The 54,803-nt window shown below is 65.2% G+C and carries 59 protein-coding genes and 2 tRNA genes (2 of these 61 only partly in view); 32 read left to right on the top strand and 29 right to left on the bottom strand.

The genetic code is table 11. From position 1 onward, the window contains the following. From ugpA to HCU76_RS20360, 5 genes are all read left to right on the top strand, one after another. Positions 1-399 carry the end of a sn-glycerol-3-phosphate ABC transporter permease UgpA gene (gene ugpA, locus HCU76_RS20380; protein WP_218510475.1) on the top strand. The gene continues 483 nt to the left of window position 1, outside the view, so 399 of the gene's 882 nt are visible here — the last part of the coding sequence; its start codon lies off the left edge, out of view; the stop codon is at positions 397-399. A 159-nt stretch (positions 400-558) separates the two neighbouring features. Continuing rightward, positions 559-1,410, top strand: coding sequence for a sn-glycerol-3-phosphate ABC transporter permease UgpE (gene ugpE / locus HCU76_RS20375; RefSeq protein WP_218510474.1), 852 nt, complete (start codon positions 559-561; stop codon positions 1,408-1,410). 2 nt (positions 1,411-1,412) lie between these two features. After that, positions 1,413-2,420, top strand: coding sequence for a sn-glycerol-3-phosphate ABC transporter ATP-binding protein UgpC (gene ugpC / locus HCU76_RS20370; protein ID WP_218510473.1), 1,008 nt, complete (start codon positions 1,413-1,415; stop codon positions 2,418-2,420). 85 nt (positions 2,421-2,505) lie between these two features. Then, positions 2,506-3,243, top strand: a complete 738-nt coding sequence (ugpQ, locus tag HCU76_RS20365; RefSeq protein WP_218510472.1) for a glycerophosphodiester phosphodiesterase — start codon at positions 2,506-2,508, stop codon at positions 3,241-3,243. A gap of 43 nt (positions 3,244-3,286) precedes the next feature. After that, positions 3,287-5,728: a DUF3772 domain-containing protein gene (locus HCU76_RS20360; protein WP_218510471.1), complete on the top strand. Its 2,442-nt coding sequence runs from the start codon at positions 3,287-3,289 to the stop codon at positions 5,726-5,728. A 3-nt stretch (positions 5,729-5,731) separates the two neighbouring features. Here HCU76_RS20360 and HCU76_RS20355 read toward each other — a convergent pair whose 3' ends face one another. Continuing rightward, on the bottom strand, positions 5,732-6,010 hold the full coding sequence (locus HCU76_RS20355) for a hypothetical protein (protein WP_218510470.1): 279 nt from the start codon (positions 6,008-6,010) through the stop codon (positions 5,732-5,734). Between the two features lie 94 nt (positions 6,011-6,104). Between HCU76_RS20355 and hemA the strand changes: the two genes are divergently transcribed. The 7 genes from hemA to HCU76_RS20320 all read left to right on the top strand — a co-directional run bounded on the left by hemA (position 6,105) and on the right by HCU76_RS20320 (position 12,920). Beyond that, the gene (gene hemA, locus HCU76_RS20350) at positions 6,105-7,376 is read left to right on the top strand and encodes a glutamyl-tRNA reductase (RefSeq protein WP_218510469.1); all 1,272 of its coding nucleotides are present in this window, start codon (positions 6,105-6,107) and stop codon (positions 7,374-7,376) included. Between the two features lie 181 nt (positions 7,377-7,557). Beyond that, entirely contained in the window at positions 7,558-8,649 is a 1,092-nt protein-coding gene (prfA, locus tag HCU76_RS20345; protein WP_218510468.1) for a peptide chain release factor 1, read from the top strand. Positions 8,650-8,654: 5 nt separating this feature from the next. Next, positions 8,655-9,494: a peptide chain release factor N(5)-glutamine methyltransferase gene (prmC, locus tag HCU76_RS20340; protein ID WP_256354307.1), complete on the top strand. Its 840-nt coding sequence runs from the start codon at positions 8,655-8,657 to the stop codon at positions 9,492-9,494. A gap of 34 nt (positions 9,495-9,528) precedes the next feature. After that, a complete protein-coding gene (gene grxD, locus HCU76_RS20335) occupies positions 9,529-9,852 on the top strand; it encodes a Grx4 family monothiol glutaredoxin (RefSeq protein WP_218510466.1) in 324 nt (107 codons plus the stop codon). Positions 9,853-9,897: 45 nt separating this feature from the next. Then, on the top strand, positions 9,898-10,401 hold the full coding sequence (locus HCU76_RS20330; protein WP_218510465.1) for a cupin domain-containing protein: 504 nt from the start codon (positions 9,898-9,900) through the stop codon (positions 10,399-10,401). A gap of 122 nt (positions 10,402-10,523) precedes the next feature. Continuing rightward, a complete protein-coding gene (locus tag HCU76_RS20325; protein ID WP_218510464.1) occupies positions 10,524-11,519 on the top strand; it encodes an AAA family ATPase in 996 nt (331 codons plus the stop codon). Positions 11,520-11,618: 99 nt separating this feature from the next. After that, positions 11,619-12,920, top strand: coding sequence for a hemolysin family protein (locus HCU76_RS20320; protein ID WP_218510463.1), 1,302 nt, complete (start codon positions 11,619-11,621; stop codon positions 12,918-12,920). Here the strand turns inward: HCU76_RS20320 and HCU76_RS20315 are convergent. Both HCU76_RS20315 and HCU76_RS20310 read right to left on the bottom strand, forming a co-directional pair. Beyond that, on the bottom strand, positions 12,909-13,490 hold the full coding sequence (locus HCU76_RS20315) for a lytic transglycosylase domain-containing protein (RefSeq protein ID WP_218510505.1): 582 nt from the start codon (positions 13,488-13,490) through the stop codon (positions 12,909-12,911). The two genes, HCU76_RS20320 and HCU76_RS20315, sit on opposite strands and share 12 nt — an antisense overlap. Before the next feature lie 139 nt (positions 13,491-13,629). After that, positions 13,630-15,375 (bottom strand): proline--tRNA ligase, encoded by a 1,746-nt coding sequence (locus HCU76_RS20310; RefSeq protein WP_218510462.1) that lies wholly within the window; start codon positions 15,373-15,375, stop codon positions 13,630-13,632. Positions 15,376-15,496: 121 nt separating this feature from the next. On the opposite strand from HCU76_RS20310, the gene HCU76_RS20305 reads away from it, so the two are divergent. Next, positions 15,497-16,159, top strand: a complete 663-nt coding sequence (locus HCU76_RS20305; protein ID WP_218510504.1) for an RNA pyrophosphohydrolase — start codon at positions 15,497-15,499, stop codon at positions 16,157-16,159. Positions 16,160-16,271: 112 nt separating this feature from the next. Next, positions 16,272-16,703 (top strand): CNP1-like family protein, encoded by a 432-nt coding sequence (locus HCU76_RS20300; RefSeq protein ID WP_371319864.1) that lies wholly within the window; start codon positions 16,272-16,274, stop codon positions 16,701-16,703. Between the two features lie 123 nt (positions 16,704-16,826). On the opposite strand, the gene proB is transcribed toward HCU76_RS20300, so the two are convergent. From proB to rplU, 4 genes are all read right to left on the bottom strand, one after another. Beyond that, positions 16,827-17,969, bottom strand: a complete 1,143-nt coding sequence (gene proB / locus HCU76_RS20295; protein ID WP_218510460.1) for a glutamate 5-kinase — start codon at positions 17,967-17,969, stop codon at positions 16,827-16,829. Positions 17,970-18,041: 72 nt separating this feature from the next. Continuing rightward, a complete protein-coding gene (gene cgtA / locus HCU76_RS20290) occupies positions 18,042-19,199 on the bottom strand; it encodes an Obg family GTPase CgtA (protein WP_256354306.1) in 1,158 nt (385 codons plus the stop codon). Positions 19,200-19,296: 97 nt separating this feature from the next. Continuing rightward, complete coding sequence (rpmA, locus tag HCU76_RS20285; RefSeq protein WP_213953196.1) at positions 19,297-19,557, bottom strand: 50S ribosomal protein L27; 261 nt, start codon at positions 19,555-19,557, stop codon at positions 19,297-19,299. 9 nt (positions 19,558-19,566) lie between these two features. Next, entirely contained in the window at positions 19,567-19,878 is a 312-nt protein-coding gene (gene rplU / locus HCU76_RS20280) for a 50S ribosomal protein L21 (protein WP_213953195.1), read from the bottom strand. 271 nt (positions 19,879-20,149) lie between these two features. Here rplU and HCU76_RS20275 point away from each other — a divergent pair, with 271 nt between their 5' ends. The 11 genes from HCU76_RS20275 to HCU76_RS20225 all read left to right on the top strand — a co-directional run bounded on the left by HCU76_RS20275 (position 20,150) and on the right by HCU76_RS20225 (position 30,598). Next, complete coding sequence (locus HCU76_RS20275; RefSeq protein ID WP_213953310.1) at positions 20,150-21,079, top strand: polyprenyl synthetase family protein; 930 nt, start codon at positions 20,150-20,152, stop codon at positions 21,077-21,079. Positions 21,080-21,126: 47 nt separating this feature from the next. Next, a tRNA-Pro gene (locus tag HCU76_RS20270) sits at positions 21,127-21,203 on the top strand. A gap of 128 nt (positions 21,204-21,331) precedes the next feature. Then, positions 21,332-23,059, top strand: a complete 1,728-nt coding sequence (pilB, locus tag HCU76_RS20265) for a type IV-A pilus assembly ATPase PilB (protein ID WP_213953194.1) — start codon at positions 21,332-21,334, stop codon at positions 23,057-23,059. 19 nt (positions 23,060-23,078) lie between these two features. Next, entirely contained in the window at positions 23,079-24,299 is a 1,221-nt protein-coding gene (locus HCU76_RS20260) for a type II secretion system F family protein (protein WP_213953193.1), read from the top strand. Next, positions 24,299-25,261 (top strand): A24 family peptidase, encoded by a 963-nt coding sequence (locus tag HCU76_RS20255; RefSeq protein WP_213953192.1) that lies wholly within the window; start codon positions 24,299-24,301, stop codon positions 25,259-25,261. The genes HCU76_RS20260 and HCU76_RS20255 overlap by 1 nt, the downstream gene beginning before the upstream one ends. 45 nt (positions 25,262-25,306) lie before the next feature. After that, the gene (gene coaE, locus HCU76_RS20250; RefSeq protein WP_213953191.1) at positions 25,307-25,912 is read left to right on the top strand and encodes a dephospho-CoA kinase; all 606 of its coding nucleotides are present in this window, start codon (positions 25,307-25,309) and stop codon (positions 25,910-25,912) included. 85 nt (positions 25,913-25,997) lie between these two features. Continuing rightward, a complete protein-coding gene (locus tag HCU76_RS20245; protein ID WP_218510459.1) occupies positions 25,998-27,488 on the top strand; it encodes an MBOAT family protein in 1,491 nt (496 codons plus the stop codon). A gap of 82 nt (positions 27,489-27,570) precedes the next feature. Further along, on the top strand, positions 27,571-28,557 hold the full coding sequence (locus tag HCU76_RS20240) for a hypothetical protein (protein ID WP_218510458.1): 987 nt from the start codon (positions 27,571-27,573) through the stop codon (positions 28,555-28,557). Between the two features lie 15 nt (positions 28,558-28,572). After that, a complete protein-coding gene (locus HCU76_RS20235; RefSeq protein WP_218510457.1) occupies positions 28,573-29,592 on the top strand; it encodes a hypothetical protein in 1,020 nt (339 codons plus the stop codon). A 44-nt stretch (positions 29,593-29,636) separates the two neighbouring features. Beyond that, positions 29,637-30,392, top strand: a complete 756-nt coding sequence (gene zapD, locus HCU76_RS20230) for a cell division protein ZapD (protein WP_213953187.1) — start codon at positions 29,637-29,639, stop codon at positions 30,390-30,392. Next, positions 30,389-30,598, top strand: a complete 210-nt coding sequence (locus HCU76_RS20225) for a DNA gyrase inhibitor YacG (protein ID WP_213953186.1) — start codon at positions 30,389-30,391, stop codon at positions 30,596-30,598. Before zapD ends, HCU76_RS20225 begins: the two co-directional genes overlap by 4 nt. A 22-nt stretch (positions 30,599-30,620) precedes the next feature. Here HCU76_RS20225 and mutT read toward each other — a convergent pair whose 3' ends face one another. The 4 genes from mutT to secA form a co-directional block, all read right to left on the bottom strand. Then, the gene (gene mutT / locus HCU76_RS20220; RefSeq protein WP_218510456.1) at positions 30,621-31,043 is read right to left on the bottom strand and encodes an 8-oxo-dGTP diphosphatase MutT; all 423 of its coding nucleotides are present in this window, start codon (positions 31,041-31,043) and stop codon (positions 30,621-30,623) included. Then, positions 31,040-31,915, bottom strand: coding sequence for an ATP-binding protein (locus tag HCU76_RS20215; protein WP_213953184.1), 876 nt, complete (start codon positions 31,913-31,915; stop codon positions 31,040-31,042). Before HCU76_RS20215 ends, mutT begins: the two co-directional genes overlap by 4 nt. A gap of 15 nt (positions 31,916-31,930) precedes the next feature. Further along, the gene (gene argJ, locus HCU76_RS20210; RefSeq protein WP_213953182.1) at positions 31,931-33,160 is read right to left on the bottom strand and encodes a bifunctional glutamate N-acetyltransferase/amino-acid acetyltransferase ArgJ; all 1,230 of its coding nucleotides are present in this window, start codon (positions 33,158-33,160) and stop codon (positions 31,931-31,933) included. Between the two features lie 237 nt (positions 33,161-33,397). Then, the gene (gene secA / locus HCU76_RS20205; RefSeq protein ID WP_213953181.1) at positions 33,398-36,178 is read right to left on the bottom strand and encodes a preprotein translocase subunit SecA; all 2,781 of its coding nucleotides are present in this window, start codon (positions 36,176-36,178) and stop codon (positions 33,398-33,400) included. Between the two features lie 178 nt (positions 36,179-36,356). Here secA and HCU76_RS20200 point away from each other — a divergent pair, with 178 nt between their 5' ends. Next, on the top strand, positions 36,357-36,662 hold the full coding sequence (locus HCU76_RS20200) for a hypothetical protein (protein ID WP_213953178.1): 306 nt from the start codon (positions 36,357-36,359) through the stop codon (positions 36,660-36,662). A gap of 74 nt (positions 36,663-36,736) precedes the next feature. Here the strand turns inward: HCU76_RS20200 and HCU76_RS20195 are convergent. The 6 genes from HCU76_RS20195 to petA all read right to left on the bottom strand — a co-directional run bounded on the left by HCU76_RS20195 (position 36,737) and on the right by petA (position 40,993). Further along, positions 36,737-36,812, bottom strand: a tRNA-Thr gene (locus tag HCU76_RS20195). Between the two features lie 49 nt (positions 36,813-36,861). Then, entirely contained in the window at positions 36,862-37,419 is a 558-nt protein-coding gene (locus HCU76_RS20190; RefSeq protein WP_213953177.1) for a ClpXP protease specificity-enhancing factor, read from the bottom strand. 31 nt (positions 37,420-37,450) lie between these two features. After that, the gene (locus HCU76_RS20185) at positions 37,451-38,062 is read right to left on the bottom strand and encodes a glutathione S-transferase N-terminal domain-containing protein (protein WP_057596959.1); all 612 of its coding nucleotides are present in this window, start codon (positions 38,060-38,062) and stop codon (positions 37,451-37,453) included. Between the two features lie 92 nt (positions 38,063-38,154). Next, entirely contained in the window at positions 38,155-38,910 is a 756-nt protein-coding gene (locus HCU76_RS20180) for a cytochrome c1 (RefSeq protein WP_218510455.1), read from the bottom strand. A 17-nt stretch (positions 38,911-38,927) separates the two neighbouring features. Beyond that, positions 38,928-40,364: a cytochrome bc complex cytochrome b subunit gene (locus HCU76_RS20175; protein WP_213953175.1), complete on the bottom strand. Its 1,437-nt coding sequence runs from the start codon at positions 40,362-40,364 to the stop codon at positions 38,928-38,930. A gap of 14 nt (positions 40,365-40,378) precedes the next feature. After that, on the bottom strand, positions 40,379-40,993 hold the full coding sequence (gene petA / locus HCU76_RS20170) for a ubiquinol-cytochrome c reductase iron-sulfur subunit (protein ID WP_213953173.1): 615 nt from the start codon (positions 40,991-40,993) through the stop codon (positions 40,379-40,381). 162 nt (positions 40,994-41,155) lie between these two features. On the opposite strand from petA, the gene mscL reads away from it, so the two are divergent. After that, the gene (mscL, locus tag HCU76_RS20165) at positions 41,156-41,587 is read left to right on the top strand and encodes a large conductance mechanosensitive channel protein MscL (protein ID WP_213953171.1); all 432 of its coding nucleotides are present in this window, start codon (positions 41,156-41,158) and stop codon (positions 41,585-41,587) included. Here mscL and pdxA read toward each other — a convergent pair. Next, positions 41,574-42,605: a 4-hydroxythreonine-4-phosphate dehydrogenase PdxA gene (gene pdxA, locus HCU76_RS20160; RefSeq protein WP_213953170.1), complete on the bottom strand. Its 1,032-nt coding sequence runs from the start codon at positions 42,603-42,605 to the stop codon at positions 41,574-41,576. The two genes, mscL and pdxA, sit on opposite strands and share 14 nt — an antisense overlap. Next, positions 42,602-43,375 carry a Nif3-like dinuclear metal center hexameric protein gene (locus HCU76_RS20155; protein ID WP_213953169.1) on the bottom strand — a complete coding sequence of 258 codons (774 nt, stop codon included), beginning with the start codon at positions 43,373-43,375 and terminating at the stop codon, positions 42,602-42,604. The genes pdxA and HCU76_RS20155 overlap by 4 nt, the downstream gene beginning before the upstream one ends. Positions 43,376-43,517: 142 nt before the next feature. Between HCU76_RS20155 and HCU76_RS20150 the strand changes: the two genes are divergently transcribed. Continuing rightward, complete coding sequence (locus tag HCU76_RS20150; protein ID WP_213953168.1) at positions 43,518-44,681, top strand: Do family serine endopeptidase; 1,164 nt, start codon at positions 43,518-43,520, stop codon at positions 44,679-44,681. 85 nt (positions 44,682-44,766) lie between these two features. Here HCU76_RS20150 and tatC read toward each other — a convergent pair whose 3' ends face one another. The 9 genes from tatC to HCU76_RS20105 all read right to left on the bottom strand — a co-directional run bounded on the left by tatC (position 44,767) and on the right by HCU76_RS20105 (position 49,632). After that, positions 44,767-45,561 (bottom strand): twin-arginine translocase subunit TatC, encoded by a 795-nt coding sequence (gene tatC, locus HCU76_RS20145; protein WP_218510454.1) that lies wholly within the window; start codon positions 45,559-45,561, stop codon positions 44,767-44,769. A gap of 55 nt (positions 45,562-45,616) precedes the next feature. Further along, positions 45,617-46,075: a Sec-independent protein translocase protein TatB gene (gene tatB, locus HCU76_RS20140; RefSeq protein WP_218510453.1), complete on the bottom strand. Its 459-nt coding sequence runs from the start codon at positions 46,073-46,075 to the stop codon at positions 45,617-45,619. A 6-nt stretch (positions 46,076-46,081) separates the two neighbouring features. Then, positions 46,082-46,324, bottom strand: a complete 243-nt coding sequence (gene tatA, locus HCU76_RS20135) for a Sec-independent protein translocase subunit TatA (RefSeq protein WP_218510452.1) — start codon at positions 46,322-46,324, stop codon at positions 46,082-46,084. Between the two features lie 46 nt (positions 46,325-46,370). Further along, positions 46,371-46,730 (bottom strand): histidine triad nucleotide-binding protein, encoded by a 360-nt coding sequence (locus tag HCU76_RS20130; RefSeq protein ID WP_218510451.1) that lies wholly within the window; start codon positions 46,728-46,730, stop codon positions 46,371-46,373. Beyond that, entirely contained in the window at positions 46,720-47,109 is a 390-nt protein-coding gene (locus HCU76_RS20125) for a hypothetical protein (RefSeq protein WP_218510450.1), read from the bottom strand. The genes HCU76_RS20130 and HCU76_RS20125 overlap by 11 nt, the downstream gene beginning before the upstream one ends. A 14-nt stretch (positions 47,110-47,123) precedes the next feature. Then, complete coding sequence (locus HCU76_RS20120; protein ID WP_371319867.1) at positions 47,124-47,498, bottom strand: phosphoribosyl-ATP diphosphatase; 375 nt, start codon at positions 47,496-47,498, stop codon at positions 47,124-47,126. A gap of 17 nt (positions 47,499-47,515) precedes the next feature. Next, the gene (gene hisI, locus HCU76_RS20115) at positions 47,516-47,905 is read right to left on the bottom strand and encodes a phosphoribosyl-AMP cyclohydrolase (protein ID WP_213953161.1); all 390 of its coding nucleotides are present in this window, start codon (positions 47,903-47,905) and stop codon (positions 47,516-47,518) included. A gap of 84 nt (positions 47,906-47,989) precedes the next feature. Further along, positions 47,990-48,790, bottom strand: a complete 801-nt coding sequence (hisF, locus tag HCU76_RS20110) for an imidazole glycerol phosphate synthase subunit HisF (protein ID WP_213953160.1) — start codon at positions 48,788-48,790, stop codon at positions 47,990-47,992. A gap of 11 nt (positions 48,791-48,801) precedes the next feature. Then, positions 48,802-49,632: a D-hexose-6-phosphate mutarotase gene (locus HCU76_RS20105; RefSeq protein ID WP_213953159.1), complete on the bottom strand. Its 831-nt coding sequence runs from the start codon at positions 49,630-49,632 to the stop codon at positions 48,802-48,804. A gap of 232 nt (positions 49,633-49,864) precedes the next feature. Between HCU76_RS20105 and HCU76_RS20100 the strand changes: the two genes are divergently transcribed. The 4 genes from HCU76_RS20100 (at position 49,865) to HCU76_RS20085 (ending at position 54,643) form a co-directional block, all read left to right on the top strand. Continuing rightward, on the top strand, positions 49,865-51,172 hold the full coding sequence (locus tag HCU76_RS20100) for a dicarboxylate/amino acid:cation symporter (protein ID WP_213953158.1): 1,308 nt from the start codon (positions 49,865-49,867) through the stop codon (positions 51,170-51,172). 17 nt (positions 51,173-51,189) lie between these two features. Beyond that, on the top strand, positions 51,190-52,107 hold the full coding sequence (locus HCU76_RS20095; RefSeq protein WP_213953157.1) for an amino acid ABC transporter substrate-binding protein: 918 nt from the start codon (positions 51,190-51,192) through the stop codon (positions 52,105-52,107). 266 nt (positions 52,108-52,373) lie between these two features. After that, positions 52,374-53,690 carry a dicarboxylate/amino acid:cation symporter gene (locus HCU76_RS20090; RefSeq protein WP_218510448.1) on the top strand — a complete coding sequence of 439 codons (1,317 nt, stop codon included), beginning with the start codon at positions 52,374-52,376 and terminating at the stop codon, positions 53,688-53,690. Positions 53,691-53,698: 8 nt separating this feature from the next. Next, complete coding sequence (locus HCU76_RS20085; RefSeq protein ID WP_256354305.1) at positions 53,699-54,643, top strand: amino acid ABC transporter substrate-binding protein; 945 nt, start codon at positions 53,699-53,701, stop codon at positions 54,641-54,643. An 81-nt stretch (positions 54,644-54,724) separates the two neighbouring features. On the opposite strand, the gene hisA is transcribed toward HCU76_RS20085, so the two are convergent. Continuing rightward, positions 54,725-54,803, bottom strand: partial view of a 1-(5-phosphoribosyl)-5-[(5-phosphoribosylamino)methylideneamino]imidazole-4-carboxamide isomerase gene (gene hisA / locus HCU76_RS20080; RefSeq protein ID WP_218510446.1) — the end only. It continues 668 nt past the right edge of the window; the window shows 79 of its 747 coding nt (coding positions 669-747); the start codon falls outside the window, past its right edge; the stop codon is at positions 54,725-54,727.

Raw genomic sequence — 54,803 nt, 5'->3', positions numbered from 1 at the left:
ATGGCCGCCATCTGGAAGCAGATTTCCTACAACTTCCTGTTCTTCCTGGCCGGCCTGCAGTCGATCCCCAAGTCGCTGATCGAGGCCGCCGCCATCGACGGCGCGCGCCCCTGGCGGCGCTTCTGGACGGTGCAGTTCCCACTGCTCTCGCCCACCACCTTCTTTCTGCTGGTGATGAACGTGGTGTACGCCTTCTTCGACACCTTCGCCATCGTGCACGCGGCCACCAACGGCGGGCCGGGGCAGGACACCTCCATCCTCGTCTACAAGGTCTACCACGATGGCTTCCAGGCCATGGACCTGGGCGGCTCGGCGGCGCAGTCGGTGGTGCTGATGGTGATCGTCATCCTGCTCACGATCGTGCAGTTCCGCTACGTCGAGAAGAAAGTCCAGTACTGATGAACCCACCCCCGAATGCGCCTGCGGCGCTCCCCCTCAAGGGGGCGCACCCAGCGGCCCGGCAAAGCCGGTTCCGCGGGTGCCCACGAACGGGCCTTACTCGGCTTGGCTCTACGCTTCGCGGATTGCGCGACATGTCAAACCGTCCGGAGACCCTTCATGGTTGAAAGACGCGCATCCCACGGCATCCTGGCCCACGTGGTGATGGTGCTCGGCGTGTTCATCGTCGCCTTCCCGATCTACCTGGCCTTCGTGGCGTCGACGCACACGGCGCAGGACATCGTGCAGGCGCCGATGCCGCTCCTGCCCGGCCACAACATGCTGGAGAGCTACAAGTCGGCGCTGTTCGGGCGTGCGACGAGTTCGGGCTCGAATGCGCCGGTGGCCCACATGCTGTGGGTCAGCCTGGTGACGGCGCTGGTCATATCGATCGGCAAGATCACCATCTCGCTGCTGTCGGCCTTTGCGATCGTCTACTTCAAGTTCCCGTTCCGCAAGACCTGCTTCTGGATGATCTTCGTCACGCTGATGCTGCCGGTGGAAGTGCGCATCCTGCCGACCTACAAGGTGCTGTCGGACCTGCACATGCTCAACACCTACGCAGGCCTCACGATCCCGTTGATCGCCTCGGCCACGGCCACCTTCCTGTTCCGCCAGTTCTTCATGACCGTGCCCGACGAGCTGACGGAAGCCTCGCGCGTGGACGGCGCCAGCCCGATGCGCTTCTTCTTCGACGTGCTGCTGCCGCTGTCGAAGACGTCGATCGCGGCCCTGTTCGTGATCCAGTTCATCTACGGCTGGAACCAGTACCTCTGGCCGCTGCTCGCGACCACCGGCGAGGACATGTACCCGATCGTGGTCGGCATCAAGCGCCTGATCGCGGGCGGCGATTCGCAGAACGAATGGAACGTCGTCATGGCCACCGCCATCCTCGCGATGCTGCCGCCGGCGCTGGTCGTCGTCCTCATGCAGAAATGGTTCGTCAAGGGCCTCGTCGATACCGAGAAATAACAATGGCATCCCTCTCCCTTCGTAACGTCATCAAGCGCTATGGCCACGGGCCGAAGGCCAACCAGGTGATCCACGGCGTGAGCGCCGAGATCGCCGACCACGAGTTCATCGTCATCGTCGGGCCTTCGGGCTGCGGCAAGTCCACGCTGCTGCGCATGGTGGCGGGGCTGGAGGACATCTCCAGCGGCGAGATCCGCATCGGCGACCGCGTGGTGAACACGCTGGAACCTTCGGAGCGCGACATCGCGATGGTGTTCCAGAACTATGCGCTCTACCCGCACATGAGCGTGTTCGACAACATGGCCTACGGGCTGAAGATCGCCAAGGTGCCGGTGGCGGAGATCAAGACGCGCGTGGACAAGGCCGCGAAGATCCTCGAACTCGGCCAGCTGCTCAAGCGCAAGCCGCGCGAACTCTCCGGCGGCCAGCGCCAGCGCGTCGCCATGGGCCGCGCGATCGTGCGGCAGCCGAAGGTGTTCCTGTTCGACGAGCCGCTGTCCAACCTCGACGCCAAGCTGCGCGCGCAAACGCGCATCGAGATCCAGAAGCTGCACCACGACCTGGGCATCACCTCCCTGTTCGTCACGCACGACCAGGTCGAGGCGATGACGCTGGCGCAACGCATCATCGTGATGAACGGCGGCGTGATGGACCAGTTCGCCGCGCCGGAGGAGGTCTACAACCGGCCGGCCACGACCTTTGTCGCCAGCTTCATCGGTTCGCCGCCGATGAACCTGCTGCATCACGCGCCCGGCGTGCGGCCCGGCCAGATCCTCGGCATCCGCCCGGAGCACCTGTCGCTCGACGAAAGCGGCTGGACGGTGCAGGTGGAATCGGTGGAGTTGCTCGGCGCCGAGCGCCTGGTCTACGGCCGCATCGGCGAGGAGCAGATCATCATGCGCACCGACGAAGCCGACCATCCGCCGGTCGCCGGCGACACCGTGAAGATCGCGGCGCGCAAGGACAAGCTGCACTGGTTCGATGCCGGCTCGGGCAAGCGCGCGTCATGAGCGCAGCGCCGGGCCGCCCCAAGCAAGCTCATCCCCTCGGGGGGCAGCGAGGACACGTCGTGCCGAGCTTGGGGGCCTGTTGACCATGACCCACTGGCCCTACCCCCGCTGGATCGCGCACCGCGGCGCCGGCAAGTTGGCGCCCGAGAACACGCTGGCCGCATTCCGCGTCGGCGCCTCGCATGGCTACCGCATGTTCGAATGCGACGTGAAACTGAGCGCCGACGACGTGCCCTTCCTCATGCATGACGCAACCCTGCAGCGCACCACCAGCGGCCACGGCATCGGCGGCGACAAGGCGTGGGCGGAGCTGTCCATGCTCGATGCCGGCGGCTGGCACTCGCGCGGGTTCGCAGGCGAGCCGCTCGCCACCTTCGAGAGCATCGCGCGCTACTGCCTGCACAACCGCTACATGCTCAACATCGAGATCAAGCCGACGCCCGGCGCCGCCGAGCGCACCGGCAAGGCCGTGGCGCGGCGCGCGGCCGAACTCTGGCAGCAAGCGGACGTGCCGCCGCTGCTCACCTCCTTCGAGCCCGACGCGCTGGCGGCCGCACGCGACGCGGCGCCGGACCTGCCGCGCGGCCTGCTGCTCGACACCCCGCATCCCGATTGGCTCGCCACCGCGCAGCGGCTCGGCTGCGTCGCCATCGTCTGCAACCATGCCTTGTGGGATCCCGACACCGTGGCCGGCGCGCAGGCCGCCGGCATGCGCACGCTGAGCTACACCGTCAACGACGAGTGGGCGGCACAGCGGCTGCTCGCGCTCGGCACCGACGGCATCATCACCGACCGCGTCGACCTGTTCAGCCCGCTGGCGTAGCACTCCTACGGCTGGGCCGGGACGCGCCTCCTATGATGTGGCGATGACCCTGATTTCACGCTGCTGCGCCGCGCTGCTCGCCCTGCTGCTGATGGGGCCGGCATTGGCACAGGCGCCCGCCGCCAACGCGCAAGCTGCCGCAGAGGCGACGCAAGAGGCACCCGACGTCAACATCGCCGACTTGCGCGCCCGCTTCTCGAAGCTGCCCGCCAGCGCCGACAACAACGACGACCTGCGCGCGCTGCTGGCGCAGATCAATGCGATCGCGGCGCAGGTCGACGCCTTCATCAACTCACGCACCGCGCCGCTGGCCGACCTCAACGCGCGGCTCGGCGAACTCGGCGCGGCGCCCACTGCACCCGGCACCGAAGACCCAAACATCACGCGCCAGCGCGCCGCGCTCACCAAGCAGCGCAATGCGCTGGATTCCGACATACGCTTGGCCAAGCTGCTTGCCATCGATGCACGGCAGCGCGGCACCGACCTGGTGAACCAGCGACGCAAACTGTTCGAAGCACAGCTCACCGAGCGCGCATCGTCGCCACTGGGCGGCGCCTTCTGGCTCGACATCCGCGACGCATGGCCCGACGACATCGCGCGGCTGCGCGCGCTGTGGGATGAGATGCGCCGCGGTGCGGCCGTCGCGAGCGAGCCGCAGCATCGCACCGAGGTGCTGCTCACCTTCGTGGCGGCGCTGCTGGTCGCCGTGCTCGGCAACCTGCTGGCCGAGAGCGCTCTGTTGCGGCTGGCAAAGCGACTGCTGCCGCCCGGCCGGCTGCGCCGCTCGCTGCTGGTCATCGCCTTCGTCGGCGCCAACGTGCTGCTGGTCGGTGCTTCCGCACAGTGGCTGGCGTCGGTGCTCGACGACAACGGCGCGCTCGGCGAGCAGACGCGCAAGGTGGCGCAGGCCGTGGTCGCGGCGAGCATCTTCATCTCCTTCGTGGTCGGCCTCGGGCGCGCGCTGCTGTCGGTCAAGCGGCCCTCGTGGCGACTGCCGCCGATGTCGGACGACATGGCGCGGCGGCTTGCGCCCTACCCCTGGCTCATCGGGGTCATCGGCGCCATGGTGTGGGCGCCGGCCCAGGTCAACGCCGTGATCGATGCGAGCTTTGCCGCCGTGCTGGCGACGCACGTGATCACCGCGCTTGCGCTCACGGCGCTGATTGCCGCGATCGTGCTGCGACTGGGGCCGGACGCCGTACCGCCGCCGGCCCCGCCCGGCGCAACCACAGCCGATGCGCCGGTGCCCGTCGACCGGCCGATCTGGGTCGGCGTGCTGCTGAGCGCGGTGATGGTCGTGATCGTCGTCATCTGGGTGCTGGTGGCCATCGGCTTTGTCGCGCTCGCCAGCTTCCTGGCCGGCCAGCTGACCTGGGGCGGCATCGTCGCGGCTGCGTCGTACGTGATGTTCAAGTTCTCGGACGACCTCTTCACCGCGGTCGTCTCGTCGAAGAGCAGGTTCGGCATGCGATTGCAGAAGAGCTTCGGCTTCGCGCCGCAGACGCTCGACCAGGCCGCCGTACTGCTCTCCGGCGCCAGCCGCGTGGCGGTCTTCTTCTACATGCTGATCGCCTTGATGGCGCCCTTGGGCAGCGGACCCGGCGAGGTGTTCCAGCGCAGCGGGCAGTTCGGTTCCGGCTTCAAGATCGGTGAATTCGTCCTGGTGCCCGGCGCCATCTTCAGCGCGCTCGGCGTGGCCGTGGCCGGCTTCATCGCGGTGCGCGTGCTCAAGCGCTGGCTCTCGCAACGCTACCTGCCGAGCACCACGCTCGAGCCCGGCATGCAAAGCTCGATATCGACGCTGCTCGGCTACGTCGGCAGCGTGACGGTGGTGGCGTTCGCGCTGTCGGCGCTGGGCATCGGCATCAACCGCATCGCCTGGGTGGCGAGTGCGCTGTCGGTGGGCATCGGCTTCGGCCTGCAGGCGATCGTGCAGAACTTCATTTCGGGGCTGATCCTGCTGGCCGAGCGGCCGGTCAAGGTCGGCGACTGGGTGGTGCTGGGCACATCGGAGGGCGATGTGCGGCGCATCAACGTGCGTGCTACCGAGATCCAATTGGGTGACCGCTCGACGCTGATCGTGCCCAACTCGGAGTTCATCACCAAGATCGTGCGCAACATGACCTTGGCCAATGCCGAGGGCCGCGTGCTGATTCGCCTGCCCATGCCACTGTCGACCGATGCGAAGAAGGTCCGCGCCCTGATGCTGGCCGCGTGCAACACGCATTCCGAGGTGCTGCCGACGCCGGCGCCCTCGGTCACGCTGGAAGGCGTCGAAGGCGGCGCGCTGATCTTCCAGGCGATCGCGTTCGTGGCCAGCCCGCGCCTGGCCGGTGGCGTGCGCAGCGACCTGTTGTTCGAGATCCTCGACGCCTTGCGCACGGCCGACCTTCCGCTCTCCGTGCCCACCATGGTGGTCGCCTCCGGCGCCGCGACGCCGATGGCCACGCCCGCCGAAGGCCCGCCGCCGCCCGCGTCGGCCTGAACCTCAGCGCCGCCAGCCTTGCGCCAGCAACCACTGGCCGGTGCCGCAAACGACCACCAGCGCGGCATAGGTCGCGATCATGCCGTCGTGCCCGAACCAGGCGAGCCCACCCGCCAGCACGGCAACACCCGCTATGAGATTGATAGCAAACTGTACCCATCGGGCGGGCGCTTGCGGCCGGGTTGGCATCAGGAAGCCGGCCAGCAGCGCCAGCACGGCTGTGACGAAGAACGCCGGCGCGACAAAGTTCAGGAGGTGGTTCAGCAGGTCGAGCGCGGACATCGGAAGGGTCGGAAAGAGATTTCTACGCCGCACGATTGGGGGGCATGGCGGATGCAGCGCCCCGGGGGTCGCGCCAAAATTTTATAATCGAGGGATGTCTGTCTGGGCCCTTGGGTTGAACCACACGACCGCGCCACTCGACCTGCGCGGTCGTTTCGCGTTCGCCCTCGACCAGATCGCCCCCACCCTGCACAGCCTGCGCAGCTCCTTCGGCAGCCACCGGCATCCCCAGGTCGAAGCGGCCATCATCTCCACCTGCAACCGCACCGAGATCTATTGCGCCTCCGAGCACATGGCGCTGGACCACACGGTCGGCTGGCTGGCCGAAAGCGGCGGCGTCGCCCCCGCACTGCTGCGTTCGCATGCCTATGCGCTGCACGACGACGAGGCCGCGCGCCATGCCTTCCGCGTGGCCAGCGGCCTGGATTCGATGGTGATCGGCGAGGCGCAAATCCTCGGCCAGATGAAGGACGCCGTGCGCGCCGCCGAAACCGCCGGCGCCCTGGGCACCACCCTCAACCAGTTGTTCCAGCGCTCCTTCGCCGTGGCCAAGGAAGTGCGCACCGCGACCGAGATCGGCGCCCATTCCATCAGCATGGCGGCGGCGTCGGTCCGGCTCGCCTCCCAGTTGTTCGAGGACCTCGCCAAGACCCGCGTTCTTTTCGTCGGCGCCGGCGAAATGATCGACCTGGCCGCCACGCACTTCGCGGCGCGCCGGCCTCAATCCATCGTGGTTGCCAACCGCACCCTGGAACGCGGCGAAAAGCTCGCGACCCGCTTCGGCGGCGAAGCGATGCGACTGGCCGAACTGCCGGGCCGCCTGGCGGAATTCGACATCGTCGTCAGTTGCACGGCGAGCACGCTGCCCTTGATCGGGCTCGGCGCCGTCGAGCGTGCGCTCAAGCAACGCAAGCACCGGCCGATGTTCATGGTCGACCTGGCCGTGCCGCGCGACATCGAGCCCGAAGTCCAGAAGCTCGAAGACGTCTACCTCTACACCGTGGACGACCTCGCGCAGGTCGTGCAGCAAGGCCAGGCCAGCCGGCAGGCCGCCGTCGCCCAGGCCGAAGTCATCATCGACGCGGGCGTGCAGAGCTTCATGCACTGGCTTGCCCAGCGCGGCACGGTGCCGCTGATCCAGCAGCTCAATGCCCAGGCCGACGAATGGCGCACGCTCGAATTGACGCGCGCCCGCAAGCTGCTGGCCAAGGGCGAGGACATCGAGACGGTCCTGGAAGCCTTGTCGCGCGGTCTCACGCAGAAGATGCTCCACGGCGCCATGGCCGAGCTGCATGCCGGCGACAACGCCGCGCGCGAGCAGACGGCGCAGACCCTGTCGCGCCTGTTCCTGCGCAAAGAGCGTTAGCGACGCTCTCACGCCCCGCGCGTCCGCTGTCGAATGCGGACAGCCGAACGCAGAAGGCGCAAAGATCCGCGGAGGTCGCAAAAGGACCTCCAAAATTTCTTTGCATCCTTTTGCGACTCTGCGAAACCTTTGCGCCCTCTGCGTTCGGTTCCCGCTCCCGAATTTCCGAATCCCGACCCCGATGAAAACCTTCCTCCGCCAGCAACTCGACCGCTACGCCCGGCGCCTCGAAGAACTCGACTTCCTGCTCTCGCGCGAAGACATCATGGCCGACATGGCCCAGTACCGGGTCTTGTCGAAGGAACACGCCCAGGTCACGCAGATCGCCGGGCGCTACCTGCGCTTCAAGCAGCGCGAAACCGACCTGGCCGGCGCGCGCGAAATGCTGGACGACCCCGACATGGCCGAGATGGCGCAGGAGGAAATCGCCTCCGCCGAGGAAGAGCTGGTCAAGCTCGAAGACGAACTGCAACGCCTGCTGCTGCCCAAGGACCCTGACGATGCGCGCAACGCCTTCGTCGAAATCCGCGCCGGCACCGGCGGCGACGAATCGGCGCTGTTCGCCGGCGACCTGCTGCGCATGTACACGCGCTACTGCGAGCGCGCCGGCTGGCGCTGCGAGATCGTCAGCGATTCGCCCAGCGAACTCGGCGGCTTCAAGGAAGTCGTGATCCGAGTGATCGGCGACGACGTGTTCGGCAAGCTGCGCTTCGAATCGGGCGGCCACCGCGTGCAACGCGTGCCCGCCACCGAGACGCAAGGCCGCATCCACACCAGCGCCTGCACCGTCGCCGTGCTGGCCGAGCCCGACGAGGCGGTCGCCGTGCAGATCAACCCGGCCGACCTGCGCATCGACACCTACCGCGCCAGCGGCGCCGGCGGCCAGCACATCAACAAGACCGACTCAGCCGTGCGCATCACGCACATCCCGACCGGCATCGTGGCCGAGTGCCAGGACGACCGCTCGCAGCACCGCAACAAGGCCAAGGCGCTGCAGGTGCTCTCCGCACGCATCCAGGAAAAGGACCGCAGCGAACGCGCCGCCAGGGACGCGGCCGAGCGCAAGGGCCTGATCGGCACCGGCGACCGCTCCGACCGCATCCGCACCTACAACTTCCCGCAGGGCCGGCTCACCGATCACCGCATCAACCTCACGCTCTACAAGCTGCTGGCGATCATGGAGGGCGACCTCGGCGAAGTGCTGGCTGCGCTGCAGGCGGCGCGCGAGGCCGAGCAGTTGGCGGAGCTGGAATCCTCCGTCCTGCCCGCCTGATGTCGATGACGATGACGATGACGATCGTGCAAGCGCTGCGGGCGGCGGCAACGCTCGGCGTTGACCGGCTCGATGCGCAATTGCTCTTGCTGCATGCGCTGGACCGGCCAGTGCACGAGCGCGCGTGGCTGCTCTCGCATGACACCGACGAACTGCCGCCGGCGGCTTGGAATTCATTCGAAGCGCTCTGCACCCGCCGCGCCGCCGGCGAGCCTGCCGCCTACCTGCTCGGCGAAAAGGAGTTCCACGGCCTCGCACTGCAGGTCGATGGGCGCGTGCTGGTCCCTCGGCCGGACACGGAAACCCTGGTCGACTGGGCTCTCACACTCATGTCGGCCTCGGCCGCATCGCGCGTGCTGGACCTCGGCACGGGCAGCGGCGCGATCGCGCTGGCGCTCCAGCACGCCCGCCCCGCCTCGAAAGTCGATGCGGTCGACGCCAGCGCGGCCGCGCTGGAAGTCGCACGCGCCAATGCCAAGCGCCTTCGACTTCCGGTGCGATTCACCCAGGCCGACTGGCTGGCCGGCGCGGACGCCGGCTACGACCTCATCGTCTCCAACCCGCCCTACATCGCCGCTGACGACGCCCACCTCGCCGCCCTGCGCCACGAGCCCTTGAGCGCGCTCGCCTCCGGCCCGGATGGCCTCGACGACATCCGCCAGATCATCCGGCAAGCCCCCGCCCACCTTGCCGACGGCGGCTGGCTGCTGCTCGAACACGGCTTCGACCAGGCCCCTGCCGTCCGCGCCCTTCTCACCGAACGGGGTTTCGCCGACGCACAAAGCCGCGACGACCTTGCCGGCATCGCCCGCTGCTCCGGCGCGATCTGGCACACGGTGAAATAATCCGCCCCAACCCACCTACCCAAGGAGCCTGCCCATGAGCGACGCCCAGCAACGCATCGACGACCTCGTCAAGACCAACGACATCCTGCTCTTCATGAAGGGCAATGCCAGCTTCCCCATGTGCGGCTTCTCCGGCCGCGCCATCCAGATCCTCAAGGCCGTCGGCGTCGACACCCGATCGCTCAAGACGGTCAACGTGCTGGAAGACGACGGCATCCGCCAGGGCATCAAGGAATACAGCCAGTGGCCAACCATTCCTCAGCTCTATGTCAAGGGCGAGTTCATCGGCGGCTCGGACATCATGATGGAGATGTACGAGTCCGGCGAGTTGCAGCAGGTCATCAACGCCACCGCCTGATCGAGGCGGCAATGAGCGCCGCCCGCGCACGGGAGCTGAGCTGACATGAGCCACGATCACGCCGAACATTCGCACGGCGAAGACGGCGAACCCGCCTGGAAGCACGACGGCGTGCGCGTCATCCCCGGCAATCAGCTTGACGGCAACACCGCGCAAACGCCGGGCATGGACCGCAAGGCCGCCATCAACTTCGCACGCGTTGGCGCGCAGAAGCTCTGGGCCGGCACCGTCACCATCCATGCCAACGCCAAGACTGGCGCCCACCACCACGGCCACCTGGAGTCGGTGATCTACGTGGTGAGCGGCAAGGCCCGCATGCGCTGGGGCGAGCACCTGGAATTCACCGCGGAAGCCGGTCCCGGCGATTTCATCTACGTGCCGCCCTACGTGCCGCACCAGGAAATCAACGCCAGCGAGACAGAGGCCCTGCACTGCGTGCTGTGCCGCAGCGACGGCCAGGCCGTGGCCATCAACCTCGACATCGAGCCCGTCGAAAAGCCGGACACCGTGCTCTGGGTCGACCCCACGCACCCGCACGGCGGCGTGTAGGCGAGCGACGCGACTTGCGATTCCCTGTCGCAAAAACCCGAAAACGAGAAAACTTAGACAGACACCGGCTTCGGGCACGGCTTATGCTGCTGTATCGAAGTGTTCGAAACCGGAGGTGTCTCATGGATTCCCGCAGTCTCGTCCCCGCTTCCCCTGCCTTCCAGCTGCCGGTGGCCAACCTGCGCAGCGTGTTCCAGACGCACGACGTCGAGCGCAAGCTCGCCAAGCTGCCCGACCGGGACCACGAAAACCTCCGCACCACCTACGAACGCATGCTCGAGCGCGGTCCGGAGCGCTTCCAGGTCAAGCCCAGCGGCGTGCCCGAGATGGCCGCCCTCTACGCGCAATTGCCCAACTTCACCGAAGTCCTCGACGACGTGCGGCGGCACGTGGCGCTCGCGCAGGACAGCCGCGACGGCCTCGAAGTCACGCCAATGCTCCTGCTCGGCCCGCCCGGCATCGGCAAGACGCACTTCGCGAAGAAGCTGGCCGAATTGCTCGGCACCGGCATGTCCCTCGTGCCGATGAACTCGATGACCGCGGGCTGGCTGCTCTCGGGCTCATCCTCGCAATGGAAGGGCGCCAAGCCGGGCAAGGTGTTCGAGACGCTGGTCGACGGCCAGTACGCCAACCCGGTCATGGTGGTCGACGAGATCGACAAGGCTGGCGCCGACGCCCAATACGACCCGCTCGGCGCGCTCTACAACCTGCTGGAGCACGACACCGCCCACAACTTCATCGACGAGTTCGCAGAGATCCCCATCGACGCCAGCCAGGTCATCTGGATCACCACGGCCAATGACGAGCGCAACATTCCCGAGCCGATCCTCAACCGCATGAACGTGTTCGAGATCGAGGTGCCCACGCCCGAGGCCTCGCGCCAGATCGCGCGCAGCCTCTATGCATCGATCCGCGCCGAACACGACTGGGGCCGCCTGCTCAACCCGGAGCCCTCGGACGACGTCATCGACCAACTGGCCACGCTGGCGCCACGCGAGATGCGCCGCGCGCTGATGACCGGCTTCGGCAACGCGCGCCTCGCGCACCGCGACGAAGTGCGCGTCGACGACCTGCCACGCGCCAGCGCGAACAAGAGCCGCATGGGGTTCGTGCAATAGCTTGGTGGCTGGGCAGGCTGCCCGGGACAGGTCCTGCGCAGGACTTGTCCGGAGCCCCGTCCAGGTCGTGGCACCATCACGGTCTGTAGAGATCGTGCCATGTCCCTGACCCAAAGCCTCTTCCTCATTGCCCTCCTCATCGCGACGAGTGCTTTCTTCTCGCTTGCCGAGATCTCGCTCGCCGCGTCGCGCCGCCTGCGACTGCGCCAGATGGCTGACGAGGGCGATCCGCGCGCCGATCGTGTGCTGCGTGTGCAGGAGCAGCCCGGCCATTACTTCACCGTCGTGCAGATCGGCCTCAACGCGGTCGCGATCCTCGGTGGCGTGGTGGGCGAAGGCGCGTTCTCCCCCTGGTTCGTGCAAGTGTTCGAGCAATGGACGAGCCCGGAAGCGGCTGCGCGCTGGGCATTCGCCTGTTCCTTCGTCGTGGTGATCTCGCTGTTCCTGGTGTTCGCCGACCTGTTCCCCAAGCGCCTGGGCATGTCCGATCCGGAGCGCCTGGCCGTGCGCATGGTCGGGCCGATGAATGTGCTCATCACCACCTTCAAGCCGCTGGTGTGGCTGTTCACGCGCAGCACCGATGGCCTGTTCAAGCTGCTCGGCATGCCGCTGCAGCGCGACGAGAAGATCACCTCCGCAGACATCCTCGCCATGACCGAGGCCGGCGCCCGTGCCGGCGTGCTGGCCGTACGGGAGCAGCAGGTGATCGCCAACGTGTTCGAACTCGACACGCGCCTCGTCAGCAGCGTCATGACCTCGCGCGACCGCATCGCATGGTTCCAGAAGGACGACCCCGAGTCCGTGCTGCGCGCCCGCATCGTGGCCGAGCCCTTCTCCGCCTATCCGGTCTGCGATGGCGACATCGACCATGTGCTCGGCTATGTCGATGCCAAGGACATGTTCCAGCGCGTGCTGAGCGGCCAGCCGCTGGCGCTCGACCAGGGCGTGCCTCTGCACAAGGCGCTCGTGGTGCCCGACCGGCTCTCGCTCACCGAGGTGCTCGAGCAGTTTCAGCAGGCGCACGAGGACTTCGCGATCATCGTCAACGAATACAGCCTTGTCGTCGGAGTGATCACGCTCAACGACGTGATGAGCACGGTGATGGGCGACCTGGTCAGCGGCCTCGACGAGGAACCGCAGATCATCCGTCGCGACGACAATTCCTGGCTGATCGATGGCGTGACCCCGATCCAGGACGTGCTGCGCGCACTCGACATCGAGACCCTCCCCCATGCCGATGAATACGAGACGATGGCCGGCTTCCTCATGGTGATGCTGCGCCGCGTGCCACGGCGCACGGACCGCGTCGTCGCGGGCGGCCACACCTTCGAGGTGATGGACGTGGACAGCTACCGGATCGACCAGGTGATGGTCACGCGCGGCACCGGTTCAATCGGCTGACGGACGATCCACGAACTTCCAGTTGCGCTGGTTGGCGAACACGGCATCCGGATAGGGCGACTTGCCCCGGCTGCCGTTGTAGCGGCCCAGCGCCAGGAACAGGTCGCCGTTTTCCAGGCCCAGGTAGTGGCGCAGGATGACGCAGCCGAAGCGCAGGTTGGTCTGCATGCGGAACAACTGCGCCGCATCACCATCGCCGATCACACGCGTCCAGAACGGCATCACCTGCATCAGGCCGCGCGCCCCGGCGCTGGACACCGCGAATTTGCGGAAGTTGCTCTCCACCTGGATCAGACCCAGCACCAGGCTCACTTCCAGCGCCGAGCGACGGGTCTCGTACCAGACCGTCTGCAGGAACTCGATGCGCGCCTGAGGCTCCGGCAGCTTCTTCTTCAGGCGCTCGCTCATCTCGCCGAGCCATCGCAGGTAGGCCAGCCTCGACGCGGTGTCATTGAACTCCGGGATCGGCGGCGCGCTGCTGTGTATCGACGCCGTCAGCGCATTGCGCACCGCGTCGATCATCGGCTCCTCCAGTTGCGCCCCGGCCAATGCCATGCGCGGCAGCGCCATCGACAGCGCACCGGCTGCCGCGGCGCCCAGGCATGAACGCCGCGAAAGACTCACCTGTAGACCTCCGGCGATCCGGACACCGGACAACCTCCGCGCTGCGCGCTGCGGTGTGAGCGCCTTTGGAGCGGCCGGGCGGCGTTCATGCCGCGAGCTTGGCCCGGATGTGGGCCGCAGCCTCCGCCGCCGGCACCTTGGTCGCAGCCGTGTCGCGGCGATGCTGGTACTCGTACTGGCCTTCCTTGATGCCGCGGTCGGACACGACGATCCGGTGCGGCACGCCGATCAGCTCCCAGTCGGCAAACATCGCACCGGGGCGCTCGCCGCGATCATCCAGCAGCACGTCGACGCCTGCGCCGCGAAGCTCTTCGTACAGCGCTTCCGCGGCGGCCTTGACGTCCGCGCTGCGATCCATGCCGATGGGGCAGACGACCACGGTGAACGGCGCGATCGCGTCCGGCCAGATGATGCCGCGCTCGTCATGGTTCTGCTCGATCGCCGCTGCCGGCAGCCGCGTGATGCCGATGCCGTAGCAACCCATCTCCAGGAACTGCGGCTTGCCGCCTTCGTCGAGGAAGGTGGCGTTCATGTCCCGGCTGTACTTGGTGCCCAGCACGAACACATGGCCGACCTCGATGCCGCGCTCGATCGCCAGTTCGCCCTTGCCGTCGGGCGACGGGTCGCCCGCGACCACATTGCGCAGATCGGCGACCAGGTCCGGCTCGGGCAGATCGCGGCCCCAGTTCACGCCGGTCATGTGGAAGTCGACCTCGTTGGCGCCCGTGATCCAGTCGGCCATCACGGCCACTTCACGGTCGGCGATCAGCTTGACGGGCTTCTTCATGTTCAGCGGTCCGAGGTAGCCGGGCTTGCAGCCGAAATGCTCCTCGATTTCGCCGAGCGATGCAAAGCGGAAGCCCGCATCGAGGCCAGGGACCTTGCTGACCTTGATCTCGTTCATGTCATGGTCGCCGCGCAGCAGCAACAGCCAGACCTGTGCGCCGACGATGTTGCCCTTGGCGTCGAGCTTGTCGGTCGCGAGCACCAGCGACTTGACGGTGGTAGCCAGGGGCACGCCGAGCAGAACGGCGACGTCTTCGCAGGTGGCCTTGCCCGGCGTCGGCGTCTTCGCGAGCGCATTGGAAGCCGCGGGGCGCGGGCCGGCCGGCGCCATCGCCTCGGCCTTCTCCATGTTGGCCGCGTAGTCGCTGTCGGGGCAATAGACGATCGCATCCTCGCCGGTCGCGGCGATCACCTGGAACTCCTCGCTCATGTCCCCGCCGATGGCGCCGCTGTCGGCCGCTACCGCGCGATAGGTCAGGCCGAAGCGGTCGAAGATTCGGCGGTAGGCCTGCGCCATGTTCTGGTAGCTGACCTTGGCCGCCGTGAGGTCGCGGTCGAAGCTGTAGGCGTCCTTCATCGTGAACTCGCGGCCCCGCATCAGGCCGAAGCGCGGGCGGCGCTCATCACGGAACTTGGTCTGGATCTGGTAGAAGTTGCGCGGCAACTGCTTGTAGCTGCGGATCTCCTGGCGTGCGATGTCGGTCACCACCTCTTCGCTGGTCGGCTGCACCACGTAATCGCGGTCATGCCGGTCCTTGATGCGCAACAGCTCCGGCCCCATCTTGTCGAAGCGGCCGCTCTCCTGCCACAGCTCGGCGGGCTGCACCACGGGCATGGCCAGCTCGACGGCCCCGGCGCGGTCCATCTCCTCGCGCACGATCGCCTCGACCTTGCGGATCACGCGCAAGCCCATCGGCATATAGGTATAGATGCCCGCCCCAAGCTTCTTGATCATGCCGGCGCGCATCATGAGGCGATGGCTCGCCACTTCAGCGTCGGTCGGCGCTTCCTTGAGGGTAGAGACAAAGAAACGGGATGCTTTCATCTTGCGTGTCAGGAACTGGTAAGGAGTGATGAAGGGCCAGCAAGGCCTTCGAACCGGTCGCTTGCCGTGCGTAACACGGCGTGCATAATCGACTCAGTTCATAGAAATTTGGGGTTTGATTATGCTCGACCGGGACGGCTTCAGGCCCAACGTCGGCATCATCCTGCTCAACCAGAGAAACCAGGTTTTTTGGGGCAAGCGCATACGCACCCACTCCTGGCAGTTCCCGCAGGGCGGCATTGATCGCGGCGAAAGCCCCGAACAAGCCATGTTCCGCGAGCTGCATGAAGAAGTGGGCCTTCAGCCGGAGCATGTGCGCATCGTGGCCCGTACCCGCGACTGGTTGCGCTACGAGGTGCCGGATCGGTTCATCCGCCGTGACGCACGCGGTCACTACAAAGGCCAGAAACAGATCTGGTACTTGCTGCAATTGACGGGGCACGACTGGGATCTCAACCTTCGGGCGACGGATCATCCGGAGTTCGACGCCTGGCGCTGGCACGACTACTGGGTGCCGCTCGATGTCGTCGTCGAGTTCAAGCGCGGCGTCTATGAAATGGCCCTCACAGAACTGGCGCGCTACCTGCCGCGCCAGGACTTCCGCAACCGCTTCTTGCGCAGCAACGTGCGAGGGCGGGAATTCGATCGCCACCCGTTCGATGCGGGCGCACCCGCCGGCATGGATCTGCCACCGGGCGGCACATTCGATCCGAACCCCAATCTTTCTTCCGCGAGCGATGAGTCCTCTCCCCACAACGCGCCATTCCTGCCGACGCAGCGCTGAGCTTGCGCTCGCCCTTTCCGCCTGCTGTTTCCTTGCCGCATGCGCGTCCTCCAGCGGACGCAACCGTGACAACCCCGACTGGGCGCAGGCCGGATCGCCCCCGCCGCCAACGGTGACGGCCAGCGATGCGGAGTGGAAGGAAACCGACGTGCCGCCTCCGCCGGCATTTGCGGAGAGTCGGGCGATCGCCATCGACGTGCAGGGACGCACGGAACTCAAGTTCAGCATCGATCCGGCAACCATCGCAATCACCAAGGATGGCGTGGTCCGGTACGTGGTGGTCGCGAGCAGCGGTCGAGGCGGCGCCACCAACGCGTATTACGAAGGCGTTCGCTGCTCCACGGAGGAGGTCAAGACCTATGCCCGCTTCAATGACGGCAAGTGGGACGAAACCGTGAACGCCGAATGGAAGCCCTACCGGCAGATCAGGTCAGGCTACGTGAGGCAGTTGACCTACCAGGGTCTCTGCCGCGGCCATGGGACGCAAGTGTCGGTCCAGGAAACCGTGCAGATGCTGCGCAAGCCCGTGCGCGAGGTCGAGTAGGCGACGTTTCCGGCCTTTTCAAGTCGATGCGGCTTGCCGTCTGGACTTGATCCCTGGAGGGGGCGCAGAAGCGTCAAGATTCCGCAGCGAGGGCGCCGAGATCGATGTCGGCAGCAGGAAGATTCATGCCTTCTGCATCAGGACCATGTTGTCCCGGTGCACCATCTCCGGCTCGGCCACATAGCCGAGCAGGCTTTCGATCTGACCGGAGGGCTTGCGGCACAGCAGCCGCGCTTCGGCGCTCGAATAGTTGGCCAGCCCCCGGGCCAGCTCGGCGCCTGCCGGGTCGCGCACTGCGATCACGTCCCCGCGCGAGAAATCGCCCTCCACCGCCGTCATGCCGATCGGCAACAGGCTCTTGCCCTCGGCCCGCAGCTTGGCCGCCGCACCGTTGTCCACTGTCACCGCGCCGCGCATCTGCAGGTGATCGGCCATCCAGCGCTTGCGCGCCTGGTGCTTGGCGGTCTGCGCGACCAGCAAGGTGCCGATGGCTTCGCCCGCCGCCAGCCGCAGCAGCGCGTCCTGCTCGCGGCCCCAGGCAATCACTGTCGAGGCGCCGGATGCTGCGGCGCGCTTGGCCGCGAGGATCTTGGTGATCATGCCGCCGCGCCCCAGGCTGGAACCGGCGCCGCCCGCCATCGCCTCGAGCGCCGGGTCGCCGGCCACGGCCTCGTGCACGAAGGTGGCCGAGGCATCCTTGCGCGGGTCCGCCGTGTACAGGCCCTTCTGATCGGTCAGGATGACGAGCGCATCCGCTTCGACGAGGTTCGCAACCAGCGCGCCCAAGGTGTCGTTGTCGCCGAACTTGATCTCGTCGTTGACCACCGTGTCGTTCTCGTTGATGACCGGCACCACGCCGTGCGCGAGCAAGGTCACCAGGGTCGAGCGCGCATTGAGATAGCGCTCGCGGTCCGCCAGGTCGGCGTGGGTCAGCAAGACTTGCGCGCTGCCCAGGTTGTTCTGGCGCAGTTTGGTCTCGTACATCTGTGCGAGCCCCATCTGCCCGACGGCAGCCGCCGCCTGCAGTTCATGCACCTCATGCGGGCGAGTGCGCCAGCCGAGGCGCTTCATCCCCTCGGCGATCGCGCCACTCGACACCATCACGACTTCGCGGCCATCGCGCACCAGGGCCGCGAGTTGACGACACCACTCGCCGATCGCGCCTTCATCGAGGCCACGGCCTTCGTTGGTGACCAGGCTCGAGCCAACCTTGACCACGATGCGGCGCGCATCACGCAGGACTGTGGAACGGGGACGTTGGGTCATGTCAGAGAGAGCGATCTGGGATTGGAATCGAAGGAAGCCACCTTCTCGATGGCTGCAAAAGGCGCGAGAAACTCAGGCGGATTCGGGCGGCGGCTCTGAAATCGACGTGGCCTTGCCAGCCCGACCCGATCCGCCGCGCGGGGCGGACGCTGCGGGACCCGGCTCTGGCGGCTCCGTCGCAAAGCGCGGATCGACTTCCGCCGGCGCCTGCTCGGCAACCTGCTCGGCCTTCACATGCTTGTAGATCGCCTTGACCAGGGGTTCGCAGCCTTCACGCGTCAGCGCGGAGATTTCGAACACCGGTCCCTTGAAGCGCAGCCGCTTGACGAAGTCCTTCACGAGCGCGGCACGCTCATCGGCCGGCACCATGTCGAGCTTGTTGAGCACCAGCCAGCGCGGCTTCTGATACAGCGCCGCGTCGTACTTCTTCAGTTCCCCGACGATCGCCTTGGCCTGCGCCACGGGGTCGATGCTGTCGTCGAAGGGGGCCATGTCGATCACGTGCAGCAGCAAGCGAGTGCGCTGCAAGTGGCGAAGGAACAAGTGGCCCAGGCCCGCGCCTTCGGATGCGCCTTCGATCAGGCCGGGCAGGTCCGCCACCACGAAGCTTTGCTCCGGCCCCACCCGGACCACGCCCAGGTTCGGATGCAGGGTCGTGAACGGGTAGTCTGCGATGCGCGGTCGCGCATTCGAGATGGCGCTGATCAGGGTCGACTTGCCTGCATTGGGCATGCCGAGCAAACCGACATCGGCGAGCACCTTGAGCTCGAGCTTCAGGCTCTTCTTCTCGCCGGGCCAGCCCGGCGTCTTCTGCCGCGGCGCGCGGTTGATCGCACTCTTGAAGCGCATGTTGCCGAAGCCGCCGTCGCCGCCCTTGGCGATGGTGATGACCTCGCCCGGCACCAGCAACTCGTACAGCACTTCGCCGGTCTCGGCGTCGGTGATGATCGTGCCCACCGGCATCTTCAGCGTGATGTCGTCGCCCGCCGCGCCGAACATGTCGGAGCCCATGCCGTGCTGACCGCGCTTGGCATCGTGGCGGCGCGAATAGCGAAAGTCGACCAGCGTGTTGAGATTGGGGTCGGCCACCGCGAAGACGTGGCCACCACGACCACCGTCGCCGCCGTTCGGGCCGCCGAACTCCTTGTACTTCTCATGGCGGAACGACACGCAGCCGTTGCCGCCATCGCCGGCGGCGATGTCGATGAAGGCTTCGTCAACGAACTTCATGGGATGTGCAGTCTACAGAGTGAGGGCCCCGCAACCGGGGCAAAAACAAAAAAGCCCCGACGAGCGGGGCTTCGAAGCGGGTCGAAGTGACCTGGGCTCAAGCCGCAGGCGTCACGTTGACCGTGTGCTTGTTCAAGGCACCCTTGTGGCCGAACGACACGTGGCCGTCGACCAGGGCGAACAGCGTGTGGTCCTTGCCCAAACCGACGTTCACGCCGGGGTGGAACTGGGTGCCACGCTGGCGCACGATGATCGAGCCTGCGCTGATCAGTTCGCCGCCGAACGCCTTCACGCCGAGCATCTTGGGCTTGGAATCGCGCCCGTTTCGCGTTGAGCCGCCGCCTTTTTTCTGTGCCATTTCAGCTCCTTAACCGGCGATCGCGCCGATTTGCAGTTCGGTGAACTGCTGGCGATGGCCTTGACGTTTCTGATAGTGCTTGCGACGGCGCATCTTGAAGATGTGCACCTTGTCGTGCTTGCCGTGCGACAGCACCGTGGCTGTCACCGTTGCGCCGGACACCAGGGGCGCGCCGATCTTGATGTCCGAGCCGTTGCCGACTGCGAGAACCTGATCGATCACGATTTCCTGGCCTACGTCCGCAGCAATCTGTTCTACTTTAATTTTTTCGCCGGAAGCAACGCGATACTGCTTGCCGCCGGTTTTTATGACCGCGTACATGTAATGACCTCTTTGTCCCTGTGAAGGGGTGATGGCTCCACGGACGAATTTCCGCAGAGCCCAAGATTATAGCCCGGAATTGTCAGCCAACGCTAACTGGCATTTAGCGCTCACGGGAGGCGGGTGGGGCGCTCCCTATAATCCCCGGCCAACCCGGCCCCCGCAGGCCGACTTCAGATACCACCCCTCTCCGGCGCCTGGCGCATTCGCTTTGTCAGTCACCCCTGCTGCTTCTTCCACCAACGCCGTACTTGACCTGATCGCCGAAGACATGGGCGAGGTCGACCGCGTGATTGCCACGCGACTCGACACCGGCGTTCCACTGGTCAGCGAGGTTTCACGCTACATCATCTCGGCGGGCGGCAAGCGCTTGCGCCCGGCGCTGCTTCTATTGATGAGCGGCGCGCTCGGCTATCGCGGTGCGCAGCGCTTCAATTTGGCGGCCGTGGTCGAGTTCATCCACACCGCCACGCTGCTGCACGACGACGTGGTCGACGAGTCGACGCTGCGCCGCGGTCGCGCGACGGCCAACGAATCATTCGGCAACCCGGCCAGCGTGCTTGTTGGCGACTTCCTCTACTCGCGCGCGTTCCAGATGATGCTGGACGCCGACAACATGCGAGTGATGCAGATCCTGGCCGAAGCGACCAACGTGATCGCCGAAGGCGAGGTCCTGCAATTGATGAACATGCACGACGCCACGCTCGACGAGGCGGCGTATTTGCGCGTGATCCGCTCGAAGACGGCCAAACTGTTCGAGGCCAGCACCCGCCTGGCGGCCGTTCTCGCGGGCAGCACGCCCGCCGTGGAGGAAGCCTGCGCCACCTTCGGGCAGGCGCTGGGCACCGCATTCCAGGTGATCGACGACGTGCTCGACTACGCCGGCGACGCCAGCGAAACCGGCAAGAACCTCGGCGACGACCTGCGCGAAGGCAAGGCCACGCTGCCGCTGATCCTGGCCATGCAACGCGCGACGCCGGAAGGCAGCACGCTCATTCGCAACGCCATCGAAGCCGGCGACACCGAGAAGCTACCCGCCATCGTGGCAATCGTGCGCGCCACGGGCGCCCTGGACGCCACCCGCGCAGCAGCAGCAGCAGAGGCACAACGCGCCATCGATGCCTTGCGAGGCCTGCCTTCGAATTCGTACTCGCAAGGTTTGCTACAATTGGCGGCTCAGTTGCTTGAGCGTCGCACCTAAGTTACCTAAAGTCTTACGCGGGTCGTTTCTCTGTTTTTCGCAACAATCGGGGTGTAGCTTAGCCTGGTAGAGCGCTACGTTCGGGACGTAGAGGCCGGAGGTTCGAATCCTCTCACCCCGACCAGCCACATGTGGCTGTGAATTGCCAAATGCTTCTCAGACTGTTGCCACTGTTGCACGGCTGCGATTTACAGCATAGGGTCGATCAGCGATGATCGTGAATCAATTTTTCACGTTTTTTACAATCGTTGAATGGCCGCAGCCGATCCCCTTGCCAAAGAAAACCCGCCCATCGCGCTGCCAGGGCTGGCCCGCGCGCTGATATCGGCTGGCAAGCTGGCGGCAAGGACGGCTGAAGAGATCTACCAGAAGTCGCAATCGAGCCGAACGAGCTTCATTGCGGAACTCACGGGCACCGGTGCCGTGTCTGCGGCGGACTTGGCCCACACGCTGTCCAACGCGTTCGGCGCGCCCTTGCTGGACCTCGACGCGATCGACCAGCAGCGCCTGCCAAAGGACCTGCTCGACCCCAAGCTTTGCCAGGCCTACCGCATCGTGGTGCTGAGCAAGCGGAGCAATCGTCTCATCGTCGCCACGGCCGATCCATCCGACCAGCAAGCCGCGGAAAAGATCAAGTTCGCCTCGCAGATGGGCGTCGACTGGGTCATTGCCGAGTACGACAAGCTCTCGCGCATGGTCGAGGCCGCCGCGGTCAGCGCTGCGGAAACCATCGACAACATCGTCGGCGCCGAGTTCGAATTCGACGATGCGGCCACCGAGGCCGCCGACACCGAGCAGGCGGTCGCGGAAGTCGAAGACGCGCCGGTGGTGCGCTTCCTGCACAAGATGCTGATCGATGCGTTCAGCATGCGCGCATCGGACATCCACTTCGAGCCCTACGAGACCCAGTACCGCGTGCGCTTCCGGGTCGACGGCGAATTGCGCGAGATCGCCACGCCGCCCATCGTCATCAAGGACAAGCTGGCCTCGCGCATCAAGGTGATCTCGCGGCTGGACATCTCCGAGAAGCGTATTCCGCAAGACGGCCGGATGAAGCTCAAGATCGGCCCGGACCGCGTGATCGACTTCCGGGTCAGCACCTTGCCGACGCTGTTCGGCGAGAAGATCGTGATCCGGATTCTGGACCCGAGCAGCGCCCGCCTCGGCATCGACGCGCTCGGCTACGACGCCGACGAGAAGGAACGCCTGCTCTCGGCCATCGCCCGCCCCTACGGCATGGTGCTGGTGACCGGCCCGACGGGCTCCGGCAAGACCGTTTCGCTCTACACCTGCCTGAACCTGCTGAACAAGCCGGGCGTGAACATCGCGACCGCGGAAGATCCGTCGGAAATCAACCTGCCCGGCGTCAACCAGGTCAATGTGAACGAGAAGGCGGGGCTGACCTTTGCCACGGCCCTGCGCGCCTTCCTGCGCCAAGATCCGGACATCATCATGGTCGGCGAAATCCGCGACCTGGAAACCGCCGACATCTCGATCAAGGCCGCGCAAACCGGCCATCTGGTGTTGTCCACGCTGCATACCAACGACGCTCCGACGACGCTGACGCGGATGCGCAACATGGGCATCGCGCCGTTCAACATCGCGTCCAGCGTGATCCTGATCACCGCGCAACGCCTGGCCCGCCGCCTGTGCACCGTGTGCCGCGAGGCGCACGAGGTGCCACGCAAGGCGCTGATCGATGCCGGCTTCAAGGATCGCGACGTCGACGGCACCTGGAAGCCATACCGCCCGGTCGGCTGCAGCGCCTGCAATGGTGGCTACAAGGGCCGCGTCGGTATCTACCAGGTGATGCCGATCAGCGAAAAGATCCAGGAAATCATCCTGCGCGACGGCAGTGCCCTGGACATTGCCAGGCAGGCCGAGGCCGAGGGTGTGCGCTCATTGCGCCAGTCCGGTCTGAAAAAGGTCATGCAGGGGCTGACATCACTTGAAGAAGTGGTGGCGGTCACCAACGAGTAACACGGCGCACGAGGACTGAATGGCAACTGCAACATCCGTCAGGAACATCAAGGAAACGATCTTCGAATGGGAAGGTCGGGACCGCAATGGCAAGCAGGTGCGCGGCGAGATGCGCGCATCGGGCGAGAACCAGGTGCAGGCCTCGTTGCGGCGCCAGGGTGTACTGGCCACCAAGATCAAGAAGCGCAAGATGCGCTCGGGCAAGTCCATCAAGCCGAAGGACATTGCGATCTTCACGCGCCAGCTTGCGACCATGATGAAGGCCGGCGTGCCGCTGCTGCAGGCCTTCGACATCGTCGGCCGGGGCAATGCAAATCCGAGCGTGGCCAAGCTGCTCAACGACGTCCGCGGCGACGTGGAGACGGGCACCTCGCTGTCGGCTGCGTTCCGCAAGTTCCCGAAGTACTTCGACAACCTGTACTGCAACCTGGTCGAAGCGGGTGAGGCGGCCGGTATCCTGGAAGAGTTGCTCGACCGCCTGGCCACCTACATGGAAAAGACCGAGGCGATCAAGTCCAAGATCAAGTCGGCGCTGATGTATCCGACCTCGGTGATCGTGGTGGCCTTCGTGGTGGTCGCGGTGATCATGATCTTCGTGATCCCGGCCTTCAAGCAGGTGTTCAGCTCCTTCGGCGCCGACCTGCCTGCGCCCACGTTGATCGTGATGGCGATCAGCGAATTCTTCGTGTCCTACTGGTGGCTGATCTTCGGCGTGATCGGCGGCGGCCTCTATTTCTTCATGCAGGCCTGGAAGCGCAACGAGCGCGTGCAGAAGTTCATGGACCGCTTGCTGCTCAAGCTGCCGATCTTCGGCACGCTGATCGACAAGTCCTGCATCGCGCGCTGGACGCGCACGCTCGCGACCATGTTCGCAGCCGGCGTGCCGCTGGTCGAGGCGCTCGACTCGGTCGGTGGTGCGTCGGGCAACTCGGTGTATGCCGATGCCACGGTGAAGATCCAGCAGGAAGTCTCGACCGGCACCAGCCTGACTGCGGCAATGACCAATGCCAACATCTTCCCGTCGATGGTGCTGCAGATGACCGCCATCGGCGAGGAATCCGGCTCGATCGACCACATGCTCGGCAAGGCCGCCGACTTCTACGAATCGGAAGTGGACGACATGGTGGCCGGGCTTTCGAGCCTGATGGAGCCCATCATCATCGTGATCCTCGGCGTCATCATCGGTGGCATCGTGGTGTCGATGTACCTGCCCATCTTCAAGCTCGGCCAGGTCGTCTGATGTGGTTGTCGGCAGGGGCTGAGGCCGCGGTGGCGGCCGGCCTGCTCGGGTTGTTGATCGGCAGCTTTCTCAATGTCGTGGTCTACCGCAAGCCGGCGATGATGTATCGCGACTGGCTGACGGATTCGGTGGCCGCGCTGACGCCGTCGCCAGAGCAGCCGAGCTTGTGGACGCTGGTGTTCGGCGACAAGTCGGCCACGCCGCCCGCGCTGGAAGCCGCCGCGACGCCGGCGCTGGCGCAGATCGAGGCGCTGCCGCCGCTGAGCCTGTCGGCGCCGCGCTCGCGCTGCGGCGCCTGCGGACACACGATTCGCTGGTACGAGAACATTCCGGTGCTGAGCTACCTGCTGTTGCGCGGCAAGTGCTCCGCCTGCAAGGCCGGCATCAGCATCCGCTATCCATTGGTCGAGCTGTCCGTCGCGGCCTTGTTCGCGCTGGTGGGATGGCGCTTCGGCCTCAGCCCCGTGGGCGGGCTCTGGGCCGCCTTCAACGCGCTGCTGGTCTGCCAGTTCCTGATCGACCTCGACACGCAACTGTTGCCGGACGAATACACCTACGCCCTGTTGTGGCTGGGGCTGGTCGGCGCGGCGCTCGGATGGACCGGGGTGACGTTGAACTCGGCCGTCTGGGCCGCCTTCACAGGCTACATGTTCTTCTGGGTGGTTGCCACGCTGTTCCAGAAGGTCCGCGGCAAGGAAGGCATGGGACACGGCGACTTCAAGTTGCTGGCGGCGCTCGGTGCATGGCTGGGGGCCGACTACCTGCTGGCGATCGTGCTGGTGTCGTCCATCGTGGGCGTCATTCTCTGGGTCGTGCTGCGGATCGTCGGCAAGGTGGCGCACAAGGACATTCCAATTTCCTTCGGCCCCTGCCTGGCCGGCACGGGGATCGTGTGTTTCGTGCTCGGGCCGCACGCGGTGCGCCTGCTGGCGCCGTTCGCGTTTCCCCTTCCGCAGTTCTGAGCACCCGGGGAAATGCCTTCACCTTTGCGCGAGAGAGCCCGCGGCATGCGTCGCATCGGCCTGACCGGCGGGATCGGCAGCGGCAAGAGCACGGTCGCAGGCATGCTGGTGCAGCGCGGCGCCGCGCTGATCGACACGGATGCGATCGCCCGCTCGCTCACCTTGCCGGGTGGGCAGGCGATGGCGCCCATCGCGGCGCAGTTCGGCCAGGATGTGGTCCAGGACGACGGCGCCCTGGACCGGGACCGCATGCGCCAGATCGTGTTCCAGGACGCGTCCGCCAAGCGCCGGCTGGAGGCCATCCTGCACCCGCTGATCGGCACGGCCTGCGACCAGCAGGCGGCGCAGGCGCAAGGCCATGACATCGTCGTGTTCGATGTGCCGCTGCTGGTCGAGTCGGGCCGCTGGCGCGCGCGCGTGGATCGGGTGCTGGTGGTCGATGCCACCGAGGCCACGCAGATGGGCCGCGTGATGGCGCGCTCCGGCTGGTCGGAGGAAGCGGTGCGCTCGGTAATCGCGCAGCAGGCCAGCCGCGAGGCCAGGCGCGCCGCAGCCGATGCAGTGATCTTCAACGAGGGCCTGAGCCTCGCGCAGCTCGATGCCGAGGTCGAGGCGCTCTGGCTGCGGTGGATGGGCAGCGGCGCGCCATAATTGCGCTCTCGCCGGCGTCGCACCGGCAAGCAGTTGCACCCACAAGACGCGCCTCCGGATTGACCGGGCAACGCCACACGATTCGATGCTTTTCAACTCCTACGCGTTCATCTTTGCCTTCTTCCCGGTCGTGCTGATCGGGTTCTTCCTCATCGGCAAGCACAACATCCGGGCCGCAGCCGGCTTCCTGGCCCTGGCGTCGTTGTTCTTCTACGGGTGGTGGAGCGTGAAGGCGATGCCTTTGCTGGTGCTGTCGATCTGCTTCAACTACTGGTCGGCCCAGCGACTCACGCCTCAGCCCGGCCGCTCCGACAAGCAGCGCAAGCGCATGCTGGTGCTGGCGTTGACGGCCAATCTCGTGGTGCTGGGCATCTTCAAGTACGCGAACTTCTTCATCGCGAACGTGAACGACGCGTTGACGGCAGCCGGCACCTCGCCCATCGAAATGCTGCACATCGCATTGCCGATCGGTATTTCGTTCTACACCTTCACGCAGATCGCCTTCCTGGTCGACTGCTGGCAGGGCAAGGTGCATGAGCGCAGCTTCGTGCACTACGCGCTCTTCGTGACCTACTTTCCGCACCTGATCGCGGGGCCGGTGCTGCATCACGCGCAGATGATGCCGCAATTCGCCAACCCCTCGACCTACCGCGTCGACCCGAACAAGGTCGCGCTGGGGCTGGCGATCTTCACTTTCGGCCTGGCCAAGAAGCTGCTCATCGGCGACAAGATGGGCCAGTACGCCGACATGGTGTTCAACGGCGTGCACGGCGGCGTCATGCCTTCGCTCTACACGGCGTGGTTTGGCGTGCTCGCGTACACGATGCAGATCTACTTCGATTTCTCGGGCTACTCCGACATGGCGGTGGGCCTGTCGTTGTGCCTTGGCGTCCGGCTGCCGCTCAACTTCAACTCGCCCTACAAGTCGACCAACATCATCGAGTTCTGGCGCCGCTGGCACATCTCACTGTCGACCTTCCTGCGCGATTACCTCTACGTGCCGCTGGGCGGCAACCGCAAGGGGCAGACGCGGCGCTACATCAACCTGTTCCTGACCATGCTGCTGGGCGGCTTGTGGCACGGTGCGGCCTGGACCTTCGTGATCTGGGGCGCGCTGCACGGGGGCTACCTCATGGTCAACCACCTGTGGAATGCCAAGGTGCGGCGCAACGTGCCACCGGGTCGTATTGCCAAGGTGCTGGGCTGGCTGCTCACTTTTCTCTGCGTGATGATCGCCTGGGTGGTGTTCCGCGCGGAAAGCATGACCGCGGCGGTCGAGATCTACAAGGGCATGCTCGGCTTGCACGGCGTTCCGGACGGCGCCTTCGGCGAATTCATTGTCCCCTACCGCAAGCCGGAGTTCTTCCAGACGCTGCTGGTCGCGCTGGTGGTCTGCCTGGCACTGCCGCCGACGATCACGCTGGAGCGCTGGGTGCCTCAGCCGATTTTCCTGGCCACGCGTCCGCGCGCAGGCTCGATCGCGACCGTCGTGATGGCGCTGCTGACCGTGACGATGCTGGCCTTCTGCGTGTCGCAACTCGGCTCCTACAGCCCGTTCCTCTATTTCCAGTTCTAGGAATGACCGCCATCTGGATCGCGCCGGCGGCGCGCACCGTATTCGGGCCGTGCAGATGAGTCCGGCGAAGCTTTGGCTGCGTATGTTTTTCGCCGGCTTTGCCGTCATCGTTGCGATGCTGCTCCTGACGCTTTTCACCACGGTGCCCTATGGCGACCTGTCGCGCCTGTCCCGCCTGTCCGACGCCGAATTCGGCTGGCAGCAACGCCCACCGACATTGCCGGAGAAGCCCTTCATGGTCGCGGTGCCGCTGGCCGAGGCCGACATCGTGGTCATCGGAGACAGCTTTTCCATGACGCATGTCTGGCAGGCCGAACTGGTGCGCGCCGGCTACAAGGTCACGACGATCTATTGGGGCTCCTATCACGAGACGATGTGCGCCGACGTGCAGCAGTGGCTGATCGACGCCGGCTTCCGCGGCAAGCTGGTGATCTTCGAATCCGTGGAACGCCTGCTGAAGGAGCGGATGAGGCTCAGCACCCAGTGCGCGCACATGACCGCGCCGTTCATTCCGCGGCTCAATCCCCCTGTGGTGGCGCTGGCCGAGAAGCCGGGCTTCGCCCTCAATTCGACAGCGACGCTGGCCACCGGCATCATCACCTGGGACCGCACGCGGCGCGCGCGCGCGGCGCCGGGCGACATCAGCTTCGACGAAACCCAGGTCCGCGTGGTGCCGGATGGCTGCGCGCTGTTCAGCAACCCCTTGTGCCCCAAGGTGCTCTTCTTCAAGCAGGACCAGAAGGCCGGCGAGCTGGATGCCGGCGACTTCGAGCGCATGAAGGAATTCAACGCAAGGCAGACACGGATTCCCTATGTCTGGATGGTGATTCCCGACAAGACCACCACCTACTTCAACCAGAACCATTCGAAGGCCTTCCGCGATGTCTACCTGCCGGCGAAGCTTGGGCCCGACTTCTTCACGATGGCCGCCGAGAACCGCGACAAGATCAAGGATTTCTACTTTCCGAACGACACGCACATGTCGACCTACGGACAGGGCATCCTCGGAACGATGATGTTGCAGGCCGTGCGCGAGGTGCTGGCGCGGCCCGGCGCCGCGCCGCAATAGCGCGGTGACTTCGACATGAGCCCCGCCAAGCTCTGGCTCCGCGTTTTCTTCGCCGGCTTCGTCGTCATCACGGCGCTGCTGGTCGTCACGCTGCTGACGCCCGTTCCCTATGGCGACCTGTCGCGCATCGGGCGCGTGTCCGATCATGAATTCGGCTGGAAGCTTCAGCCGCCTCCCGTGGTCGAGCAGGACCTGATCGAGTCGCCCGTCAGCCAGGCCGATATTTTGATCGTGGGCGACAGCTTCTCGATGACGCACCAATGGCAAGCCGTCCTGGTGCATGCCGGCTACCGCGTGACCACCACCTACTGGGCCACCTACAGCGAGGCGCTCTGCGGCGACGTGGACGCGTGGCTCGCCGAGGCCGGCTTCCACGGCAAGCTCGTCATCTTCCAGAGCGTGGAACGCCTGCTCGACGAGCGCATGCAGAAGTCGGAAGCCTGCGTGAACGGCCGCATGAGCCGCAAGTTCACCGCCAAGCCGGAGCCCTTCATCCATCCGTTCACGGGCGTGCCCGGCTTCGAGCTCAACTGGACGGCAAGGCTCACCAGCGGCCTCGTGACCTACCGCAACACCCGGCGCGCCAAGGAAACCAGGTCGGACGTCCTCATCAGCCGGGCAACCATGGTGCGTCTCGTGCCCGATGGCTGCGATCGCTTCAGCCACCGCCTCTGCGACCGCGCCCTCTTCTACAGCGACGACGTCGACAACGGCCCGCTGACGCTCAAGACCCTGGAGCGCTTCAAGGCCTTCACCGCAGCGCGCAAAGCCACGCCCCTGTTGTGGATGGTGATTCCCAACAAGACGACGACCTACCTCAAACCCGACTATTCCAGGGAATTCGTCGACGGGTTCAACAAGCTGGGCATGGGACCGGACCTGTTCAGCCTGATGCGCGAGCAGCGCCTCACGATGCGCGACCTGTACTTCCCGAACGACACGCACCTTTCGACGCACGGCCAGGTGTTCCTGGGGCAATTCATGCTGCAGGAGGTGCGCAAGATCCTCCCTCCGCCAGCAAGTACGCCGCCTTAACATTCTGTTGAAGCTATGATCCCCGCAACAGCCCTCCGACACGCGTGATCCTCTACGAGTACCCCTTCAACGAGCGCATCCGGACCTACCTGCGCCTCGAACATCTTTTTCGCCGACTCGGCGAACTGGTACCGGCCGATTCGGCGCTGTCGCACCACTACGCGCTCGTCACGATCTTCGAGATCATGGACGTGGCGGCCCGCGCCGACCTCAAGGCCGACGTGATGCGCGACCTCGAGAAGCACAAGCACGTCTTCAACAGCTATCGCGGCAATCCGGCGATTTCCGAAACAGTGCTCGACCAGGTGATCGCCCAGCTCGAGCGGCACTTCAACACGCTCAACACGGTGCCCGGCAAGGCTGGCCAATCGCTGACCGAAAACGAATGGCTCATGAGCATTCGCAGCCGCGCCGGCATCCCGGGCGGCACCTGCGAGTTCGACCTGCCGGCCTACTACGCGTGGCAGCATCACAAGGCCTCGGCGCGACGCACGGACCTGGAACGCTGGTCCGCCACGCTGTCTCCGCTGGCCGAATCGATCTACCTGCTGCTCAAGCTCCTGCGCGACGCCGACGTGCCCTACAAGGTGATCGCGGCCAACGGGCAGTTCCAGCAGACCCTGCCGCAAGGCCGGACCTTCCAGTTGCTGCGCATGCGCATCGACCAGACCCTGGGCCTCGTCCCGGAAATCAGCGGCAATCGCCTGATGGTGTCGGTGCGCCTCATGAAGCTCGGCGAGGACGATCGCCTGCACCAGAGCAGCGAGAACGCCCCCTTCGAACTCACGCTTTGCGCATGACCGACCCGGTGAAATTCAGCGAACGCATCGTTCGCTGCCCCGGCTGTGGCGAGGACACCTACTACGCGCCTCGCAACCCCTATCGTCCGTTCTGCAGCGCGCGCTGCAAGGGGCTCGACCTGGGCGCCTGGGCCAGCGAATCGTTCCGGGTGGCGGCCGATGCGCCGCCCGACGACGAGCCCTTCGGCGACCCCAGGCTTCAATAGGCGTCGTGGGGCAAAAGCCGTATCAGGCCGACGGCGTCGGCAGGCCGCGCTCTTGCGCAAGCCAGGCCAGCACCGGCATCGCCCCTGGCAAGACCGGTGTGACCTCCAACGGCAACTGTTGCCAGCACATCCGCTGGCCTTCGCGCATCTCGAGTTCGCCGCTCCAGGCGTGCACCTTGCACCAGTGCAGGCGCACGAGGGCATGGGGATAGTCGTGTTCCGTGATCTTCCAGGCCTGGGCTTGCGCGATCGTGATGCCCAGTTCCTCGTGCAGTTCGCGCCGCAGCGCCTGCTCCACCGTCTCGCCGGCCTCGATCTTGCCGCCCGGGAACTCCCAGTAGCCTGCATAGGCCTTGCCTTCCGGGCGTGTCGACAGGAGCAATGCGCCATCGCCGCGGATCAGGATGCCGACTGCCACTTCGGTGTGCTTGCGCGCTTCGGTCATGCCGCGGCGCGCCCCGCATAGTCGCGCGCGAACTGCCAGGCCACGCGCCCGCTGCGCGAGCCTCGCTCCAGCGCCCAGACCAGCGCGTCCGCGCGCGCCGCCTCGATCGCGGCCGGCGCCACGCCGAAGGACGAAAGCCACTGCGCGACGATCGCCAGGTACTCGTTCTGGCTGAAAGGGTAGAAGCTGACCCACAGGCCGAAGCGCTCCGACAAGGAGATCTTCTCCTCGATGACCTCGCCCGGATGCACCTCGCCGTCCTCGGTGTGGGTGTAGCTGAGGTTGTCCTTCATGTATTCCGGCAACAGGTGGCGTCGGTTGCTGGTCGCATAGATCAGCACGTTGGCCGTCGACGCGGCGATGGAGCCATCGAGGATCGACTTGAGCGCCTTGTAGCCCGGCTCGCCCTCATCGAAGCTGAGGTCGTCGCTGAACACGATGAACTTCTCGGGCCGGTTCGCGACCACCTCTACGATGTCCGGCAGGTCGGTGAGCTCGGCCTTGTCGACCTCGATCAGGCGCAAGCCCTGCGGCGCGTAGGCCTGCAGGCAGGCGCGGATCAGCGAGGATTTTCCGGTGCCGCGTGCGCCGGTGAGCAGCACGTTGTTGGCCGGCTTGCCCTCGACGAACTGGCGCGTGTTGCGCTCGATCTTTTCCTTCTGGACGTCGATTTCCTTCAGGTTGTCGAGTGCCATCGCGGCCACGTGGTGGACCGGCTCCAGCACGCCATGGCCGGTACTGCGCCGGCGGTAGCGCCAGGCGATCGAGGCATTCCAGTCCGCGGGCGCGGACAGGGGTTGCGGCAACACCGATTCGATTCGGGTGATGAGCTGTTCGGCGCGCTCGATCAGGCGCTGGAAGGCTTCATTCATCGAACGCCTTCCGCATCAGGACCTGTAGTCGGCGTTGATGGAAACGTAGTCGTGGCTCAGGTCGCAGGTCCAGACCGTGTCACTCGCGTCGCCACGGCCGAGGCCGATGCGCACGGTGATCTCGCTCTGCTTCATCACGCGTTGGCCGTCTTCCTCGCGGTAGGACGGGTTGCGACCGCCCTTCACAGCCACGTGGACGTCGTCGAGGTGCAGGTCGATGCCGGTCTGGTCCAGATCGTCGATACCTGCGTAGCCCACCGCCGCCAGGATACGCCCGAGATTCGGATCGCTGGCGAAGAACGCCGTCTTGACCAGCGGCGAATGCGCGACCGCGTAGGCCACCTGGCGGCACTCCGCGGCATTCCGGCCGCCCTCCACCCGGATCGTGATGAACTTGGTCGCGCCCTCGCCATCGCGCACGATGGCCTGCGCCAGCAGGCGCGCGACGTCGCGCATGGCCTCGAGCAAGGCGCGGCCGTCCGCCGACTCCAGTGAGGTGATGGTGGCGTGCGCGGCCTTCTGCGTGGCGATGACCACGAACGAATCGTTGGTCGACGTGTCACCATCGATGGTCACGCGGTTGAATGACGAATCGGCCAGTGCCTTGGCCAGCGGCTGGATCAGGGCGGGGTCGATCTTCGCGTCGGTGGCCATGAAGCCCAGCATGGTCGCCATGTTCGGCCGGATCATGCCCGCGCCCTTGCTGATGCCGGTGATCGTGACAGTCGCGCCACCGATCTGCACGCGCTGGCTGAAGGCCTTGGGCACCGTGTCGGTGGTCATGATGCCTTCGGCGGCGCGGGCCCAATGGTCCGGCGAGGCATCGTCCAGCGCGGCCGGCAGGCCCGCCTCGATGCGGTCGATCGGCAGCGGCTCCATGATCACGCCGGTCGAGAACGGCAGGATTTCTTCAGGAGCGATGTCCAGGTGGCGCGCTAATGCGATGCAGGTGGCGCGCGTGCGGGCGAGCCCATCCTCGCCCGTCCCCGCATTGGCATTGCCGGTATTGATCAGCATCGCGCGGATGCCGAAGTTCTGCGCCAGGTGCTCGCGGCACACTTGCACCGGTGCCGCGCAGAAGCGGTTCTGGGTGAAGACGCCGCCAACCGCCGCGCCCTCGTCGATGAGCACGACGGTCAGGTCCTTGCGATTGGCTTTGCGCACGCCGGCTTCGGCAACGCCGATGCGGATGCCGGGCACCGCGAACAAGGCGGCAGGATCAGGGGCGGTCAGGTTCACGGGCATGAAAGTTATCTCCAGAAACGCGCTTGTTCAATTCCAGAATCACCGCGGACCGGCAACGCCGGGCCACCGGTGCATTGGCCAAGCGCAGCAAAGGCGGGGAGTCCAAGGTGTGCGTAGAAGGCGTGAAGATTCCGTAGCGAGGGCGCCAAGGTCGGGTCGAGGAGCGGAACCGCACTCTTGTGCGATGAGCACCGCAGCTCCGGGATTGGCGTCCGTAACAGGAATATTCACACCTTCTCAAGTCAGCTTGCCGTGGCACGCCTTGTACTTCTTGCCACTGCCGCAAGGGCACGGGTCGTTGCGACCGACGCGCGCAAAGGCCGCAGCGCCCGCACTGAGCCCGCCGCCAAGTGCCGCACGGCGAATGCTTTCCTCGTCGACGCGCACCTCGGCCTCGCCGGTTTCGGTAGGCGCCGTGTAGGTGATGTTCGAAATCGCCTCGGCACGGCTCTCCATCGCTTCGGCGGCCTCGTCGAGTTGCTCACTCGACTGCACGCGCACCGTCATCAACTGGCGCGTGACTTCGTTCTTGACCGAATCGAGCAACTGGCCGAACAGCTCGAAGGCCTCGCGCTTGTACTCCTGCTTGGGCTGCTTCTGCGCATAGCCGCGCAGGTGAATCCCCTGGCGCAGGTAGTCGAGCGAGGCCAGGTGCTCGCGCCAATGCGTGTCGATGCTCTGCAGCAGCACCATGCGTTCGAACTGGGTGAAGTTGTGCGCGCCGATCAACTCCACCTTGGCGGCGAAGGCGGCGTTGGCAGCGGCGACCACCTTCTCGACGACATCCTCGTCGGAGATTGCGGTCGCGGCTTCGACGTCCTTCACCAGCGACAGCTCCAGGCCCCACTCGGTGGAGAGCACCTTCTCGAGCCCGGGCAGGTCCCACTGCTCTTCGACGGATTCGGCCGGCACGTACTGGCGCGCCAGGTCGGTGAAACAGCCTTCGCGCAAGGCCGCGATCTGGGCCGTGAGGTCGGCTGCGTCGAGGATGTCGTTGCGCTGCTGGTAGATCACCTTGCGCTGGTCGTTGCTCACGTCGTCGTATTCGAGCAATTGCTTGCGCACGTCGAAGTTGCGTGCCTCGACCTTGCGCTGCGCACTCTCGATGCTGCGCGTCACGATGCCCGCCTCGATGGCCTCGCCGTCCGGCATCTTGAGCCGGTCCATGATGGCCTTGACGCGGTCGCCCGCGAAGATGCGCATCAACGGATCGTCCAGGCTCAGGTAGAAGCGCGAAGAGCCGTTGTCACCCTGCCGACCTGACCGGCCACGCAACTGGTTGTCGATGCGGCGCGATTCGTGGCGTTCGGTCGCGATAATGCGCAGGCCGCCCTGCGAGGTCACGAACTCGTGCTCCTTGCTCCATTCGCTGCGCAGCTTCTCGGCCTCGGCCTCGCGGGCGGCCTCATCGAACTCAGGGTTCTGCTCGAGCGTCTCGATCATCTTCTCGACATTGCCGCCGAGCACGATGTCGGTGCCGCGGCCGGCCATGTTGGTCGCGATCGTGATCATCTTCGGACGACCGGCCTGCGCAATGATGTCGGCCTCGCGTGCGTGCTGCTTGGCGTTGAGCACCTGGTGCGGCAGGCCCACTTCGTTCAGCAGCCCGTCGATGATTTCCGAGTTCTCGATCGACGAGGTACCCACCAGCACCGGCTGGCCACGGTCATAGCACTCGCGGATGTCCTCGATGGCCGCCTGGTACTTCTCGCGCGTGGTTTTGTAGACGCGATCGAGCTGGTCATCCCGCTTGCTCACGCGGTTGGGCGGAATGAGGACGGTCTCGAGCCCGTAGATCTCCTGGAACTCGTACGCTTCCGTGTCGGCCGTGCCGGTCATGCCGGCCAGCTTGGCGTAGAGCCGGAAGTAGTTCTGGAAGGTGATCGAGGCGAGCGTCTGGTTCTCGGCCTGGATCTCGACACCTTCCTTCGCCTCGACGGCCTGGTGCAGGCCATCGCTCCAGCGGCGGCCGGTCATCAGCCGGCCGGTGAACTCGTCGACGATGATGACCTCGCCCTGCTGCACAACATAGTGCTGGTCGCGATGGTAGAGATGCCGCGCGCGCAGCGCCGCGTTCAGGTGATGCATCAACGTGATGTTGGCCGGGTCGTACAACGACGCGCCTTCCGGCAGCAGCTTGAATTCCGACAGGAGCTGCTCGGCCTTCTCATGGCCGTCCTCGGTCAGGAACACCTGGTGAGTCTTCTCGTCGACGGTGAAGTCGCCGGGCGTGATGACGCCCTCGCCCGTGCGTGGATCGGCCTCGCCCTCCTGCTTCTTCAGCAGCGGCACGACCTTGTTGATGGCCAGGTACAGGTCCGTGTGATCCTCGGCCTGGCCGCTGATGATCAGCGGCGTGCGCGCCTCGTCGATCAGGATCGAGTCGACCTCGTCCACGATGGCGTAGTTCAGGCCGCGCGCGACGCGATCCGCCACTTCGTAGACCATGTTGTCGCGCAGGTAGTCGAAGCCGTATTCGTTGTTGGTGCCGTAGGTGATGTCGCAGCGATACGCTTCCTGCTTGGCCTCGCGCGGCATGTTCGGCAGGTTGATGCCGGTGGTCAGGCCGAGGTAGCCGTAGAGCCGTCCCATCCACTGCGCGTCCCGGCTCGCGAGGTAGTCGTTCACCGTGACGACGTGCACGCCCTTGCCTGAGAGCGCGTTCAGGTAGACCGGCAAGGTGGCTGTCAGCGTCTTGCCCTCGCCCGTGCGCATCTCGGAGATCTTGCCGTTGTGCAGGGCCATGCCGCCCAGCAGCTGCACATCGAAATGGCGCATCTTCATGATGCGCTTGGAAGCCTCGCGCACGGTGGCAAAGGCTTCGGGCAGCAGGTCGTCGAGCGTCTCGCCCTTGGCGAGCCGATCCTTGAATTCTTGCGTCTTGGCCTTCAGCGCGTCTTCGCTGAGCTTTTCGAATGCAGGCTCCAGGGCGTTGATGCGGTCGACCGTCTTGCGATACTGCTTGAGTAGACGGTCATTGCGACTGCCGAAAAGTTGGGTCAGGAAGTTGGTGGCCATGAGTGGAGGATGGACGGGCGCCCGACAGCGTCAGGCACTGCGGCCGAAATCCCTAAGATATGGTGGATGCAAGTGGGCGCGCTTTGCGCAATTGCAAGAATGCAAGCTCGCCCGGCCAGCGCGAACGCCGGCCAACCGCAGATTTTAGCCCGCTTGCCGCATCCCTATCACCACGCCCATGAGCACCCGATTCAACGCCGTCACCCTGCAGCAGGCCACCGAAGCCTCGCCCGCGCTTGCGAGCCTGGCCGCCCGTGTCCGCGACACGAACGAGCGCCTGCGCGCGGTGCTCGACCTGATCCCGCTGGAGATGCGCCCCGCCCTCCAGGCCGGGCCGGTGGAGGACGGGGTGTGGTGCGTGCTCGTGCGGGGCAGTGCCGCGGCGGCCAAGCTGCGGCAGCTGGTGCCGATGCTGCAGGCGCGACTGCGAGCCAAGGGATGGGATGACGCCACGATCCGCATCAAGGTGCAGACCAAGCGGTGAGGCGGGCGGGGTCGCGGCCTGCAGACGGTGCAAATGAAAAGCCCGGATGCATTGGACGCTACCGGGCCTGGATTTGGTGCCGCTTGTCGGAATCGAACTGACGACCTTCCGCTTACAAGGCGGGTGCTCTACCAACTGAGCTAAAGCGGCGTAACTGCGAATTTTAGCGACCAGTGCGCTGGCGCCTGGCCGGGTTGCCCTACTTGATGCGTTTGAGCGACGGGCGGGCGCCGCCGCCAGCCGGTGGACGCGGAGGCTCGTCCAGGTCCGCATGCCCGCTGGCCGTGCCGGCGCCATCTTCAGGCACGAGGTGCACGACCTTGCTTGCATCGCCCTCGCCGCCGCGCGCGGTGTCGCGCAACGGCGTGCGCGAAGCGGGATTCGGGACGGGCAATGCCGGCATGGAAGGCATCGCCGGAGCAGGCTCTGCAGGCGCTGGCGCAGGAAACGCCATGCCCTGTCCGTTCTCGCGGGCGTAGATCGCGATCACCCGGCCCACGGGCACGCTGATTTCCCGCGCCGTGCCGGCAAAGCGCGCCTTGAACTCGATGAAATCGTTCCCAAGCTTGAGCGAGCTGGTCGCGTCGAAGCTGATGTTCAGGACGATCTCGCCGTTCTTCACGTACTCGCGCGGCACCTGGACCGAATCGTCGACCTGCACCGCGACATAGGGCGTGTACCCATTGTCGGTGCACCACTCATAGAGGGCCCGGATCAGATAGGGACGGGTGGAAGTCGATTCGAGGGCGTTGATCATTTAAAGCGTAGTTTGCCTAGTTTTGCAAACTCTACTTGCGCATCACCTTTTCGGACGGCGTCAGCGCTTCGATATAGGCCGGGCGCGAGAAGATGCGTTCGGCGTACTTGAGCAGCGGCGCCGCATTCTTGCTGAGATCGATGCCGTAGTAATCCAGGCGCCACAGCAGGGGTGCAATCGCGACGTCGAGCATCGAGAAATTGTCGCCCAGCATGTACTTGTTCTTCAAGAACACAGGCGCGAGCTGCGTCAGGCGGTCGCGGATGTGCGAGCGGGCCTTTTCCAGCGCCTTCTCGTTGCCCTTGGCCGTGCGGTTCTCGAGCGTCGAGACGTGCACGAACAGTTCCTTCTCGAAGTTGAGCAGGAACAGGCGCACGCGGGCGCGGTCGACCGGGTCGCCGGGCATCAGCTGCGGATGCGGGAAGCGCTCGTCGATGTACTCGTTGATGATGTTCGACTCGTACAGGATCAGGTCACGCTCGACCAGGATCGGCACCTGGCCGTACGGGTTCATCACGCTGATGTCTTCGGGCTTGTTGTAGAGATCGACGTCACGGATTTCGAAGTCCATGCCTTTTTCGAACAGCACGAAGCGGCAACGATGGGAGAAAGGGCAGGTCGTTCCTGAATACAAAACCATCATGGCGAAAGGCCTCCTAAAAATCAAAAAGAGTGGGTCGCGTTGGCAACCCACTCTGCGGGACCGGGCGCGCAGCGCGCCCGATCGGCGTTGGACTACTTGACGTCTTTCCAGTACGACGCATTGAGGCGCCAGGTAAAGACCACGGCCATCAACAGGAACAGCAGCACCCAGACGCCGACGCGCACGCGCGTGTTCTGCGCGGGTTCAGCCATCCATTGCAGGTAGTTCACGAGGTCACCCACGGCCTGGTCGTATTGCAACGGCGTCATCTTGCCGGGCGTCAGTTGCTCCCAGCCCTTGAACACTTCCGTCTCGTGGCCGTGCGCCTCGATCTTGCCGTAGACAGGGCGGCGGTCGCCTTGCAGCTCCCACATCACGTGCGGCATTGCGACGCTCGGAAATGCGAGGTTGTTCCAGCCGGTGGCCTTGGTGTCGTCGCGATAGAACGTGCGCAGATAGGTGTAGAGGTAGTCGGCGCCGGTGCCGCCATGGCCCGCGCGCGAACGGGCCACCAGGGTCAGGTCGGGCGGATTCACACCGAACCATTCCTTGGCCTGGCGCGGATCGATGTTCGCCTTCATCGTCTCACCGACCTTCTCGGTCGTGAACAGCAGGTTGTCCTTGATCTGTTGCTCGGTGATGCCGATGTCCTGCAAGCGGTTGTAGCGCATGAAGGCCGCGGAATGGCAGCTGAGGCAGTAGTTGACGAACAGCTTGGCGCCGTTCTGCAGCGATGCGACGTCGTTGGTCTTGTTGGGCGCCTTGTCCCAGGCAAGGCCTTCTTCGTTGGCATGTGCGCCACCCATCAGGGCAAACGCGGCCACAAGCGTGAGGATCAGTTTCTTCATTGTCTTGAGCTCCTGCCTCAGTGCGCGGCAAAGACCACGCGGTCGGGGACAGGCTTGAATTCACCCAGGCGGCTCCACACCGGCATCAGCAGGAAGAAGCCAAAGTACAGGAGCGTGCCAATCTGCGAAATGGTCTGCGCGATGTCGAGCGCGAACGAACCGATCACCAGGTTGCCCCACACGCCCGGGGGCTGGATGCCCAGGTAGCCAAGGATCAGGAAGAAGAAGACGAACACGCCGTAGACATACTTGTGCCAGCTCGGACGGTAGCGGATCGACTTGACCGCGCTCTTGTCCAGCCACGGCAGGAAGAACAGGATGATGACGGAGCCGCCCATCACCACCACGCCCCAGAACTTGGCATCGAAGACATTGAGCAGGTAGATGGCGATGACCGCGACCACGGCAATCGCGATCTTGAGGCCCATGCCCATCTTGCCCTTGACGAACGCATAGACCGCGCCGAGCGCCACGATCAGCGAGAACACCTTGATCATGTCGTCGGTGGTGGCGCGCAGCATCGAATAGAAGGGCGTGAAGTACCAGACCGGCGCGATGTGGTTGGGCGTCTTCAACGAGTCGGCTGGGATGAAGTTGTTGTACTCCAGGAAGTAGCCGCCGGCCTCGGGCGCGAAGAAGATCACTGCCGAGAACACCGTCAGGAACACCACCACGCCGAAGATGTCGTGCACCGTGTAGTACGGATGGAATGGAATGCCGTCGAGCGGATGGCCATCGGCGCCGCGCTTGGCCTTGATCTCGACGCCGTCGGGATTGTTCGAGCCCACTTCGTGCAGGGCGATCAAGTGCGCGACCACCAGGCCCAGCAGCACCAGCGGCACGGCGATGACGTGGAAGCTGAAAAAGCGGTTCAGCGTGGCGTCGCTCACCACGTAGTCGCCGCGGATCAGCAGGGCCAGGTCAGGACCGACGAAGGGGACCGCGGCGAACAGGTTCACGATCACCTGCGCACCCCAGTAGCTCATCTGGCCCCAGGGGAGCAGGTAGCCCATGAAGGCCTCGGCCATCAGGCACAGGAAGATCGCGCAGCCGAACACCCAGATCAACTCGCGCGGCTTGCGATAGCTGCCGTAGATGAGCCCGCGGAACATGTGCAGGTACACGACGATGAAGAAGGCCGATGCACCCGTCGAATGGATGTAGCGGATCAGCCAGCCCCATGGCACGTCGCGCATGATGTACTCGACCGAAGCGAAGGCCTGCGTGGCGTCCGGCTTGTAGTGCATCACAAGGAAGATGCCGGTCACGATCTGGATCACGAGGACCAGCATCGCGAGCGAGCCGAAGATGTACCAGAAGTTGAAGTTCTTGGGCGCGAAGTACTCGCCCATGTGCTCGTTGTAGAGCTTCGACAGCGGGAACCGGTTGTCGACCCAGTTCAGCAACTTGGCACCGGCGGGTGCATTGGGAGAGATTTCCTTGAATTCAGCCATGTTCTTCCTGTGCCTCAGGCTTTCTTGTCTTCGCCGATCAGCAGGCGCGTGTCCGAGAGATACATGTGCGGCGGCACCGGCAGGTTGTCGGGCGCGGGCTTGTTCTTGAACACACGGCCTGCAAGGTCGAAGGTCGAGCCATGGCAGGGGCACAGGAAGCCGCCTTCCCAGTCATTGGGCAGCGAGGGCTGCGGGCCGGCCTGGAAGCGGTCGGTCGGGGAGCAGCCGAGATGGGTGCAGATACCGACCACGACCAGCACTTCAGGCTTGATCGAGCGATGCTCGTTCTGCGCGTACTTGGGCGTGAATTCATCGGGATGACGCTTGGACTGCGGATCCGCCAGTTGCCCATCGAGCTTGGCCAGCTCGGAGACCTGGGCGGGCGTGCGCTTGAGGATCCAGACGGGCTTGCCCCGCCATTCGACGGTCATCTTCTCGCCGACCTTCAGGGCACCAATATCGACTTCGACCGGAGCACCAGCGGCCTTGGCCTTTTCCGAGGGTTCAAAGGTGCTGACGAACGGAATTGCAGTGGCCACGCCGCCCACGGCGCCTGCGCAGCCGGATGCGATCAACCATGTCCGCTTGCTGGTGTCGACCCTGGGGCTGCCGACGGGGATGTCACTCATGGGGGTCCTCAAAATCTTCGCGGGATGCTTCGGTCAACCCGAGATTGTAGCGGAGCGTTAGACGCCGATTCAACGATGCAAATGCGTTGAATGGGTGGTGCGCGCCCCGCATAACGCCTAGTATTCGGCGAGTTTCAATAACCAGTAGAGAGGACAGTCCACATGAGCGTTTTGAAGGAATTCCGCGAGTTCGCGGTGAAGGGAAATGTCATTGATCTTGCCGTCGGCGTGATCATTGGCGGGGCCTTCGGAAAGATCGTCGACTCGCTTGTGGCAGACATCATCATGCCGTTGGTGGGCATGGTCTTCGGCAAGCTGGACTTCTCGAATCTCTATGTGGTTCTCGGCACGCCGCCCGCGGGCGTGGCCAACACGCTGGCCGACCTGAAAAAAGCCGGCGTGCCGGTGCTGGCCTATGGCAACTTCATCACCATCGCGGTGAACTTCGTCATCCTGGCCTTCATCATCTTCATGATGGTCAAGCAGATCAACCGGCTGCGCAACATCGAACCACCCGCGCCCGCAGCCCCGCCGGCGACACCCGAGGACGTCGTGTTGCTGCGCGAAATCCGCGACAGCCTCAACCGCCGCTGACCGGGGTGCATGCCAGCGCTCGCGCCATGTGAATGGCCGCGAGCAGGCTGGCGGGGTCGGCAATGCCGGTGCCGGCAATATCGAAGGCGGTACCGTGATCGGGGCTGGTGCGCACCAGCGGCAGTCCCAGCGTCACATTCACTCCCTGTTCCACGCCCAGGTACTTGACCGGGATCAGACCTTGGTCGTGGTACATCGCGACCACGACGTCGAACTCGCCGGTGCGCGCACGCATGAACACGGTGTCGGGCGCGTAGGGTCCATGGGCATCGATGCCCTCCGCGCAAGCCGCCGCGATGGCGGGCCCGATGATCTCCCGCTCCTCGGACCCGAACAGTCCACCTTCCCCCGCATGCGGATTGAGGCCGGCCACCGCGATCCTGGGAGCCTTTCCCAACGCAGCGCCGAGCGCCGCGTGCGTGATGCGCAGGGTCTGGAGCACGCCGTCGAAGTGCACTGCCTCGATCGCATGGCGCAGCGACATGTGGATGCTGACCAGCACGGTGCGCAATTCGTCATTGGCCAGCATCATGCGCACGGGCACATCTGCCACCGGGCGGTTCAGCCACGCGGCGGCCTCGGCCTGAAGCAATTCGGTGTGGCCGGGAAAGGCGAAGCCGGCCGCGTGAAGCGATTCCTTGTGGAGCGGCGCCGTGACGATTGCGGCAATGTCGCCGCGCAGTGCCGCACGCGCGGCCCACACGACCGCATCCCCGGCCGCACGACCCGCAGCGGCGCCAACCTGACCCACTACCACGCCCAAGGGCGGTGCAATGGCCTGCAGCACCGGGATGCAATGCGGGGGGACGCTGCCCGCCTGTTCGACGGATTCGATGAGGGCCACCGGAGCGGAGGGGCGACCGAATGCCGCGAGTGACTGGCTGGCCTGCCGCATCGTGGCGAGGTCGCCCACCACGAAGCAGGCGCGTGTCAGTTCGCTCTCGTCGCGAAATGCCTTGGCAATGATCTCCGGCCCGATGCCTGCCGGGTCGCCCTGGGTGATGGCGATGGGCTTCACGCGGGGTTGTCGATGTCGATGAACTCGTGTTTCAGGCCAAGCGTGGCGGCCACGTGCGCGGCGACCGCTGGCGCGCCGAAGCGCTCGGTCGCGTGGTGTCCACAGGCCAGGAAGGCGACGCCCATCTCGCGCGCGTAGTGCGCCTGCGGCTCCGAGATTTCGCCGGTGATGAAGGCATCGGCGCCAGCGGCGATGGCAGCTTCGAAGTAGCTCTGCGCGCCACCGGTGCACCAGGCGATCTTCTTGATCGGGCGGTGCGTCGGGTCGACCAGCGCCACCGGTCGCTTGAGCACTTTCTCGATATGCAGCGACAAGGCCGTCGCGCTTGAGAAGCCCTCGCCGTCGATGCGCCCGCCAAAGAATCCGAGATCCTGCTCGCCGAAGCGCCCCGCCGACCCCGGCTGCGCGATCAATCCAAGCTGCAGGCCGAGTTGCGCGTTGTTGCCCAACTCCGGATGCGCGTCGAGCGGCAGGTGGTAGGCGAACAGGTTGACGTCGTCGCCCAGCAGCAGACCGAGCCGCTGCCGCATCCAGCCGGTCACGCGGCCGTCCTGGCCGCGCCAGAACAGGCCGTGGTGCACGAAGATGGCGTCGGCGTCCGCATGGATGGCCGCCTCGATCAGCGCGCGGCTCGCGGTAACGCCGGAGACGATCTTGCGTACCGTGGTGCGTCCTTCCACCTGCAGGCCGTTCGGCGCGTAGTCCTTGAATCGGCCAGGCGCCAGCAGGACATCCAGCGCGTGCAGCAGTTCGTGGCGAGTGGTGCTCATGCCGCGATTGTGGCTCCGTCTTGCCCCCAAGTGCCACATGCCGCCGGTCATCACAGGGAGGCCGTTGGGGGACAATGCCGAATCCGTGTACCGGCGCCGCTGCCGGCCATCTCCGTGCAATCCTCATCGTCGTCGCCTTTCAATGAAACGCACCTGGCTGCTCTTTGCCCAAACCGTGACCGTCCTGCTGGCGGCCTATTTCGTCGTCGCCACGCTCAAGCCTGATTGGCTGAACCGCCGCGGCTCGCTGGGCGGGCAGGTCTCCGTGATCGAGGCGCCGGCCGGGCTCGCACAAGCGGTGGCGCCCGGCAGCCTGAGCGCCGCCGCGAAGAAGGCATCGCCGGCGGTGGTGAGCATCAACACCAGCAAGGCGGCGCAGCGCAATCCGCGCAACAGCGATCCGTGGTTTCGCTTCTTCTTTGGCGACCAGGGCGACGAGCAACCGCAGGTCGGACTCGGCAGCGGGGTGATCGTCAGCGGCGACGGCTACATCCTCACCAACAACCACGTCGTCGAGGGCGCCGACGAAATCGAAGTCACCCTCAATGACAGCCGCCATGTTGCCGCCAAGGTGGTCGGCACCGATCCCGATACCGACCTGGCCGTGCTGAAGATCGATCTCGACAAGCTGCCCGTGATCGTCCTCGGCAACTCCGACTCGCTCCAGGTCGGCGACCAGGTGCTGGCGATCGGCAACCCCTTCGGCGTCGGCCAGACCGTGACCAGCGGCATCGTGTCGGCGCTGGGTCGCAATCAGCTGGGCATCAACACCTTCGAGAACTTCATCCAGACCGATGCGGCCATCAATCCCGGCAATTCGGGCGGCGCGCTGGTGGATGTGGTGGGCAACCTGGAAGGCATCAACACGGCGATCTATTCGCGCTCCGGCGGCAGCATGGGCATCGGCTTTGCCATTCCGGTCTCGACCGCCAAGCTGGTGCTGGAAGACATCGTGCGCGACGGCAAGGTCACGCGCGGCTGGATCGGCGTGGAGCCGAACGAACTCTCGCCCGAACTGGCGGAAACCTTCGGCGTGAAGGCCACCAAGGGCGTGATCATCACCGGCGTGCTGCAGGCCGGCCCTGCCGCCAAGGCCGGTATCCGGCCCGGCGACGTGATCACCGGCGTGGGCGAGAAGAAGGTCGACAACGTGCAGGAACTGCTGACCGCCGTGGCCGGCCTCAAGCCCGGCACCGCCGCGCGCTTCGCGCTGCAACGCGGCAGCGACAAGCTGGACCTGGACGTGACTTCCGGCCAGCGGCCGAAGACCTCGCCGCGCCGCGCTCCTCAGCGCGAACAGGAGTAGCAGAGCGCCGGATCAAGCCCTCCGCCGCCCGCGCATCCTCGGCCGGGACAGCGGCCTTTATCAAGATCGCCCAATCCGGTTCCGATCAGGGCGCCGGTGAATCGGCGCTCTCATCGGGCGCCCTGGAGTGCCGCACGAAGTGCTTGGCGCCGATGATGCCGATTTCGTAGAGCAGGCACATCGGTATGGCAAGCGCCAGTTGCGACACCACATCAGGTGGCGTCAGCACGGCCGCCACGACAAACGCGACGACGATGAAGTAGCCGCGAAACGAGCGCAACTTCTCGACCGTGACCATCTCGAAGCGCACCAGCAGCATCACCACGATCGGCACCTGGAAGGCCACGCCGAAGGCGATGTAGAGCGACAGGATGGCCTCGACGTAGGACGCGATGTCGGGCGTCGCCTGCACGGATGGCGGGGCGAAGCGCTGTATGAAGGTGAACATCTTGTCCAGCACGAAGAACTGCACGAACGCGATGCCGCCATAGGCCAGCAGGCTGCCGAAGAAGATCAGCGGCAGGGCAAAACGCTTTTCATGGCTGTAGAGGCCGGGCGCCACGAACATCCAGATCTGGTACATGAGCCACGGCAGCGCCAGCAGCACCGCCGTCATGCCCAGCACCTTGAGCGGCACGAAGAAGGGGGAGAACACGCCGATGGCAATGAGCTTCGCCCCTTCGGGCATGTGGGCCCGGATCGGTATCGCGATGAAATCGATCAGCCCGCTCGGGCCGGGCCAGACGGCGAGCAATGCAGCCGCCACGGCCAGGCCATAGCAGCAATAGAGGAGGCGGTCGCGAAGCTCGACCAGATGCTGCACGAACGGCTGTTCGGTGCCTGCGAGTTCGTCTTCTTTGTTTTTCGAGGGTTCGGCCATTGGGGAAGGTGCATTGACCGGTGCGAAGTCCGGCGCGCGCGGGCGCAGGGTGGACTCAGTTGATCTTGTGCGGACGGAAGCGCGCCACGCGCGCCGCGCCGGAGAGCGCCTTGGTGCGCACGCCGTTGCGCGACTTGTACCACTGCGGCGTGGCGCCCTGCTTCAGGCGCCAGTTCTTGCGTGGATGCTTGTATTCGGGGAACACCTGCGCGACTTCGGACGAAGAAGACGGGCTGTCGTCGATTTCCTTGAAGCTCTTCTCGATTGCGTTCGCCTCGCTGTGGATGCTCTGCTCCACATCGCGCGCCGCGTCTTCGACGGTGCTCTTCATCTTGCGGAGTTCGTCCAGCTCCATCGAGCGGTTGACCTCCTGCTTGACGTCATTGACGTACCGCTGCGCCTTGCCGAGCAAGGTGCCGACGGTGCGCGCCACGCGCGGGAGCTTTTCAGGCCCGATGACGATCAGCGCCACCACGCCGATCAGCGCCATCTTTTCGATGCCGAGGTCGAGCACGCGGGATCAGGACTTTTGACGGGCTTCGACGTCGATCGTCGGCTTGTCGGCAGCGGCGGCGTTGGCCGTCACTTGCGCGGCGGGCGCGTTGCCGGCGGCGTCAGTGGCGGAGCCGTCCTTCATGCCGTCCTTGAACCCCTTGACAGCGCCCCCGAGGTCGCTGCCCATGTTGCGCAGCTTCTTGGTGCCGAACACCATCACCACGATCAGCAGCACGATCAGCCAGTGCCAGATTGAAAAAGAACCCATGGATGACTCCTGAAAAATTGTGACTAATTTTATGCGGGCCGCCGGTTCAGCCCCTGAGCCACGGGCGCGGGCCGCCCATGACGTGAACATGGAGATGATGAACCTCCTGCCCGCCCTCCGCACCGGTGTTGACCACCACGCGGAAACCGCCCTTCGGATACGGATTGCATCCCGCCTCGGCCGCCAGCTTGGGCGCGAGCGTCATGATCTTGCCCATCAGCGCAGAATCTTCCGGCGTGAGTTGCGCCATCGAGGGGATATGGCGCTTGGGCACCAGCATGAAATGGATCGGCGCCCACGGCGCGATGTCATGAAAGCCGAACAGATCGTCGTCTTCGTACATCTTGCGCGACGGAATCTTGCCTTCGATGATTTTGCAGAAGATGCAATTGGGATCAGACGACACTCGTTGTCTCCATTGGTTGGCCGGCGTTCATGCGCACCATGCCCTTGATGATGCGGTACAGGAACCATAGCGAAATCAGTGCCCACGCGATCCAGCCGGGCAGGAACAGCAGCAGCCAGAGCGGCGACGTCACCACGTAGAGCAGGCCGGCCCACAGCACCGAGCGGATGCGCCAGGAGAAGTGGGATTCCTGCCAGGTGCCCACCGCTTCGTCGCGCTTGACCAGGTCGATGACCAGCGCGATCAGCAGCAGCGCGATGGATGCCTGCGCCCCTGGCAGGACAGCACCTACCGCCACGATCAGGTGCATGACATAGCTGATCCAGCCGATCGTCTTGAGTGAATCGTTGGCGGGCACTGGCACGACTTCATTGGCCATGGCGAGTCCTTTCTTCAATCGTTGGTCGCCTCTCGATCCTGCGCCTTGCGCAGGGCCTTTTCCTCGATGCCGCTGGTGCCTTCGCGGCGCATCAGTTCGGCAACGACATCACGGGGCGACAAGCCGTAGTGCGCCAGCGCCACCATGCTGTGGAACCACAAATCAGCCACTTCGTTCACTATTTTGGCGCGGTCTCCGCCGTGGTCGGCATCCTTGGCCGCCATGACGACTTCGGTGGCCTCCTCGCCGATCTTCTTCAGGAAGGCGTCGGGACCCCGGTGCAGGAGGCGGGCCACGTAGCTCTTGTCCGGATCGCCGCCGCGCGCGGGCAGGCGGCTTTCAATGACGGCGGCGAGGCGGTCCAGGCTGTCGATGTTCATGCTGTTCATGCTGTTCATGCTGTTCATCACTTGTAGATCGACTCGGGGTCTTTCAAGACAGGCTCCACTGCCGTCCATTGGCCATTTTCGAGTTTGCTGAAGAAGCAGCTGTGGCGGCCGGTATGGCACGCGATGCCGGGTTCATGACCGAGCTGGGTGACCTTCAGCAGCACCACGTCGTTGTCGCAGTCGACGCGGATCTCGTGCACGGTCTGCACATGGCCGGACTCTTCCCCCTTGAACCAGAGCTTGTTGCGGGAGCGGCTGAAATACACGGCGCGGCCGAGCTCGGCCGTCTTGCCGAGCGCCTCGCGATTCATCCAGGCGAACATCAATACGTCGTTGCTGCCCTGCTCCTGCGCGATCACCGGCACGAGTCCGTTCGCATCCCATTTCACTTGATCAAGCCAATTCATCAGCGCATTGTCGGTGATTGGCAAAGGCAGTTTTCCCCGGCGGGATGTGGATACGCCACGCCGGACCGGCGGACCGGCGTGCGGTCAGATCCGCACGGGAATCCCGCGCGCGGCCATGCGCTGCTTGGCCTCGCCGACGGTGTGCTCGCCATAGTGGAAGATGCTGGCCGCCAGGACCGCATCGGCGCCGCCCTGTTGCACGCCGTCGGCCAAGTGATCAAGGGTGCCGACGCCACCGGACGCGATCACGGGCACGCCGACCGCGTCGCTCACCGCGCGGGTCAGGGCGAGGTCGAAGCCGCTCTTGGTGCCGTCGCGGTCCATGCTGGTCAGCAGGATCTCGCCGGCGCCACGGCGCGCCATCTCGGCGGCCCATCGAACGGCATCCAGGCCGGTATTCTTGCGGCCGCCGTGGCTGTAGACATCCCAGCCTGGCCCGGCCGCCTTGCCGTCGGCGCCGATGCGCGCTTCTTCCCCGGCGGTGCGGCGCTTGGCGTCGATCGCCACCACGATGCACTGGGCGCCGTATTTGTGCGATGCGGCGTCGATGACGGAGGGGTCGGCGATGGCGGCCGAGTTGAAGCTGGTCTTGTCGGCGCCCGCATTGAGCAGGCGGCGCACGTCGGCCACGGTGCGGACGCCGCCGCCCACGGTCAGCGGGATGAACACCTGCGACGCGACGGCCTCGATGATCGGCAGGATCAGGTCGCGGCCGTCGCTGGTGGCCGTGATGTCGAGGAAAGTCAGTTCGTCGGCGCCCTGCGCGTTGTAGCGGGCCGCGATCTCGACCGGGTCGCCGGCATCGCGCAGTTCAAGAAAGTTGACGCCCTTCACGACGCGGCCACCGGTCACGTCGAGGCAGGGAATGATGCGTTTGGCAAGCATGGTTCGGGGATTCAGAGGACGGTGAGTTCCTGCCACGCCTGCCATTGGGCGCCGGGTGGAAGGATGATGTTTTCGTCGATGCGGGCCGCCTCCACGCACAGCATCTGGCGGTAGCCGTCGTCGGGCATGTCCGCGAGCTTGGCGCTGAGGATGGGACCGGGGTTCCAGACCACGGTTTCGGTGCAGGTGGCGTTCTGGGCGATCTGCAGGGTGCCCGATGGCTGGACGAGTTTCAGCGGTGCAGGCGGGGCGCCGTAGACGCTGTCGAATTCGGCAGTGAAGCGCAGGGCTTGCGCCGATTCGACGTCGCGAAGGTCGCGCAACGAGTCCCAGCACGGGGCACCCTGCAATCCCTCGAGCCGGGCATCCGCGATGTCGTCGACCTGCAGGTAGCTGTGCAACGCCAGCGCGAAGCTGAACGGCGTCGCACCGGAGTTGGCTACATCAAGCGTGACGCGCAGTTGCCGCGGCGCGAGGGTGACGGTGAGCCGGAGGCTGAAGGCATGCGGCCAGAGGGTGCGCGTGGCTTCGTCGTCGCGCAGCGCCATCACCAGTTGCCCGTCGGCGGACGGCATCGCCTGCCAGGGCAGGTTGCGTGCAAAGCCGTGCTTGGGCAGCGTGCCGCGCACGTTGAACTGGGGCCAGCAGACCGGGATGCCGCCACGGATGGCGCTGCTGCCGTCAAACAGCGCTTCGGGACTCAGGTAGATGCGCTCGACACCGTCGGCGGTGGTCCAGGAGAGCAGGTGCGCGCCATGCATCGCGACGATGGCGCGATCGCCGGCAGGCAGGTCGAGCGCCAACGCGGGCTGGCCACGGAACTGGAGGGATTGGATCGGCATGCTTCCGATTCTAGGGACGCTCCGGACAAAGTCTCCCGAGGGCGCACGGAGCTTGCGCACACCGCGCAGCGCACGTACAGCGCTTCCAACAGTGGCACTCGCCGGCCGTTCAGTGCAGACTGCGTGCTTCAGGGCGGAAATGAATGCCACGCAGTGGGCGCCGGCCCGGATTCGACTGAACCGCCGCCGGACGCCCCTCCCGGATATCTATCTCGACGAAGGGGTTCGCAGCATGAAAAAGAAGTTCCCGCCGGCCTTGTCGATCCTGATCGCGATGGTGGTCGGCATCCTGGTCGGCTACATGATCTTCAAGAGCTTCCCGGACAAGAAGACCGCCGCGGAGATCGCGGGCTATGTGTCGATCATGTCGGATGTGTTCCTGCGACTCATCAAGATGCTGATCGGCCCGCTGGTGTTCTCGACGCTGGTCGTGGGCATTGCGCACATGGGAGACGCGGCCTCGGTCGGGCGGGTGTTCGGCAAGGCGCTGGGCTGGTTCGTGACCGCCTCGCTGATCTCGCTGATCATCGGGCTGATCATGGCCAACCTGCTTCAGCCGGGCCACAACCTGGGGCTGCCGCTGCCGGACATCGGCGCCTCGGCCAACCTCGCCACTTCCAAGTTCACGGTGAAGGACTTCGTGAGCCACCTCGTGCCGAAGTCGTTCGCCGAGGCCATGGCCAACAACGAGATCCTGCAGATCGTCGTGTTCTCGATGTTCTTCGGCGTGGCGCTGGCGTCACTGGGCGACAAGGCCAAGACGCTGGTGAACGCCATCGACGAACTCGCCCATGCGATGCTGAAGATCACTGGCTACGTGATGAAGCTGGCCCCGCTGGCGGTGCTGGCCGCGATGGCTGCCACGGTGGCCGTGAACGGGCTGGAGATCCTGCTGAAGTTCGCGGTCTTCATGGGCGATTTCTACCTCGGCCTCTTCGTACTGTGGGGCGTCCTGATCGGCGCCGGCTTCCTGTTCCTGGGCCCGCGCGTGTTCAAGCTGCTGGTGCTGATCAAGGAGGCCTTCCTGCTGTCCTTTGCCACCGCGAGTTCCGAGGCGGCGTATCCGAAGATCCTGGACGCGCTCGACCGCTTCGGCGTCAAGCGCAAGATCTCCAGCTTCGTGATGCCGATGGGCTACTCGTTCAATCTCGATGGCTCGATGATGTATTGCACCTTCGCCGTGTTGTTCATCGCCCAGGCCTACAACATCACCTTGCCGCTGGGCACGCAGATCACGATGCTGCTGATCCTGATGCTCACGTCGAAAGGGATGGCCGGCGTGCCGCGCGCCTCGCTGGTGGTGATCGCGGCCACGCTGAACCAGTTCAACATCCCCGAGGCCGGCCTGCTGCTGATCCTGGGCGTGGACACCTTCCTCGACATGGGTCGCTCGGCCACCAATGCGGTCGGCAACTCGATTGCCACCGCCGTGGTCGCCAAGTGGGAACGCGAACTGCTGCCCGAGACGGAGGCCGAGGCCAACGCGCGCAAGCTCGACGTCGAGAGCGCCGCGACGCTGGCGCATCCGGTGCACGCCTGAAGAACGTGAGACAAGCCATGAACACCGCATGCATGCGGCTGGCCGCCGCGACCTTGATGGCCTGGGGGCTTGGAATGGCAAGCGCCCAGGCCCAGAGCGACGCGGAGTTGACCGGCACGCTGGCCAAGGTGCGCAACGCGGGCGCCGTGACCATCGGCTTTCGCGAATCGTCGATCCCGTTTTCCTATCTCAATGCCCGCAAGGAACCCATCGGCTACTCGGTCGAACTGTGCAAGCAACTGGTCGACATGGTCGGCGATGCCGTCCACAAGACGCTGGCGATCAAGTGGGTTCCGGTGACCGCGGCCTCGCGCATCGATGCAGTGGCAAACGGGCAGGTCGACCTCGAATGCGGCTCGACCACGAGCAACCTCGAACGCCAGAAGCGCGTGGCCTTCTCGCCGACCATCTTCGTCTCCGGCACCAAGCTGCTGGTGAAGAAGGGTTCGCCGGTGAAGGAATATCGCGACTTGGCCGGCAAGACCGTGGCGGTGACTTCGGGCACCACCAACGAGAAGACGATGAGGGAGTTGTCGGAGCGTTTTAAGCTCAACCTCAACATCGTGGTGTCGACCGACCATGCCGAGTCCTTCGGCCTGGTGAAAGCCGGCAAGGCCGATGCCTTCGCCACCGACGACGTGCTGCTCTACGGCTTCATCGCGGAGGACAAGGCCGCCACCAAGGGTGCGGGCGACTACCAGGTGGTGGGCGACTTCCTCTCGTACGACCCCTATGGCGTCATGTATCGCAAGGACGATCCACAAATGGCGCGGCTGGTCAACGACTCGTTCCAGGTGCTGGCGCAGGACGGCGAGATCGAGCGCCAGTACAAGCGCTGGTTCTTGCGCAAGCTGCCCTCGGGCATCAGCCTGGACCTCGCCATGAGCCCGCAGCTCGAAACCATCCTCCAGACCATGGCGGTGAAGTCGGAATAGCTGCACGGCGCCCTCCCGCCTCGCGCCTCCCGCCCTTGCCGGCGCGTTTGCAGTTTTGCCTGATTGTTTCCGCGTTGCAATCGGCGCGAAACACGCGTTGTCGTTTACCCGAACCCCTTGGCGCCAAGCCCCACATATGGCCGCCGCCTGCATAACCACAGGCATGATTTGCATGACTGGCTGTTGGCGATGGCACGGTTTTGACATGAAATCGCTGCCGGACTGCAAGTCCAGTTTCACTACAAAGCAAAACAGAGGGGGGAAGAATGAAGAAAAAAATACCTGCGGCCGTATGGATCCTGATCGCGATGGTGATCGGGATCGTGCTGGGCTACATGGTTTTCAAGAGCTTTCCGGACAAGAAGGCTGCCGCTGAAATCGCGGGCTATATCTCGATCATGTCGGATGTGTTCCTGCGCTTGATCAAGATGCTGATCGGCCCGCTGGTGTTCTCGACGCTGGTCGTGGGCATCGCGCATATGGGAGACGCTGCCTCGGTCGGGCGCGTGTTCGGCAAGGCGCTGGGGTGGTTCGTGACCGCCTCGCTGGTCTCGCTCATTCTCGGCCTCATCATGGCCAACCTGCTGCAGCCGGGCCACAACCTGGGGCTGCCGCTGCCGGACATCGGCGCCTCGGCCAACCTGGCCACCTCCAAGTTCACGCTGAAGGACTTCGTGAGCCACCTCGTGCCCAAGTCGTTTGCGGAGGCCATGGCCAACAACGAGATCCTGCAGATCGTCGTGTTCTCGATGTTCTTCGGCGTGGCGCTGGCGTCGCTGGGTGAAAAGGCCAAGACACTCGTGAATGCGATCGACGAGCTCTCGCACGCGATGCTCAAGATCACCGGCTACGTGATGAAGCTGGCGCCGCTGGCCGTGATGGCCGCGATGGCGGCCACCGTGTCCGTCAACGGCCTGGAGATCCTGCTGAAGTTCGCGGTCTTCATGGGCGACTTCTACCTCGGCTTGTTCGTGCTGTGGGCCGTGTTGATCGGCGCCGGCTTCCTGTTCCTGGGCCCGCGCGTGTTCAAGCTGCTGGTGCTCATCAAGGAAGCCTTCCTGCTGTCCTTTGCCACCGCGAGTTCCGAGGCGGCCTATCCGAAGATCCTGGACGCACTCGACCGCTTCGGCGTCAAGCGCAAGATCTCCAGCTTCGTGATGCCGATGGGCTACTCGTTCAACCTCGACGGCTCGATGATGTATTGCACCTTCGCCGTGCTGTTCATCGCGCAGGCCTACAACATCCCGTTGTCGCTCGGCACGCAGATCACGATGCTGCTGATCCTGATGCTCACGTCGAAAGGCATGGCCGGCGTGCCGCGCGCCTCGCTGGTGGTGATCGCGGCGACACTGAACCAGTTCAACATCCCCGAGGCTGGCCTGCTGCTGATCCTGGGCGTGGACACCTTCCTCGACATGGGTCGCTCGGCCACCAACGCGGTCGGCAACTCGCTCGCCACGGCCGTGGTCGCCAAGTGGGAGGGCGAACTGCTGCCGGAAGCACAGGCTGCCGCGAATGCGAAGCTGCTCGACGCCGAAGCCGCGACCAGCGCGGCCACCACGGCCCAGCCGGCGCACGCCTGAGCATGACCATGAACTTCGCATGCTCGGCATGGAGGCTGGCGAAGGGAACGATGGCTGCGGGGCTTCTTGCAGCCACGGCCCTGGCCGCCGGCATGGCCAGCGCCCAGGCGCAGGCCGACTCGGCTCTCAGCGGCACGCTGGCCAAGGTCCGCAGCGCCGGCGCGGTGACTGTCGGCTATCGCGAGTCGTCGGTCCCGTTCTCGTACCTCAACAGCCGCAAGGAGCCCATCGGCTACTCGATCGAGTTGTGCAGGCAGCTTGTCGACGCCATGGGCGATGCGGTCCACAAGACGCTCGCGATCAGGTGGGTGCCGGTGACGTCGGCCTCGCGCATCGACGCGGTGGCCAACGGGCAGGTGGACATGGAATGCGGCTCGACCACGAACAACCTGGAACGGCAAAAGCGCGTCGCCTTCTCGCCGACGATGTTTGTCTCGGGCACCAAGCTGCTGGTGAAGAAGGGTTCGCCCGTGAAGGGCTATCGCGACCTGGCCGGCAAGACCGTGGCGGTGACCTCGGGCACCACCAACGAGAAGACCATGAAGGACTTGTCGGAACGCTTCAAGCTCAACCTGAACATCGTGGTGTCGGCCGACCATGCCGAATCGTTCAGCCTCGTGAAGGCAGGCAAGGCCGACGCCTTTGCGACCGACGACGTACTGCTCTACGGCTTCATCGCCGAGGACAAGGCCGCATCCAGGGGCCAGAGCGACTACGAGGTGGTCGGCGACTTCCTCTCGTACGACCCCTACGGCGTGATGTTCCGGAAGGACGATCCACAGATGTCCAAGCTCATCAATGAATCGTTCCAGATGCTCGCGCAAGAGGGAGAGATCGAGCGCCAGTACAAGCGCTGGTTCCTGCGCAAGCTGCCATCGGGCACCAGCCTCGACCTGCCGATGAGCCCGCAGCTCGAAACGATCCTCCAGACCATGTCGGTCAAGTCGGAATAAAGGAAGACGCCGCCGAAGTCACGCACGGCCCGCACCTGCAACGGTTGCGGGCCCTATTTTGTCCTGCGTATGCGGCCGGGTTCAGGCGGCGTCGGCCAGTTCGTCGGCGCGTGCCTGCGCGGCGGCGAAGTCGAGGTCACCCGAATAGATCGCGCGGCCG

The organism is Variovorax sp. dw_308 (genome assembly GCF_019207085.1).
Taxonomy (GTDB): Bacteria; Pseudomonadota; Gammaproteobacteria; order Burkholderiales; family Burkholderiaceae_C; genus Variovorax.
The sequence above is the reverse complement of the archived record's forward strand: the minus strand, read 5'-3'. Positions and strand labels throughout refer to the sequence as shown.

Excerpts from the sequence above, each read along its gene's own strand:
- ugpE (WP_218510474.1), top strand. The coding sequence starts at position 559 with ATGGTTGAAAGACGCGCATCCCACGGCATCCTGGCCCACGTGGTGATG.
- ugpC (WP_218510473.1), top strand. The coding sequence starts at position 1,413 with ATGGCATCCCTCTCCCTTCGTAACGTCATCAAGCGCTATGGCCACGGG.
- ugpQ (WP_218510472.1), top strand. The coding sequence starts at position 2,506 with ATGACCCACTGGCCCTACCCCCGCTGGATCGCGCACCGCGGCGCCGGC.
- HCU76_RS20360 (WP_218510471.1), top strand. The coding sequence starts at position 3,287 with ATGACCCTGATTTCACGCTGCTGCGCCGCGCTGCTCGCCCTGCTGCTG.
- HCU76_RS20355 (WP_218510470.1), bottom strand. The coding sequence starts at position 6,010 with ATGTCCGCGCTCGACCTGCTGAACCACCTCCTGAACTTTGTCGCGCCG.
- hemA (WP_218510469.1), top strand. The coding sequence starts at position 6,105 with ATGTCTGTCTGGGCCCTTGGGTTGAACCACACGACCGCGCCACTCGAC.
- prfA (WP_218510468.1), top strand. The coding sequence starts at position 7,558 with ATGAAAACCTTCCTCCGCCAGCAACTCGACCGCTACGCCCGGCGCCTC.
- prmC (WP_256354307.1), top strand. The coding sequence starts at position 8,655 with ATGACGATGACGATGACGATCGTGCAAGCGCTGCGGGCGGCGGCAACG.
- grxD (WP_218510466.1), top strand. The coding sequence starts at position 9,529 with ATGAGCGACGCCCAGCAACGCATCGACGACCTCGTCAAGACCAACGAC.
- HCU76_RS20330 (WP_218510465.1), top strand. The coding sequence starts at position 9,898 with ATGAGCCACGATCACGCCGAACATTCGCACGGCGAAGACGGCGAACCC.
- HCU76_RS20325 (WP_218510464.1), top strand. The coding sequence starts at position 10,524 with ATGGATTCCCGCAGTCTCGTCCCCGCTTCCCCTGCCTTCCAGCTGCCG.
- HCU76_RS20320 (WP_218510463.1), top strand. The coding sequence starts at position 11,619 with ATGTCCCTGACCCAAAGCCTCTTCCTCATTGCCCTCCTCATCGCGACG.
- HCU76_RS20315 (WP_218510505.1), bottom strand. The coding sequence starts at position 13,490 with ATGGCGCTGCCGCGCATGGCATTGGCCGGGGCGCAACTGGAGGAGCCG.
- HCU76_RS20310 (WP_218510462.1), bottom strand. The coding sequence starts at position 15,375 with ATGAAAGCATCCCGTTTCTTTGTCTCTACCCTCAAGGAAGCGCCGACC.
- HCU76_RS20305 (WP_218510504.1), top strand. The coding sequence starts at position 15,497 with ATGCTCGACCGGGACGGCTTCAGGCCCAACGTCGGCATCATCCTGCTC.
- proB (WP_218510460.1), bottom strand. The coding sequence starts at position 17,969 with ATGACCCAACGTCCCCGTTCCACAGTCCTGCGTGATGCGCGCCGCATC.
- cgtA (WP_256354306.1), bottom strand. The coding sequence starts at position 19,199 with ATGAAGTTCGTTGACGAAGCCTTCATCGACATCGCCGCCGGCGATGGC.
- rpmA (WP_213953196.1), bottom strand. The coding sequence starts at position 19,557 with ATGGCACAGAAAAAAGGCGGCGGCTCAACGCGAAACGGGCGCGATTCC.
- rplU (WP_213953195.1), bottom strand. The coding sequence starts at position 19,878 with ATGTACGCGGTCATAAAAACCGGCGGCAAGCAGTATCGCGTTGCTTCC.
- HCU76_RS20275 (WP_213953310.1), top strand. The coding sequence starts at position 20,150 with ATGGGCGAGGTCGACCGCGTGATTGCCACGCGACTCGACACCGGCGTT.
- pilB (WP_213953194.1), top strand. The coding sequence starts at position 21,332 with ATGGCCGCAGCCGATCCCCTTGCCAAAGAAAACCCGCCCATCGCGCTG.
- HCU76_RS20260 (WP_213953193.1), top strand. The coding sequence starts at position 23,079 with ATGGCAACTGCAACATCCGTCAGGAACATCAAGGAAACGATCTTCGAA.
- HCU76_RS20255 (WP_213953192.1), top strand. The coding sequence starts at position 24,299 with ATGTGGTTGTCGGCAGGGGCTGAGGCCGCGGTGGCGGCCGGCCTGCTC.
- coaE (WP_213953191.1), top strand. The coding sequence starts at position 25,307 with ATGCGTCGCATCGGCCTGACCGGCGGGATCGGCAGCGGCAAGAGCACG.
- HCU76_RS20245 (WP_218510459.1), top strand. The coding sequence starts at position 25,998 with ATGCTTTTCAACTCCTACGCGTTCATCTTTGCCTTCTTCCCGGTCGTG.
- HCU76_RS20240 (WP_218510458.1), top strand. The coding sequence starts at position 27,571 with ATGTTTTTCGCCGGCTTTGCCGTCATCGTTGCGATGCTGCTCCTGACG.
- HCU76_RS20235 (WP_218510457.1), top strand. The coding sequence starts at position 28,573 with ATGAGCCCCGCCAAGCTCTGGCTCCGCGTTTTCTTCGCCGGCTTCGTC.
- HCU76_RS20225 (WP_213953186.1), top strand. The coding sequence starts at position 30,389 with ATGACCGACCCGGTGAAATTCAGCGAACGCATCGTTCGCTGCCCCGGC.
- mutT (WP_218510456.1), bottom strand. The coding sequence starts at position 31,043 with ATGACCGAAGCGCGCAAGCACACCGAAGTGGCAGTCGGCATCCTGATC.
- HCU76_RS20215 (WP_213953184.1), bottom strand. The coding sequence starts at position 31,915 with ATGAATGAAGCCTTCCAGCGCCTGATCGAGCGCGCCGAACAGCTCATC.
- argJ (WP_213953182.1), bottom strand. The coding sequence starts at position 33,160 with ATGCCCGTGAACCTGACCGCCCCTGATCCTGCCGCCTTGTTCGCGGTG.
- secA (WP_213953181.1), bottom strand. The coding sequence starts at position 36,178 with ATGGCCACCAACTTCCTGACCCAACTTTTCGGCAGTCGCAATGACCGT.
- HCU76_RS20200 (WP_213953178.1), top strand. The coding sequence starts at position 36,357 with ATGAGCACCCGATTCAACGCCGTCACCCTGCAGCAGGCCACCGAAGCC.
- HCU76_RS20190 (WP_213953177.1), bottom strand. The coding sequence starts at position 37,419 with ATGATCAACGCCCTCGAATCGACTTCCACCCGTCCCTATCTGATCCGG.
- HCU76_RS20185 (WP_057596959.1), bottom strand. The coding sequence starts at position 38,062 with ATGATGGTTTTGTATTCAGGAACGACCTGCCCTTTCTCCCATCGTTGC.
- HCU76_RS20180 (WP_218510455.1), bottom strand. The coding sequence starts at position 38,910 with ATGAAGAAACTGATCCTCACGCTTGTGGCCGCGTTTGCCCTGATGGGT.
- HCU76_RS20175 (WP_213953175.1), bottom strand. The coding sequence starts at position 40,364 with ATGGCTGAATTCAAGGAAATCTCTCCCAATGCACCCGCCGGTGCCAAG.
- petA (WP_213953173.1), bottom strand. The coding sequence starts at position 40,993 with ATGAGTGACATCCCCGTCGGCAGCCCCAGGGTCGACACCAGCAAGCGG.
- mscL (WP_213953171.1), top strand. The coding sequence starts at position 41,156 with ATGAGCGTTTTGAAGGAATTCCGCGAGTTCGCGGTGAAGGGAAATGTC.
- HCU76_RS20155 (WP_213953169.1), bottom strand. The coding sequence starts at position 43,375 with ATGAGCACCACTCGCCACGAACTGCTGCACGCGCTGGATGTCCTGCTG.
- HCU76_RS20150 (WP_213953168.1), top strand. The coding sequence starts at position 43,518 with ATGAAACGCACCTGGCTGCTCTTTGCCCAAACCGTGACCGTCCTGCTG.
- tatC (WP_218510454.1), bottom strand. The coding sequence starts at position 45,561 with ATGGCCGAACCCTCGAAAAACAAAGAAGACGAACTCGCAGGCACCGAA.
- tatA (WP_218510452.1), bottom strand. The coding sequence starts at position 46,324 with ATGGGTTCTTTTTCAATCTGGCACTGGCTGATCGTGCTGCTGATCGTG.
- HCU76_RS20125 (WP_218510450.1), bottom strand. The coding sequence starts at position 47,109 with ATGGCCAATGAAGTCGTGCCAGTGCCCGCCAACGATTCACTCAAGACG.
- HCU76_RS20120 (WP_371319867.1), bottom strand. The coding sequence starts at position 47,498 with ATGAACAGCATGAACATCGACAGCCTGGACCGCCTCGCCGCCGTCATT.
- hisI (WP_213953161.1), bottom strand. The coding sequence starts at position 47,905 with ATGAATTGGCTTGATCAAGTGAAATGGGATGCGAACGGACTCGTGCCG.
- hisF (WP_213953160.1), bottom strand. The coding sequence starts at position 48,790 with ATGCTTGCCAAACGCATCATTCCCTGCCTCGACGTGACCGGTGGCCGC.
- HCU76_RS20105 (WP_213953159.1), bottom strand. The coding sequence starts at position 49,632 with ATGCCGATCCAATCCCTCCAGTTCCGTGGCCAGCCCGCGTTGGCGCTC.
- HCU76_RS20100 (WP_213953158.1), top strand. The coding sequence starts at position 49,865 with ATGAAAAAGAAGTTCCCGCCGGCCTTGTCGATCCTGATCGCGATGGTG.
- HCU76_RS20095 (WP_213953157.1), top strand. The coding sequence starts at position 51,190 with ATGAACACCGCATGCATGCGGCTGGCCGCCGCGACCTTGATGGCCTGG.
- HCU76_RS20090 (WP_218510448.1), top strand. The coding sequence starts at position 52,374 with ATGAAGAAAAAAATACCTGCGGCCGTATGGATCCTGATCGCGATGGTG.
- HCU76_RS20085 (WP_256354305.1), top strand. The coding sequence starts at position 53,699 with ATGAACTTCGCATGCTCGGCATGGAGGCTGGCGAAGGGAACGATGGCT.